Raw genomic sequence first — 57671 nt, 5'->3', positions numbered from 1 at the left:
TGTTGCAGTAAGGCATTGATTTTTTGTAAATTATCGCTCAATAAACGCCCAAGAGCGTCACTAAAATGGTCTACGTCAATTTGACTGAATTGGGGTAAGGCATCAATGGACATAAAAATCCTCTGGCTTTGATATGAACATGGCGTTAAGGATATCATTGATTTGAGCTTAACCCTAGAATGGCGTGGCTGAATTCAAGCAAGGGGGTAGGCGCTATTATGAAGATATCGAGCTTGTTAAGCCATGATGAGCTTCCAACAAATCACCCATCTGAATGTGTTCTGATTTTGGAGAAGAGGGAGATTTATTCTTAGCGCTTGAAAAAAGGCTGTGCTGAGTTAAAGCGGATGAGCCGCGAGTTAATACCGTTACCTCTGGACTAGAATTCTTATTCTCCAAGCGTTTCGTAATAATATAACTCGCGATGGTCATTGAAACAGCAATAGCTGCGCCAATCAGAGGAATCAAGGGATTAAGTCCAAACAAAGGAATCGCCAAGATAATAGCTCCCAGCAATACGCTGGTGTTGATGATTCCTAACCAGAGCCGTTGTTGCTCGTGAGACATTTTCTGTTGTAAATGTCTTAGATAGGTCGTTATCTCTTCTCGTTGCTCGTAAGACAGTTTATCGTCTTTGAGTAAGGTTTCGTAGTGCTTATAAAGCCGATTAAAACGAGAAGACTCATGAATCATTCGCATACAAGCTAGCATCACATCAAACCCTTGCAAAGCGACCGAAACATAAATGGCAAACGGCGCTAAAGCGCCAGTTAATATAAAACAGTTAATAATCCCTGAGATTAACCAAAGGGTATCATTTCCTAATTCAAACCAACGTTTTTTCCATTCTGCCAGTAGTCTCGCTTCCCAACCTAATGCTTTCTCTTGGTCGCTCATCCAGTGACCTGGAATGACATGTTTTAACATCATGGTTAGATTGACTAATAATCGTGGGGTAAAAAAGAGCCAGGCTAAATGCAGTAAAAAGGGATTGAGGAAGCGATCAAATTGTACAACCCAGCGCCGATAGGTTGATAGCTCAGCGGTCATGGGAGCGATTACCACCAATAATCGCCGGATTCGAATGGTCATTAGACGAAGCCAATTTAATTCGACGGTGGTGTTATGGGTTCGGCGATCGATGTTCCAACCAGGATTGAGGCTGACGTGCAAAGATGGGGTAGGAAACTGATACCCATGCTGCACTAAGAATTCCTTGAATAACTTTTGTTCTTGCTGCAAACGCATGATTTCACGTGGAACATCCAAATAATCACGGTTTAAAATCTCAAGAAGCTCTGCTAAAGCCAAGGCGACTTCGACTTGTGCGCAAATTGCAGGTTTTGCTTTTCCTTGAATAAAATCATGCGCTAACTGAGTACAAATAAGATTGTATTCCAAACTTAGCACAGGAAGCTGTCTAAGCGCGGTTTTAAAGAAATCCAAATCTTGCTCAACCAGGTTCTTAGAAAATACCCAGGTATTGCCAGCCCCGTCTACTCGTTTAGGGAGCGTTAGTCCTTGTTGTTTCGCGCGATCAAAAATAAGGGCCATACAAGATGAGTTCGGACAAAAATATTGACATTATGCCCTAAAACGAACAATGAGTGAAATTTTTTTGCTAAAGCAACTGGCTCATTTTTAAGTCCCAGGGATAACTTGCCGAACGCATGCTTCTGAGCGACAATAGTTGCCCCAATATTATTCCGGTCGCGCTCATGAGTACGTTGAAAGAATTATCACTTGCCATACGATTTTTAAGCATCGATGCCGTGGAACAAGCACAATCAGGGCATCCAGGCATGCCGCTGGGCATGGCCGACATCGCAACGGTTTTATGGAAAAAGTTTTTGTCTTTTAGCCCAACTAATCCTCATTGGTTTAATCGTGATCGCTTTGTATTATCGAACGGCCATGGCTCCATGCTCCAATATGCTTTATTGCATCTGACTGGTTACAATCTTAGTCTTGAAGAAATTAAACACTTCCGCCAATTACACTCCAAAACTCCAGGACACCCTGAATGCACTGAAACGCCCGGCGTCGAAACCACCACCGGCCCTTTAGGACAGGGACTTGCAAATGCAGTAGGAATGGCCATCGCTGAGAAAATCTTAGCCGCCGAATTTAATCATGCGGACATTCCCTTAGTGGATCATTTTACCTACGCATTCGCCGGAGACGGCTGCATGATGGAAGGAATTTCACATGAAGTGTGTTCATTAGCGGGGAAACTTGGTTTAGGAAAGCTTATTGTTTTTTATGATGATAATGGCATTTCTATTGATGGTGACGTGGATGCATGGTTTACAGATGACACCGCCTCACGCTTTAGATCCTATCATTGGCATGTGATTGAAGGCGTGGACGGCCATGATTACGAAGCCATTGAGAATGCTATTATTTCCGCACGTCATGAGCAAACTAAACCCAGTTTAATTATCTGCAAAACGGTGATTGGGCTTGGCTCAGAAATGGCTGGCAGTGAGAAAGTTCATGGCGCGCCATTAGGTGAAAAAGATATTGCTCAAATGCGTGAAAAATATCAATGGAATTACCCACCTTTTGAAATTCCTGATCATTTGTATGCCCAATGGAATCATATCGAAGAAGGCAAACAAGCAGAGCAACTTTGGCTAAATCGATGCGAGTTATATAAAAAACAAAATCCCAAAATGTATTATGAGTTTTTGCGCCGGATTAATGGCGATCTCCCCGACAATTGGTCAAAGCAATCAAATGCATTCATTCAAGAATGTCAGACCCATGAAAAAGCCATTGCAACGCGCAAAGCCTCTCAGTTATGCCTAGAAAATTATGCGGCCCTTTTACCGGAACTTTTTGGTGGCTCGGCGGATTTGACGGGTTCAAACAATACCAATTGGTCCGGTTCAAAAGCCATTAACGAAGGCGATTTTTCGGGTAACTATCTTTATTATGGTGTTCGCGAATTTGGCATGGCGGCTATCATGAATGGTATAGCGGTTCACGGTGGCTTTATTCCTTACGGCGGTACTTTTCTAGTCTTTTCGGATTATGCGCGCAACGCCATTCGATTAAGCGCCTTAATGAAGCAACGCGTGATTTATGTTCTGACCCATGATTCGATAGGTTTAGGTGAGGATGGGCCGACGCACCAGCCGATTGAACATACTGCGATGTTGCGTTTAACGCCTGATCTCGATGTTTGGCGCCCAGCTGACTTAATGGAAACAGCGGTGGCTTGGCAGCAAGCGATCGAGCATCATACCGGCCCCTCTTGTCTTTTGCTTTCAAGACAGAATTTGCCCGCACTTTCTTTGAATTCATCGCAGATAAAAGAAATAAAACAAGGCGGCTATATTCTGCGTGATAGCAACGATAGTCCTGAGATCATTTTAATTGCAACAGGTTCGGAGGTAGAGCTTGCTTTAAAAGCAGCAAACGTCGTTGCTGAAAATGGCGTGCAGGTGCGCGTCGTATCTATGCCTTGTGTTGAACGATTTTTACGAACGGATAAGACTTATCAAGAACACGTCTTACCGGCTTCTATTCGAAAACGCGTCGCAATCGAGGCGGCTTCCTCTGCATTCTGGCATCAATTTACAGGGCTTGACGGGGAAATTATCGGACTTCGTCAATTCGGTCGCTCAGCCCCAGCAAGTGATGTGTTTCAAGACATGGGAATCACCGTAGACAACATCGTCGCTGCCATCCATCGACTTCTTAATTAAGTCCGGGCAAAATGGCATTTTTTTTGATTAGGATCGCTTTAATCTCTTTAAAGTATCGATATTCGGGAGAATAGATAATGACAATTCGTGTTGCAATTAATGGCTATGGCCGTATTGGCCGTTGTGTTTTGAGGGCTATATTTGAGTATAACCGCACCAATGAGTTTAACGTGGTTGCAATTAATGATCTGTCTGGGATTGAAACCACAGCGCACTTGACGCGTTATGATTCAACTCATGGGCGCTTTCAACATAATGTCGAAGTCGAAGGAAATAAACTCGTCATTGATGGACATCCTATTTTAATTACCAACGAACGTGACCCTGAAAAACTACCCTGGTCTGAATTAAACGTTGATCTCGTCATGGAGTGCACTGGCTTATTTACCAAACATGATGCTGCCATGAAACATATCCAAGCTGGGGCAAAAAAAGTATTGATTTCTGCTCCTGGGAAAGAAGCGGAAGCCACCATCGTCTATGGCGTGAATCATAACACCATTCGCGCATCGGATTTGATTGTCTCGAACGCTTCCTGCACCACCAATTGTTTAGCGCCGGTTGTAAAACCACTCCATGAGGCTTTAGAAATTGAATACGGCTTATTAAATACCGTTCATGCTTATACCAAAGACCAAATGCTTTTGGATGGAAGTCATTCCGATTTGCATCGCGCTCGAGCGGCGGCGCATTCTATTATTCCAACCAAAACAGGCGCAGCCGCCGCAGTTGGTTTAGTATTGCCTGAGTTGTCTGGTAAGTTGGATGGATTTGCAATGCGCGTCCCAACGATGAATGTCTCTGTAATTGATTTTACTTTTACGTCCAAAAAATCTGCGACCAGAGAAGAAGTCAATGATATCATGCGAGCCGCAAAAAGTGACATTTTGCTTATCAATGAAGAACCTTTAGTGTCTTGTGATTTTAATCATGTGCCCGCTTCGGCTATTTTTGATACGACTCAAACTAAGGTTTTAGGTAATTTGATCAAGGTTGTGGCCTGGTATGATAACGAGTGGGGTTTTTCAAACCGAATGCTTGATACTGGTTATTACATGATGAATCTTTGAAGGAATACCCATGAATCTTATCAAAATGACTGATCTTGATCTGAAAAATAAACGGGTCTTGATTCGAGAAGATTTGAATGTGCCCATTAAAGAGGGATTAATTACGAGCGAGCAGCGCTTACAAGCCGCTCTTCCGACGCTTAAAACCGCATTAGATAAAGGTGCGGCAGTGATAGTGCTTTCTCATCTTGGTCGCCCTGAAGAGGGAACAGAGGATGCACGCTATACGTTAAAACCTGTAGCAGACTATCTTGCCTCCCATCTGGATTACCCCGTTCATTTTGTTACCGATTATCTAAGTGGTGTGAATGCAAAACCCGGTGAACTGGTTGTGTGTGAAAATGTTCGTTTCAATAAAGGTGAGAAGGAAAACAATCCACAGTTAGCCAAAAAACTTGCGGCTCTTTGCGATATTTTCGTCATGGATGCATTTGGTACGGCTCATCGCGCTCAAGCTTCTACGGTTGGTGTGGCAAAATATGCCCCTGTTGCCGCTGCAGGGCCTCTATTAGTCCGTGAACTTGAAGCATTACAACATGTGTTGGAAGCGCCAGAGCGTCCTATTGCTGCGATTGTTGGCGGAGCAAAAGTTTCTTCAAAGCTAACGCTATTGAAGCAGCTTGTTAACATGGTTGATGTGTTGATACCGGGCGGTGGAATTGCGAATACCTTCTTAAAAGCAGAAGGGCATGAAATTGGTAAGTCGCTCTATGAGCCGGAACTGGTCGATGAAGCCAAAAAGATTCTTATTCGAGCAAAAGAAAAAGGCTGTAAAATACCACTACCAACGCATGTGGTGGTTGGAAAATCATTTAGCGAAACGTGTCCTGCATTTAATAAATTACTAGGAAACATTGCTAGTGATGACATGATCATGGATATAGGCCCAGACACGGTGGCCGATTACATTGAAATTCTTGATGAGGCCAAAACCATTCTCTGGAATGGCCCAGTCGGTGTGTTTGAATTACCACAATTTGCATATGGTACAAGAGCCATTGCCATTGCTATCGCAAACAGCGATGCCTTTTCTATTGCCGGTGGGGGTGAAACATTAGCCGCCATAGATCAATATAATTTAATCTCGCAAATTTCTTATATCTCCACCGGAGGGGGAGCGTTTCTTGAGTTTATGGAAGGAAGAAAATTACCCGCTGTAACGATGTTAGAAGAGCGAGCAAAATGAGACGTACCAAAATAGTTGCAACTGTAGGACCTGCCAGCAATCATGAGCAAACATTGCGAGCGATGCTCGAAGCTGGCGTTAATGTCATTCGTATTAATTTTTCTCATGCCGGGAGCACGTTTAAAGAAACAATTGAATTGGCTAGGACACTTGCCGACGAACTAAACCATCCTTTGGCCATCATGGCGGATCTCCAAGGCCCTAAAATTAGAGTGGGTCGTTTTGAAAAGAACTTCATAACGTTAGTCAACGGTCAAAAATTTACATTAAACTGCTTGGCCGAACCGCCTTTAGGGGATGAGTCTGGCGTTAGTGTCGATTACCTCAGCCTTTGTGACGAATTAAACGTTGGCGATCATTTACTCTTAGACGATGGTTTGATTGAGCTTGTAGTCACCGACATTCGGGATAAATTTATCGATTGCGAAGTCATTGAAGGCGGAAAGCTCAGCAACAATAAAGGCATCAACCGTAAAGGCGGAGGGCTCGCCGCTGGCGCTTTGACCAGCAAAGACAAGCAAGATATGGCAAATGCCATTAACGCAGGGGTTGATTATGTCACCTTATCCTTCGTCAAAAATGCAAGCGATATTGAAGATGCGCGCCGTTTATTGGCAGAACTTAATTCTCCAGACACCCCCATTATCGCTAAAATTGAACGCACTGAAGCCTTAGAACATCTCACCGAAATCATAACCGCGGCCGATGGCATTATGGTCGCGCGGGGGGACTTGGGCGTAGAGGTGGGGGCGGCGGAAGTTCCAGCGATTCAAAAACGCATCATCAAAGAAACGCGCTTACTGAATAAAATTGTGATTACAGCGACTCAAATGATGGAGTCGATGATCAATCATCCTCAACCCACCCGTGCTGAAGTTTCGGACGTGGCTAATGCCATCTTAGACGGAACGGATGCGGTGATGTTATCGGCTGAAACCGCAAGCGGCCAATACCCAGTTAAAGTGATTAGCATGGTCGATAAAACCTGCGTCAGCGCCGAAAAGCACGCTTCATTTTTTTATAAGCTCAACCATGATACCAGCCATTACCAACGGCGTGATCAAGCCATTGCGATGGCCAGCATGCACATCGCCAATCATTTTCCAATTGCCGCCATCGTTGCTTTAACCGAATCCGGCGCCTCAGCAATTTGGATGTCTCGTCAGCGTAGTATTGTGCCAATATTCGCTATTTCTGATAATGAAGCCACCGTTCGTAAATTAAGCCTCGTCAATAATGTATTTCCACTGCATTACGACTATCGCGGCATCAGCAATGACCAAATTAATCAAGCGATGATTGGGTATCTTTTGCAACAGGGTTTGGTGACTGAAAATTCGTATGTACTGGTAACTCGCGGCAGCATTATCGGGGAACCAGGCGGAACCAACTCGCTTGAGATTTTGTCGGCAACTGGTTTTTAATTGAGCTGAGGCGCTTCTCGCTCATCGCGCGAAGCGCCTCTTCAAACCAAGTGCGTCAAATTGGCTTACCGATACGTTCTCATAACCATCGCATTTTGAAGTAGCTTGGGTATACATTAGACTTATGCTGCATCTGAACCTGGCGAGCCTCTTGAACTTAGAGGTGATGGTTTCTTGAAACGCATAATTAGCATATCATACACCGGTGTATTAACTACGTGCCTCAAACTCAGCTATTTATAAGCACCCGCCTCTAGCAGCACGTCCCTTCCTTTCACTCCTTTGATCACTTCAAGATCGTCCTTATCTACCCAACAACGAATCTCTTTCCCATCATCCGTTTTAAACGTAGCCATCACACCTTTGTCATCCTGAGTTTTCTTGGTAAACGCAAAAGCGCTTGCCAATGCAAGGCATAAGAGTGTTGCTAATATTCTCTTAGTCATCATAGTCTTCTCCAAAGCGACAGATTATCGATTCCTTAACAACGAAACACAATAGAAGTATAGACCATGTTGAGAGGTTGGCCGAAAGGGCAATAGGGTTAACGAAGTTAGGATGCAGACGCTACCTTGAGAAACGACTCGGTTACTTCTTTTTTCTCGATAATCCCAGATTTTTTTAGATGATTGAGTATCGTTTGCAAAAAAGGGTTGGTGACTGAAAATTCATATGTCTTGGCAACTCGCGACAGCATTATCGGCGAACCAGGGGAACCAACTCGCTTAGATTTTGTCGGTGACAGGTTGTTAATTGAGCTGAGGCGCTTCTCGCTCATCGCGCGAAGCGCCTCTTTAAACTGAGTGCGTCAAGTAGGCTTACCGATACGTCCCCATAACCATCGCATTTTGAAGTAGCTTAGGTATAAAAATGGGCTTATTCTGCATGCGAACCTGACATCCCTCTTGATCTTAGAGTGGATGTTTTCTTAAAAAGCAAAATCAGCATGGTATACACCGATGTATTAACGACATACCCTCAAACTCACAACCATCTCGGCGGATGCACTTCACTCAGCACACATATCACAATCTGGTGTGCTGATGGGCGCCTGTTTTACCCCCGTCGATAATACCACGTCCTTTCCTTTCATTCCTCTTATCACTTCGTGGTCGTCCTGATGTACCAAACAACGAATCTGTTTCCCATCGTCCGTCTTAAACGTAGCCCACAACTCTTTGTTATCCTGAATCTCATTGGCAAACGCAAAAGCGCTGGTCAATGCAAGACCTAAGAAGGTTGCTAATATTCTCTTAGTCATCATAATCTTCTCCAATGCTACGGGTTATCGTTTCTTTAACAACGAAACACAATAGAAGTATAGACCATGCTCTGGGGTGGTTGGCAGAAAGGGCAATGACTAACTTAGTTTGGATGCAGGCGCTGCCGTAATTTGGGATATTACTCGGTTACTTCCTTTTTTCTCGATAACCCCAGTTTTTCTTTTAAGCGCGCGACAGCTTCGGGATCATATTGTCTAGTAGATTTATGTTTGACGACCACTGCGGCAGGCTTTGGCGCTGTGGTATGGGTTAGAGAAGAACCATAAGCCGGTTCACGATCGGCGTAGTAAGGTTGGCTATTTTGATCCCCGGAATAATTCGAGGAGAACGAAGATTTGGCGTTAATCGATGGGGCGGACTTCATGAGAATCGTTTTCCTCGCGTTTTTAGCGCTTTTTTCAACGCGTCGCTTTATTTTTGCCGCGGCCTTTTCCGCTTCGTCAACGGTAACTTCTTCGACGGGCTCGCCTTGTAAATTGACTCTCATTTCTCGCGCTTTTACTGCGGTTAGGTAATCGATTCGGCGCGCAAAAACAACTAAGGCTTCACGTAATTTACTTTTCGATATTCCCGCGTGCTTTGCCTCGTCAGCGTATTCCATCAGATCATTTAAAATCCCTTTTTTTAAGGGTCGAATTTGAACGTTGTTATCAAATGCCTTAGGAAAACGCCCAGCTAACCAACGAAGGGCTTGCAAGCGTGCCTGTTTAGATGAATTTTTTTGTTTTTGATTAATGATTGCAGTGCGAGGATGCAATTCTTGTTTTCTCATGCGAGAGGCCTCATCAGGCAGTAAAAATTGACCATGCAATGTATAAGGTTTAATTCCATTTTGCAAGAGTATTGATTCAATTAACCCGACGCGCTAAATTATAACCCGCTTAATGCACAACAAGTCGCATTTTGAAGTATCTTTGATAAATGTATATATTTAAATAATCTCCCCTGAAACGGCGTATGAATTATGAAACACGTATTTATGTCAATTTTAGCCATTTTTTTACCGTGGGTTGTGCTCCTACTTAATGATAATCCTGGTGGCGCACTTATTACCTTGGTTCTACAAGCCACTCTAATAGGCTGGATCCCAGCCAGCATGTGGGCTTGGCGCGTTGTCCATGAAACCCGTGAACGTGAAAAAGCTGAGCAGAAGGAGAAGAAAGAAAAGAAACCCTCTTAGGATTAGAAGTCTGGATAAATTTAATCCTGTACTAAATTTCTGCGTTACTTAATGAAGGATTATCGATTTCATGAAAACCAGAGTTATCGTCAATGGATCAAGCGGGAAAATGGGTTCTATGGCGTGTGAAACCATTCAAAACCATCCCGAGTTCGAACTCGTCAGAGCCTTAGGAAGTCAAGATAATTTAAGTCAGGAAATTACAGCAACAAACGCCGAAGTGGTGATTGATCTCACGCGAGCGGACTGTGTGTTTGAAAATAGTTTAACCATCATTGAACATGGTGCGCACCCGGTCATTGGGACCAGCGGGCTTATTGACGACGAAATTATTCGGCTCAAAGCGTTATGTGAACAAAAAAAGCTAGGGGGAATCATTGTTCCAAACTTTTCTATTGGCGCTGTTTTAATGATGCAATTTGCGGCCAAAGCCGCGCATTTTTTTAACGAAGTGGAAATCATAGAAGCGCATCATCAACAAAAGTTGGACGCCCCTTCTGGCACTGCACTTAAAACAGCAGAGATGATAGCCGCGAACCGAAGTAACCGTAAAAACGCGTTGCCGCTTAAAGAGCTCGTTGAAGGTGCGCGTGGTGGAAAGCATCGTGACGTCAATATCCATTCATTGCGATTACCTGGAGTGTTAGCGAAACAAGAAGTTATATTTGGCAGTCAAGGGGAAACGTTAACGTTATGCCATAACAGTATTGATCGATCCTGTTTTATGCCAGGCGTAGTACTCGCCTGCCAACGAGTAACCTCGCTAGATTCACTCTATTATGGGTTGGAACATTTGCTTAATCATTCAGAATAAATGGAAGGCGGTGAGCGAAATATACCCGTAATCTTTCAAAATGCGTGTTTTTAGGCGCCTTTATTTTTTGTCCTGCCGCATTTTAAAAAGCGAGTAATGGCTCATTCCCTTGCGAGTTTTTTAAAATGCGGCAGGGCGAAAAAGAAAAAGCATAAATCACGCATTTTGAAAGATTACGGGTATATACCCGTGATCGTTCAAGATTCGTGTTTTTAGGCCCCATTTTATTTTTTGACCTGTCGCATATTGAACGATCACGGGTATATAAGTTTGTGCTACACTGTTTTTGGAATTTTTTTTACAAGGTAGGTAATAAGGATGATAACAAAAAAAATAGGAGACTTTACCGGAATCTCCACTTCTGGAATTAGTGAGGCCATTAAAAATGCACTAGAAAAAGCTGGTGAACACAGTAGATTTGAAGTCATTGAAACCACCGCGCAAGGCAGCGGAACCAATCGCCAATACCAAGTCACTCTTTCAACCTATAACGACTGAACGACGCAGTTTCATGGTTCGGTACTTAAGGATAACCTTCTAAAAAGGAGCTTTAGTGATGGTTTACCACGTTCCACATGTGATTGCAGGTCAAAAAAAACTGCATTCTGACCTACCCAGTAAAGCGATATTTAATCCCGCGATCGGCGAAAAGATTGGTGATGTTTTTTTTGCGGATAAAACGCTATGCGATGAAGCAGTACTTGCTGCTAGAGAAGCGTTTACGGGCTGGTCTCAAACACCGCCTATCAAACGAGCTCGTATTCTCTTTAAATTTCGCGATTTATTAGAAAAACATCAGCTCGAATTAGCCAAAATTGTAACTCAGGAACATGGCAAAACCATCGAAGATGCAAAAGGCTCTGTGGCGAGAGCCATTGAAGTGGTTGAGCTTCATTGTGGCTTGATTACTCAATTACAAGGCAGCTTCACCGCCAATGTCTCGAATCAGATTGATTGCTATACCATGCTTCAACCCCTAGGCGTGTGTGCGGGCATTTCTCCGTTCAATTTTCCAGTGATGGTACCAGTCTGGATGATGATCCCCGCCATTGCTTGTGGAAATACATTTATCTTAAAACCATCGGAGCAAGATCCCTCGGCGCCGGTTCGGTTGTTTGAGCTACTTCACGATGCAGGTTTACCCGATGGGGTGGCGAATTGCATTCAAGGCGATAAAAACACGGTTGACTATTTATTAAATCATCCGGATATACAAGCCTTTACAGCCGTTGCCTCTACCCCCGTTGCTGAGCATATTTATAACACCGCAACAAGCCTTGGCAAACGCGCTCATACCTTTGGTGGCGCTAAAAATCATTGTCTCATTCTGCCGGATGCGGATATGGATTTTGCTGCGAACGCTATTGCGGGTGCCGCCTACGGCTCAGCTGGTGAGCGATGCATGGCGATTTCAGTCGCCGTCACGGTAGGTGATCAAACCGCTGAGCAATTTTTAGAAAAAATTGTTCCAGAAATAAACGCCATTCGTATAGACGCTGGCGATGCTGAACCTGTGGATATGGGGCCAGTAATTAGCAAAGCACACCGGGGTCGATTGCTAGAGGCAATAAATCAAGGCGTGCAAGAAGGCGCAAAGTTGGTGATTGATGGACGAGACTTTTCTCATCCAGAGCATCCCAATGGGTTTTATCTTGGACCTTGTTTATTCGATCACGTCAAAGAACACATGTCGGTCTATCAAAATGAGTTATTTGGACCGGTGTTAATCGTTGTTCGCGAAAAGGATTTTGATTCGGCTTTAAACTTAGTAAACCGCAATCAGTATGGAAATGGTACGGCAATTTTTACGCGTGATGGTTATACAGCGCGAGAATACTGCCAACGCGTACAAGTTGGAATGGTTGGGGTTAACATTCCCATTCCTGTTCCCATTGCAAGCCATCCGTTCGGAGGTTGGAAACAATCTTCTTTTGGCGACACCAACATGCATGGTGCGGAAAGTATTCATTTTTACACTCGCCGTAAAACCATCACAGAACGTTGGCCAGCGACTAAGATTCACGAACAATCATTCATCATGCCAACCCATTAAGGAGATCAGCTTGGCTAATATAGGATTCGTTGGACTTGGTCACATGGGATTACCCATGGCTATTAATTTGATGAACGCCAATCATACGGTGACTGGTTTTGATCGCCAACCTGAAGCGTTAACCGCTTTACAACGGGAGGGGGGGAGTCGTGCGGAATCACTAATCATGTTGGCCAAGGACTCTGAAATTATCATCACCATGTTGCAAACCGGTGAGCAAGTTAAGCAGGTTTGTTTCGGGGAGGATGGGCTATTTGCAGCAGCTAAAAAAGGCACGCTTTTTATAGATTGCTCATCGATTGATGTGACTAGTGCACGAGCGTTTCATACTCAAGCCGAGGAGCATGGGCATTTGGTACTGGATGCCCCTGTTTCAGGAGGGGTGCTAGGCGCTAAAGCAGCAACACTGACCTTCATGGTAGGAGGTAAAGAAGAAGCGTTTGCAAAAGCACATCCAATTTTCCTGGCGATGGGTAAAAAAATTATTCATACTGGAGAGGCTGGAAGCGGTCAAGCCGCAAAAATATGCAATAATATGATTCTGGGTATTTCAATGATCGCTGTATCCGAGGCGTTTGTCTTAGCCGAACAGTTAGAATTAAGCGCGCAGAAACTCCATGAGGTGGTCACCAACTCATCAGGCCAATGCTGGACCATGAACCAATACGTTCCTGTACCGGGGATATTAGACAATGTTCCCGCCAATCAGGATTATAAAGCGGGATTTACTGCAGCGATGATGCTTAAAGATTTGAAGCTTAGTCAGCAATGTGCAGAAGAATCTGGCGTTGAAACCCCATTAGGGGCAACAGCAAAACAGTTATATCAATCTCTGGTGAACGACGGCATGGAGGAGTTAGACTTTTCTGCGATTATCAAATTGATTCATAATAAAGCAGGTGTGTGAAGGTGCGCCACTGATGTTCTTAATAAGCGTATATTTCGCAATTTGTTGACATTTAAAACGCCTTCATTAACAATTGGACTCTGGTCATTTTTAAAAATGAGCCGGTAAGTGTTGTCTTTGTGAACGAAGTGAAGCAACTCAGAATAATTTTTAATAAGAGTACCGAGAAGGATTGCATCGCGAATGCTTGTAAAAACCCGTTATTAAACAATTTTGTAACAATGGTCCAGTATCAATGGACTTACGATTAACTGCAACTAGAGCCTTACACAATGCTAAGAAATTCCTCAAAGCCTGAACCTAAAACCCAACCCCGTACCATTATTGGGTTCACAATAAAAACTGAAACTTCATCACCCATGCCAAGTCCTTCCTCCCCTCCATCCGGAAGAACAAATAAGTTTTTTGACCAAAAAGAGGCATTTAAACAAGCTCTTGAAACCGGTAGAGTCATGTTTTCTTCTTCAAGTCAGAGCGCTGAAGCAAGCAAATCAAGCTCTAATCAAGTCTTTGAAAGTAATACAAGCGACCAAGCTTCTCCAAGATGTACTCTGGATACGATCGAAGATGGTGATGAGGATAATGAAGATGATGAACTAATCTTTCCAATGGATGATGTTTCAAAAGGGCCAAGAGCTTAATTTGCATATTCAAACCATTGATTCAACCGATCAATCAGTTCTTCCACACCTTGCTTTTTCAAGGACGAAAAAGCTTGTACGCTCACTAAATCCTTAACTGGTTGGTAAACGTTCTTAACCTCATGCAGGGCCGCTTGAACCTGGCCGCGACTTAGTTTATCCGCTTTGGTTAAAAGAATATGAACAGGTAAATCGCGCTCTATTGCCCAATTAACCATCATTTGATCCAGCTCTTTTAAAGGGTGACGAATATCCATAAGAAGCACTAACCCTGTAAGGCTTTTACGCGTCTCAAGGTAATGAGCCAAGTGCATTTGCCAGTCACGTTTTACTTGCTGTGCGACTTTTGCATAGCCATAACCCGGCAGATCTACCAACCGGTGATTATCATCCTCTAGAGTAAATAAATTAATAAGCTGCGTTCGACCTGGGGTCTTGCTGGTCCTGGCCAATTGACGCTTGCCCGTTAAACAATTTAAGGCACTGGATTTACCGGCATTAGAGCGGCCGGCAAACGCCACTTCATAGCCAGTATCTTCTGGTAAGTGTTCAACGCGTGCCGCACTTTTTAAAAATTGTGCTTGTGTATAAGGATTATTGATCATAAGCGTCACTATAATTTGCAGAGTTTCTTAAAGACAGTGTACCATTAAATCAGTTTTAACCGATGAGAAACCGATGAGAAAATTAGCTTTTGCACTTTTCTTATGCAGTTCTTTGCTCGCCTTTGCCGAGGGGAATCCTCTGGCAGGCAAAGAAAAGTCTTCCGTTTGTGCCGCATGTCATGGTCCTACGGGCGTGAGTAATAACCCTGAATGGCCTAATCTTGCCGGTCAGCATGCTGATTATTTAGTTCGGCAAATGAAGTATTTTAAAGAGGGAAAAAAGCGCAGCTCTCCATTGATGACCCCAGTTATGGCCAATTTAACTCCGCAAGATATGAGTGATCTGGCTGCATTTTATGCCAATCAGCCTTTGCCAAGACTAACCACGCCTAAGCAATATGTTAAACCTGGTGAGCGCTTGTATCGTGGCGGTAATTTCGAAAAACACATTACCGCCTGCATCGCCTGTCACGGCCCGCAAGGGTTTGGCAATGCGCAAGCTGGTTTTCCGGTTTTATCAGGCCAGCATGCTGTATATAGTATCCAGCAGTTAGAAGCGTTTAAGAACCGAACGCGGACTGGGGATATAAACGACATGATGCATGACATCGCCAGCCGTATGGGAAAAGAAGAGATGGAGGCGGTTTCCTATTATTTATCCGGCTTGCATTAAAATCGTGTAAACTATAGCTTCTTTAAGTTTAAGCACTAAGGTGAACGTCATGTTAAAACGGTTGTGTTTTATTGTTTTATGTTTGCTCCTTCCTACCTTAACCTTTGCTGAGGACTTTGTTGCGGGCAAAGATTATGTCGTCATCAACACAGCCAGTGAAGGCTCTTCGCAAGAAGATCGCGTGATGATCACAGAATTTTTCAGCTACGGATGTCCTTGGTGCTATCGTTTGGAAACCCGCTTAGAAACTTGGGTAGCCGCCAAAGGAAGTCATGTATTCTACGAAAAAGTTCCGGTTATTTTTAACAAAGACTGGGAGTTCTACGCAAAAGCTTTTTATACGGCTCAAGCGCTATCGTTACAAGAATCCATAACGCCGGCTCTTTTTAAAGCCATTCTGACGGATAAAAAGCGTTTAAACAACAATAAAGACATGGTTCAATTTTTACACACTCAGGGCATTGATGAGAAGGTGGCGAAAAGCGCGTTTCATAATTCACCCAGCATTGATATAGAAATCAATAACAGCAAACGCATGATGGCAACCTATCAAATCGCCGCCGTTCCCGCTCTGTTAATTCAGAACAAGTACAAGACGGATTTACAAATGGCTAAGTCTGAGGATCGCTTGTTTGCGATTTTAGATTATTTGGTAAAAAAATCTAAAAACGAACATCCATGAAGCTAGAACCCCTAAGATTTAATCGCTAGAAATACCGGGATTTTCTAAGCTTAAAATCCCGGTATTAAAATCATAGGCAAACAATTCAGCGTATCGCCCCCAATCAATCATGGTTCTTAAAACACGGTCAGCTTCTTTCTCGCTTAAATAATCTTCTAGTTTGCTTAAAAACCGCTCTTCAGAGACATAATGACTGCTTTTCTCATCTAAAATCTTACAGATATAGCGAGCCAACGGCACTTTCTGCAACAGTTGTTTCGCAAATATTTGCTTTCGTTCTTGCAAATCAGCATCTGAGAATTGCTTACCAAGATCGCTAAGCTGAATATCCCCATCCAACACGCGAGCGAATCCTAACACTTCTAGTGTTTCAAGAATGGGGAATAAATCATCCACATTCATCATCAACTCATCGGCCAGCTCTGGTAAGTCCATACGATCTTCAAAGGATTTCATCGTTTCGATTAAACCGGATAACTCAGAAGGCTCAACATCCGGTAAGCGATAACCCAAAGCAATTTGCCGCTCACGAACATGGCGCGCTTTTTCTCTTGGGCCCGTGGTCATTAACGTGTAAATTCTATCAACTAATGCTCTAAACTCTGGCGATTCCGTTGTTCTTGGTTGGGGAAGTTTTACCCTTAAATCGGATCGAATATACCCAGGATCACTGCCTAAAATAATGATTCTATCCGCAAGCATAGCCGCTTCTTCAATATTATGGGTGACTAATAAAATACCATTGGTGTTGGTTTTTTTATCTTGCCATAAGTCTAATAGGTCGGATTTTAAATTTTCTGCCGTTAAGACATCTAATGCGGAAAACGGTTCATCCATTAACAACACATCGGGATTAATCACTAATGCTCGCGCAAATCCGACCCGCTGTCGCATACCTCCAGACAATTCTTTTGGAAAAGCCGATTCAAATCCATCAAGCCCAATAATATCAATGGCTTCAATGGCTCGACGACGGCGTTCTTCTTTGGGTATGCCTTGGGCTTCTAAGCCAAGCTCTACATTTTCTAATACCGTTAACCAGGGCATAAGGGCAAAGGATTGAAACACCATAGCAATACCTTGCACTGGTTTCGTTACGGGCTTGCCTCGATAGGCGACCTCACCGCTAGAAGGCGCCACTAACCCCGCGATGATCCGAAGAAGAGTCGATTTTCCTGATCCAGACTTGCCAAGAAGGGCAACGATTTCCCCTTCTTTTAATTCGAAGTCGATGTCTTTTAACACCAATAAATCCTGATCAGCTGATTTTTTATACGCTTTCCGCAGGTTAGTTATCGAGATGATGGTTTCAGACATAAGGATCTCAGTTGATATTAAAACGCTCTTCTGCTAACCGATACAACGGCTGCCAAAGAATATGATTAAAAAATAGGACATACAAACACATCATTGCGGTTCCTAATGCGATTTTAGGAAAGTCCCCTTCAAGAGTGCTTGCTTGAATGTACGCGCCAAGTCCAGTGGCTTTTAAGGTGGTATTACCCCAGCTCACCCATTCAGCAACGATACTTGCGTTCCAGGCGCCACCTGCAGCGGTAATGGCGCCGGTAATGTAGTAGGGAAAAATGCCTGGAAGCGCTAATGTTCGCCACCATTGCCAACCTTTAACCCCGAAGTTATCCGCAGCTAAAAACAAATCACGCGGGATAGTCGATGCCCCAGCAATGACGTTAAACAAAATGTACCATTGTGTTCCTAAAATCATTAATGGGGTCACCCAAATTTCAACGTTTAAATTAAACTGAACGATCGCTATCACAAATAAGGGATAAAATAAATTCGCTGGAAACGCGGCTGCAAATTGAATCACAGGTTGTACCTTTTGCGCCAAACGTGGCCGACGTCCAATCCACACACCGACCGGTATCCAAACCATGGAGCTTAAGACAATCAAGACAATTACGCGGGTAGCGGTGGCTGAGCCCAATAACAGCACATGAATGATATCGCTCACTTTTAATTCGGCTAAAATATATCGCAAGAAGGTATAAGCCCCCCCGAGGATAGTCAGCAATAAAAGGGTATTCCAGAGCCAGGTAATTTGGCGAATCCTCGTTGTGCTAATTTCTCGAGAAGATTTGGCCGTGTAGCGACTAAGAATTGGAGCATTGACAAAACGATCTCTGACCAGACTTAGACCCGAGTCAACAGATTTCATTAAACGACTACGACGCATCCAATCAATTAACCAAGATTGATATTCTTCTTCGTCGGGAGATTGCTCTACTTTAAATTTTTCTGACCAAGCAATTAAAGGACGAAACAAAATTTGATCGTAAAGAAAAATAACCACCACCATAGCTAACATCGCGTAGCCCAATGCAGGAAGATCGCTTCTTTCAATCGCTAGCGCAATGTAGGAGCCCACACCAGGTAAGCGTATTTCTTGATGAGAAACCACAATGGCTTCAGACAGCACCACAAAAAACCAACTCGCAGACATGGACATCATCATATTCCAGAGTAATCCTGACATGGAATAAGGCACCTCTACCTTCCAAAATCGCTGCCATGGCGATAATTGAAACATAGAAGACGCTTCACGAAGGTCGTGAGGCACTAGTTTTAGCGATTGATAAAACCCAAAGGTAATATTCCAAACTTGGGCGGTAAAAATCACAAAAATAGACGCGCATTCTGGGCCAAGCATGCTACCAGGAAAAAGATGAATAAATCCTGTCACGGTAATCGCTAAAAAGCTTAGCACTGGTACGGATTGTAATATATCAATGGCTGGGATAATTAATTGTTCGGCCCGTTTATTTTTTGCCGCCAATGTCCCTACAATAAAAGTAAAGGCTATTGAAAACAATAACGCAATAAACATTCTTAGAACCGTTCGACCGGCATAAAAAGGCAACACCGCAGGATCTAAGGATATTGGTAATGGCTGGCCCAGAGCGTAAGGAGCAGCCATTTGCTTTCCCACCCAAGCTAAAAAAAAGAGGACGGAAAAAACTAAGATCAGCAGCAATAAATCCCAACGATTTAGATAACGACTGACGTTTTCTCGATTAGCAAAATAAAAACGATTGCTATCCATAACATCCCCTTATTTATAATGAGTAATAAGAGGGCCTTCTGCAAATACTTACCCCGCTACAACCACGGTTTGGCCGCGACGTAAGCATTTGCAGAAACCCCTAATTGACGACTGAGAGATTCTACTACAAATCGCTAGCTTAGATGAAGTTATGTTTAGGAAATATCCAGGGCTGTCTCATCTTAGTTTCACGTTATGTTAATCGGTTAACCGAACTTCTCCCCTCTCTTGAGGATGAGACATCCGGATGGGATATATACCCGTAATCTTTCAAAATGCGTGATTTATGCTTTTTGAACGATCATGGGGGTATCCTCTCACAGGTTACACAATTTGCAGAGTGAAGCGTTTCGATTCTACAATAGGTAAAGGAATAAGGATAAGGAGAGGTAATTATGGCTTTCAAAGGTTTAACTTCTTTCTTCATGGTATGTGCGTGGCTCATCCCTGTTGCAGCCAAAGCAGAAGTTGAAGACATCCAACGTTCCGTTTGGGTCAATGAGGCGATTGTCGCAACTTATACCTATAACTATAAAAACTTCTTACCACGTCAAAAAGAAATTGCGAAATACTTTACTGCAGACGGCTGGATTGCTTACAGCAAAGCCTTAAATGCTTCGAAGTTGCCAGATACTGTGCAAAAAAATAACTATTTTGTGAATGCTGTAGCTCAACTTCCTCCTGAAATAAAACCACTCAATAGCGATGTTTGGCAAGCCAACATGCCCTTACTCGTGGTGTATAAAAATCCTCAATATCAACAGAAACAAACTTTAAGCGTCACAATTCAGTTTAAAGAAGTATCAGGGGGACAAGGGGTCCGAGGTTTGGCCATTACCAGCCTACAATCGAAGGTCATTGAACCGCCTTGCGTCTGTCAACCGAGCTCTCCAAATGACAACTTAGATAATCAATCAGATGCAAAGGCCAAACCAGCCCCATAAGTTAAGAGAAAAAACGCAATCCCATAATCACAAGATGCAATAACATAAATCCCAGGATGAGCAGTAAAATAAAGTTCAGTTTGGGAGGGGTTGAAACATCTAAAACAGCATGCTCGGGATGAGCGGGATCATAATAAACGTCCAACTCTTTATCTTCTTTGCAAGCATCAGCAACTTTGTGTGCCAGTCTGCGAGCGCGCGCACTGTAAGGAGTATTATGCAGTGTATCTAAAAAAAGATGCTCTCCGATATATCGTTGTCCTCGGACTTGATATCGATATTCAATCTTTGGCCATACTTGATGGCCTTGCATGCTCCATTCACAGGAAGTAATTCGACCCTTTGTTATGTTCCATTGCTTGGTTTTTTCAATGGCGGCCCTTGTCCGCCAGAAGTATCCAAACAGTAGCAGCAATATTAAAAACCAACCTAAATCAAGCAACCATTGCCAGGACATTACAGAGTCTCACGAAATAATCTTTCTTTGATACTAGATGATGGGGCATTGTATTGCAAAACAACATCTCGTTATAATCAAATCTCAATTTAAGCGAAAGGAAGGAATCGCAATGCTTGCAAAAACCCCCCTTCACGACAATCATGTCTTACAGGGTGCAAAAATGGTTGATTTCCACGGTTGGGAAATGCCGTTGCACTATGGTTCGCAATTGCAAGAGCACCAAGAAGTACGCCATAACGCCGGCATGTTTGATGTCTCACATATGACCGTGGTTGATGTCCTCGGTGCGGGCGGTCGTCAATTTTTAAGACGTTTATTAACCAATGATGTGGATCAGTTAGAACACACAGGCCGTGCTTTATACAGCTGTATGTGCAACGAACATGGCGGCATCATTGACGATCTAATTGTCTATCAACGAGCTCCAGATAATTATCGTTTGGTATTAAATTCAGCCACGCGCTCACAAGACCTAGATTGGATCCGAGATAAAATTCAAGGATTTTCGGTAGGCTTGCAGGAACGGAATGAGCTGGCCATGTTAGCGGTTCAGGGGCCAAAGGCAATAAATAAAGTCTTGAATCTTCTAAGCCCTGCCCAAGCCGATGCCATTTCCACATTAACCACCTTTGAATGCGTCGATGTCGATGGTTGGTTTTTCGCCCGCACAGGCTATACCGGTGAAGATGGGTTAGAGATTGTTGTTCCGCAGGATGAAATCAGTGACCTCTGGACTAAACTCTTAAGTGCTGGAATTCAGCCTTGTGGTTTGGCTGCACGTGATACCCTTCGGCTTGAAGCTGGATTAATGTTGTATGGACAAGACATGGATCAATCAACAACCCCTTTGGAGTCGGGTTTAGCTTGGACTATTAAATGGGAACCGCATGATCGTAATTTCATAGGCATGGGGGCGTTGCTCTCCCAAAAGCAACAAGGCATTAAACGAACACTAATAGGGCTGTTATTGGAAGACAAAGGCATTATGCGCGGCGGCCAGCGTGTTATTCTCTCAGATGGCCGTGAAGGAATCATTACCAGCGGAACCTATTCTCCCACCTTGGAGCGCTCAATAGCGTTTGCACGCGTTCCTGCGCAGGTTGGCGATGAAGTGTTAGTCGATATTCGCGGCAAATTATTAAAGGCCAAAACCGGAAAACCTCGGTTTGTTAAACACGGCCAAGTGCTGTGGGATCTTTAAACCCTAGGGATTTTATAAAGAGGAATAAATCATGAGTGATGTACCAGCAAATTTAAAGTTCACCGAAACCCATGAGTGGATCCTAGTTAACGATGGGGAAGCCACCATTGGTATTACCGATCATGCACAAAGGTTGTTAGGCGACTTAGTGTTTGTTGATTTGCCTGAAGTCGGCAACACCGTTTCTAGTGGCGATGAGCTTGGCGTGGTTGAGTCCGTTAAAGCCGCGGCAGATTTTTATACCCCAATTAGTGGGGTTATTGTGGCTGTAAATCCTAAAGTTTGCGAAGATCCAGCCTTGGTCAATCAGGACCCTTATGGAACAGGTTGGCTGGTTAAAATTAAGCCTAATTCACCCGCTGAAATTGAAAACCTGCTCGACGCAGAGGCTTATGAGCAAGAAATTGCTGAGGAAGAATAAACCATGCCTTATATTCCACACACTGAAGATGATGTAACGAAGATGCTCAATCGCATCAATGTCACTGAACTCACAGCCTTATTTGATGAAATTCCTTCGTCCCTTAGACATGAAGAATTCAAAACAATACCTAAAGGCATGAATGAAATGACCATGCTCAACCATGCAAAGGAGTTAGCAAACCAAAACAAAAATGGTGTTTGCTTTATTGGGGCCGGCGCATATGAACATCATATTCCTGCTGCCGTGTGGGATATTGCTTCTCGTGGTGAGTTTTTAACCGCGTATACGCCCTATCAGGCTGAAGCCAGTCAAGGCACGTTGCAATTGCTCTATGAATACCAAACTATGATCGCCGAGTTGACTGGGATGGATGTTGCCAATGCCTCCATGTATGACGGCGCCACAGCACTTGCGGAAGCGGTGTTAATGGCGGTTCGAATCAATCGTCACAGCAAATCCAATCGCATTTTAATGGTCGGAACTCTCCACCCTTTTTATCGTGAAACCGTCGAAACCATCGTGCGCAACCAACACATTGAAGTGATTAACCTCCCGTTTGACTCTGAACAAGGGATTACTTCGCTGTCAGCTTTAGAGGCCTATCAGGGGGAAGATATTACGGGATTGGTAATTAATCAGCCGAATTTTTTTGGCTGTCTTGAAGAAGCCGATGAGTTATGCGATTGGGCGCGTGCCAACCAAACGATTGCCATCGCATGTGTCAATCCAGTTTCCTTGGGATTATTAAAACCACCTGGCCAATGGGGAAAAGACGGGGTGGATATTGTCTGCGGTGAGGGTCAACCCTTTGGCTCCCCGCTCGCTTCAGGCGGCCCTTATTTTGGCTTTTTCAGCACGAAATTAGAGCATGTGCGCCAAATGCCTGGTCGATTAATTGGCCGTACGTTAGATAAAGACGGCAATACTGGATTTACCCTCACCTTACAAGCACGAGAACAACACATTCGTCGCGGGAAAGCGACGTCCAATATCTGTACAAACCAGGGATTGCTGGTCACCGCCGCGACCATCCACATGAGCCTTCTGGGAGAAGAGGGGCTTAGCCAGGTTGCGCGCCAATGTTTTGAAAACACGCATGAATTGGTCGATTGTTTGACTGCAATTGATGGTGTGGAACAAGTGTTTTCATCCCATTATTTTCATGAAGCATTACTTAAACTCAACAAACCGGTGGATGAGGTTTTAAAAGCACTGCGTGCTGAAGGAATTGATGGCGGTTACGCTTTGGAAGCGCATTTTCCAACATTAGCCAATACACTATTGGTTTGCGCGACTGAAATGAGAACGTCCGAAGACCTTCAACGGTATGCGAAAGCGCTAGCTAAGCATATGAACTAATCTAAGTTCGACCTAACCGACATTAATGCCATTTAGGTCACCAAATGAGACGAAAACTATGATCATTGTAAAATTAAATTATAAAGTTCCACTAGAAGAGGTGGACAAGTATTTACAAGCGCATCGTGAATTTCTCGATTATTACTATAAACAAGGGTTACTATTAGCCTCTGGTCCAATGAACCCTCGAACCGGTGGAATCATTATTGCTCTGACGAAAGATCGGCCCATGCTGGAATCCATCTTAGAAACAGATCCCTATCATCTTGCGGAAATTGCAGATTACGAGCTGATTGAGTTTACCCCCGTAAAACATCGCGATGAGCTGAAAGAGGTTATTCAACATTCGGAAGGAAAGTTATGTTAATTTTCGAACTCTCAAAATCAGGGCGGCAGGCAACCGCTCAAGCACCTAAAACGTCGAACAAAAAACCTGATTTGCCAGAGAAATACCTCCGTAAAAGCCCACCACGCTGGCCCTCCTGCTCTGAGTTGCAAGTGGTGCGACACTACACCCGCTTATCGCAAAAAAATTTCGCCATCGATACCAATTTTTATCCGCTCGGTTCTTGTACTATGAAGTACAACCCTCGCGGCGTTCATAAGGCGGCCTCATTACCCGGTTTTAATAACCGTCACCCAATGACCACCACTGAAGTGAGTCAGGGTTTTTTAAGGGCCTTGTACCATTTACAAACGTACCTTGCTGAAATCACCGGTATGGCTGGGGTTTCGTTAACGTCCATGGCAGGTTCGCAAGGCGAGTTTGCGGGGGTCGCCATGATTAAAGCGTATCACCAATCGCGCGGCGATAGTCAGCGAAATGAGATTTTAATTCCTGATGCAGCACATGGCACCAATCCAGCTTCTGCGGTGATGTGTGGCTATAAGGTGGTGGAAATACCTACGGCAGAAGATGGTGATATGGATTTGGACGCGCTGAAACAACGTGTAGGCCCTCATACCGCCGGAATAATGTTAACCAATCCTTCAACGCTTGGGTTATTCATGCGTCAAATAAAAGACATCGCGGATATTGTCCACCAAGCCGGGGGACTGTTGTACTACGATGGTGCCAATTTAAATGCCATTTTAGGCAAAGTACGTCCTGGAGACATGGGGTTTGATGTGATGCATTTAAACTTACATAAGACCTTTGCCACCCCTCACGGCGGTGGCGGGCCAGGAGCGGGGCCTATTGCAGTAAATAAGCGCTTACTCCCATTCATGCCTTTGCCTGTTGTGCTTAAGATGGATGAGAGCTACCGCTGGGCAGAGCGCGCTGATTACCCCCAAAGTATTGGACGCTTATCCTGTTTTATGGGAAATGCGGCTATTTTACTTCGTGCTTATTTTTACATCCGAGTGTTAGGTCATGAGGGGTTACACCGTGTATCCGAATTTGCAACATTAAATGCCAATTATCTTTTAACCGAATTGACCAGCGCTGGATTTAAAGCCGCTTACCCTAATCGCCGCGCCAGTCATGAATTTATACTGACGTTAAGCTCTGAAAAGAAGAAATTTGGAATTACCGCCATGGATGTGGCCAAGCGTTTGCTCGATTATGGGTTCCATGCACCCACGACTTACTTCCCCTTACTTATCCCTGAATGTTTTCTCATTGAACCTACTGAAACTGAAGCCCTTGAAGAGCTGGATGGGTTTGTGAGTGCAATGAGCGCCATTCGTTATGAGGCCGAAACGAATCCTGCTCTCTTAAAAGAAGCGCCACATACCTTGCCAGCACGTCGATTGGATGATGTCAAAGCCGCTAGAGAATTAGACTTAAATTATTTCAGTGAGAAAACTTCTTGAGTCCCCTGATGAGTGTAAGAAGGATGGCGGCTGAGTTTGGGTAGGCAATCGCGCTAACTCTCTAAAAAATATTAAAAAACTCTTTTCTCAAGTTCAGAAATGCGATATAAAAAGCTGGCAAGGATCTTTTGCAATGAGTTGACTTGAAATCGGTAATTACTCAATTATTTTTCAAGGAGTGAAAAATGAACAGTAAGGTGTTTTCGCAGCGGTTTAACCGCGAGCTTTCCTTGTTAGGCTTCCCTGAAGAAATTAATGAAAAAACAAAAGCCGTTGCCAAAGTGTTTGGTGTAACTAGACACCTTGCAAACTCGATGATATTTGGTCACATCCTTCCCCCCCCAGATCAACTGGATAAAATTGCTGAAATCCTTGAGGTCTGTCCCCAATGGTTAGGAGGCGCGGTGGATCGAAAAAAAGGCTATCCCGCTCGTCAAACAGCAGATGCTTAAATGATTTTGGACAAAAAATGGCATCTATCCCCAATCAACTTCCTCGCCATTTTTTTGTCCTGTAGAAGGCATTATTTCTTTGAACGGTACAATTTTTCATAGATTCGTCTTTGCGAGCGCTAGCGAAGCAATCAAGCTTATCAATTTGTTCAAATGTCGAACTTGATTGCTTCGTCGCAGCACTCCTCGCAAAAACGGTTACTTAAAATCGAACGGTACAGAGGTATTATTTTTCAACACCCTTGCAACGAACCCTTTTCTACTTCAGAATAGCACTGTTACTACAGGTACTAAACTTTACCTTCGGAAGCCCTGAACCATGGAATGCCTGAGTTTTTGCATCGCAAATAGTATTGATTTGGCCCGCTTGGATAATCACTATAAAAACACATTAAAAAGCTATACATCCGCACGGTCCCGCGACACCTTAAAATTAAGACATCATAATAGCAACCATGTGGTCTATGTCTTTAAAAACGGCACGGTTGTATCCTGGGGCATTAAACGCCACCAGATCAATGCCTACCTAGATACCATTAGACTGTATGCCAATAAACCCACAGCCTTTGAAGTACATGATGATTTCAGTTATAAAATCGGTGAAACAACAAGCATTAAACCTCACGATTATTTTGATGTCGATTGCATTACGCTTGAAGAAGATAATGATGAAATTAAATTAAGCCTTTCATACGGATTTGCCCAATCGGTCAAATTACAATATTTTGAAACCATTTTAGAAGCATTGATTGAAAAATACACTCCGCTCATCCATACCTTATCCAGCAAAGGCGATATGGGCATAAGCCGGAAACAAATTCGTCAAATCATTGGAGAAATTTTAGGCGCGAAAAGCGAAATGAACTTAATCAGTAACTTTCTTTATCACCCTAAATATTTCTGGCAGCACCCAACGCTTGAAGAATACTTCATTATGTTAGAGCGCTATTTACACATGCAACGGCGGGTAAATGCCATTAACCATCGTCTAGATACTATAAACGAAATTTTTGAAATGTTTAACGGTTATCTAGAAAACCGCCATGCGCACGGCCTTGAAATTACCATCATTATATTGATTGCCATTGAGATTGTCTTCGGAGTACTAAATTTCCATTTTTAACCCCCAGTTATGGGTTTTTTAATGAGTAATGCAAATGAATCCGACCGCTCAGGATAAGAAAATATCCTACAAAACCGAGATATTGGCAGGTCTTTCAACCTTTTTAACCATGGTTTATATCGCGTTTGTTAATCCTGCCATTTTGCATGATGCAGGCATGGATCAAGGTGCTGTGTTCACAGCCACATGCTTAGTATCTGCTTTCGCCTCTGCGTTCATTGGACTCTATGCGAACATCCCTGTTGGAGTCGCCCCAGGAATGGCACTCAATATTTATTTTTCTTATAGCGTGGTCCAAGGGCTTGGGTTTGACTGGCAACATGCTTTGGCGATGGTGTTCATATCGGGTATTCTTTTCTTAATGGTCACCCTAACTCAATTACGCCGTTTATTAACCGAAGCCATTCCGTATAATTTGCAGGTCGCCATTCTCATCGGAATCAGCCTTTTAATCGCATTAATTGCCTTGCAAACCAATCAAATTATTGTCAGCGGCAACCATACTTTAATGCATTTAGGCGATTTATCACGTCCTGAAAGCTTGCTATTTTTTGCAGGGTTTTTATTGATCTTAGCCCTGGATTATTATCGCATTCCCGGAGCAATCATCATTGGCATTCTATCCATTAGTATGATTAGCCTTCTCATTGGGTTAACCAAATGGCATGGCGTATTAGGCTTTCCCCCCTCCCTTGCTCCCACCTTCTTTAAGCTCGATTTCTCAGGGATGGGTAGCATGGCGGCGATTAAAGCGACCTTTGCGTTTTTTCTCATTGCTGTATTTGATGCCACTGGAACGCTTATTGGATTATTAAATCAATCCGTCTTCAAAACCATGAACAATTATCAACAACGAATTCGTAAAAGCTTAACTGCTGATGCAACCGCATCCGCGCTCGCCGGACTATTAGGCTCTGCCAGCACCTCGCCTTTTATTGAATCCGCCGCGGGAATTGAAGCGGGGGGCAGAACAGGGCTTACGGCAATCGTCATCGCGATAGGGTTTCTTTTAGTGTTATTTTTCTTTCCCTTAGCCCAAGCCATTCCAAGCTTCGCATCCGGCCCTGCGTTATTGTATGTCGCCTGCTGCATGATGCGAAACGTCGTGGGCATGAACCTCACCGATATTACCGAAGCCGCTCCCAGCATGCTCATTATCATGATGATCCCTTTTACCTCTTCAATCGCAGATGGAATTGGAGCAGGAATTATCGTTTATGCTCTGCTGAAATTAATCACTCGCCAACGCTTAAACCCTATGGTGATCATGTTAAGTTTAGTTTTTGTCTTGTTTTTTATAATTAATTAACGCCCTATTTATCTCAGTAAAAGGGTTATGCACTATACTGAAAAAAACAACCTATGTTTGGATTATGCATAGGAAGGGAAACAGCTAAAGCCATCTTTGCAAGCGGTTTAAGGCGGCATGATCTGATAAGATATGGTACATAAAAATTATGTTAATCCAAACAAGCCAACTCAATAAAAAACAACTGCTAGAACTTAAGCAACTTCAGCGTGCTTGTAAAGTTGCTGATCAGCATATTATCCCCATCTACCCCCACATCTTAATAGAACCCAGGCAAAAGCCCTCGACTTTTTTATATTATGAAAATGAACGACTAATTGGTTTTGTAAGCGCCTATTTTTTCTATGATAACGCCTGCGAAGTAGCATTAATGGTTGATCCGGCTTTTCGAAGACAAAAAATTGCGAGTGTATTATTGGCCTCTTTACTTCCGTTTATTGACTCAGAAGAAGTCGTGCAAGTGATCGTTTCTAGTACAGAAAAAGCAAAAGATTCATGGCTTCCTTCTTGGGGGTTTCGCTATTATGAAAGCGAATACGAAATGATTCGATTTTCCAATGAAAAAATCGTACTTGAATCTCCAAGACTACATTTTAAAAAAGCATCTATTGATGACGCTTCATTTTTATGCAAAGCCGACAGTCTCTGTTTTCCTGACTATCCTCACGATATACGCACTCGTATTTTAGCGCTTTTAAATGATCGAGCCTATCGCCTGGTCATCGCCTCTATAAATGAACAACCGGTAGGAAAAGCGCACATTCATTGGATAAGGGAAGGGGCAAAGTTATCAGATATTGCCATTTTGCCTGATTTACAAGCCCAAGGATTGGGACGCGAATTGATTGCCTATTGTATTAATTATGCGCTGGATCAGAAAAAACCAAGACTTTGCCTTGATGTACAGACTAAAAATAGTCATGCAATTAAATTATATGCCCGCCTTGGATTTGAGATAGAAACTATGTGTGACTATTGGGTTAGTACCACCAAGCGTTTGCTGCAGCAAATAAATTCACTGTCTCCATTATAATGAGCACCTGAAATTAACCCTGCTTTGTTCATAAACGTCAAAAAATAATGCACTCTAAGATAATAACGCTTGACGCATTTGCTTACCAACCTTTAGTATTCTCACTGAAAAAAGGATGGGTCGAGGTGGTAATTCAAATGAGGAAACGGCATGAAAAAAAGGGTTGTGATCACAAGCATGGAAATCACCTCATCGATAGGGTGTGGGCTTGAAAACTTTTGGCATGCTGCCGTTAATGGAACCTGTGGTATTAAACGAATTCAAGCTTATGATCCCTCACCTTACACCACCCAAATCGCTGGAGAAATTCGCGATTTAAACCTAGATAATTTACCTGAATTTAATAAACCAAAACGCTATCCCCGTGTCGCTCAATACGCTTTGTATTGTGCTCATCATGCCATTAAAAGAGCTGGGTTGACTGCCCAGGAGTTGCAAAACGCTGGTACCTACATCGGCACAAGTCTTGGAGGAATGCCTGAGCTTGAAGAAGCGTATCAGTCTTTTTTTACGGAAAGTTGGAAAAAAATCCCAGCCTTAAGTGTCATTCGGGGCATGCCAAATTCCATTGCGAATCATATTGCAATTGCCTTTGGACTCCATGGCCCTAATATGACTGTTTCGAACGCCTGTGTTTCCTCTGCAGAAGCCATAGGGCTTGCTTACCAACAAATTGCTCATGGACAATTGTCCGTTGCTTTATGCGGCGGGACCGAATCATTGGTATGGGAAACCATTATGGCGGCTTGGTGCAAGTTGCGTGTCATGTCAACTCAAAATGAATTACCCGCCAAAGCCAGTCGGCCATTTGATAAACATCGTGATGGTATGGTTATGGCAGATGGTGCGGGGGTCTTAATCTTGGAAGAACTTGAGCACGCTAAAGCTCGTGGCGCAACCATTTATGCAGAAATTATAGGCTTTGGAGCCAGTTGCGACGCCACGCATGTTACCGCACCAAACACACAAGGGCAAGTTCGTGCCGTCACAGCGGCACTCGAAGACGCTAAGCTTTCTCCAAACGATGTGCAGTACATTAGCGCTCATGGTACTGGAACTCAGTTAAACGACATTACAGAAACCCAAACCATTAAAACCGTATTCGGTAACCAAGCTTATCAGATCCCCATCACCGCGCAAAAAGCCCTCACTGGACATGCAATAGGAGCGGCCGGTGCAATGGAGATCATCGCAACAACGCTGTGCCTGCAACAAGATATCTTATTACCCACCATCAATCTTGAAGAGCCTGATCCAACCTGCGATCTGGATTATGTTCCCAATGAAGCCAGAAAAAAACCAGTAGACATCGCCTTATCCAATCATTTTGCATTTGGTGGCGCTAACGCAGTATTGATTCTACGGAGAATGTAGTTTCCTTTATTTAAAACCCTGCAATTATTCGCAAGTTCATGCTCATCAGGCTATAATTTACCGATTTGTCAGTTTAGAAGGTTATTCATGAATGCTACATTACTTGAGATAGCAACGCTCGTCGAAGGAACAGTGATTGGAGATAAAAGTAAAACCATCAGCGCTTTATCCCCAATCGATAATATAATACCCAATTCTTTAGTATTTGCTGAAGGTGCTGAAAACCTCCAACAAGCCGAAGAATCACCCGCCGCTGCGATTTTGGTGGCCAGCAAAATTGATGGCAGTAGCAAGCCTTTAATTCAAGTTACCAATCCTCTTAAAGCCTTCATAACCCTGCTTAATCATTTTTATCCCGTACAGCGTCCTGACACCGGTATTCACCCTACTGCCATTATCGCGGATAACGTCAAACTAGGGAAAAACGTAGCTATTGGACCTTATGTCGTGGTGGAGTCCAACAGTAACATTGGCGACGACTGTGTGATTAAAGGCCATGTTTACATTGGCCGTAATGTGGAAATTGGCGCAGATACAACACTTCATGCCCATGTCACCATTTATGATTCCTGCAAAATCGGAGAACGCGTTAGCATTCACGCTTCAACCGTGATTGGATCGGATGGATTTGGTTATACTCAAGACAATGGCAAGCATTTAAAGGTTCCTCATGTTGGCCATGTTATCATTGAAAGCGATGTAGAAATTGGCGCAAATACAGTTATAGACCGTGCAACGATGGGCGCGACCGTTATTGGTGAAGGCAGTAAAATCGATAACTTAGTGCAAATCGCTCATTCCGTAAAAATTGGGAAGCATAATATCATCTGCGCATTCACCGGTATTGCTGGAAGTTCTTCTAGTGGCGATCACGTTATTTTTGCAGCGAATGTTGGTGTGAGTGATCATGTACGGATTGATGATGGCGTAATATTAGGTGCAAGAGCTGGCGTTCCTCCCAAAAAGCACTTAAAGCAGGGTAATATTTATCTTGGAAATCCTGCGCGACCTAAAGACAAAGCTATCGAACAAGAATTAAGCAGCACCCGCATTCCAATGATGCGTAAAAATCTTAAGTCCTTGTCCGAAAAAGTTGAGAAATTAGCAAAACAAGTCGAGCAATTGGAGAAATAATTACAATGTCCAAACCTTTGGTTCTGGTTGACGGCTCATCCTATTTTTTTCGTGCCTTTCATGCGCTACCTCCGCTTACAAATTCTAAGGGGCAACCTACTGGGGCAATTTATGGCGTAGCCAATATGATTAAGCGGCTCATTAAAGATTACGAGCCTACCTACATGGCCGTGGTCTTTGATGCCAAGGGAAAAACTTTCCGAGATGAATGGTATCCCCAATATAAAGCCAATCGCCCCCCGATGCCGGATGAATTAAGCAGCCAATTTAAACCGTTACAAGAAGTGCTCAAAGCCATGGGCCTTCCATTGCTGACCATGGACGGCGTAGAAGCCGATGATGTGATAGGAACTTTAGCCGTAAAAGCCACTTCTAAAGACATGACTGTGCTTATCTCAACCGGTGATAAAGACATGGCCCAGTTGGTGAATGAAGATGTGACATTAATCAATACCATGACCAATAAAACCATGAATCCAGAAGGGGTTAAAGATAAATTTGGCGTCACTCCTGAACAAATCATCGATTATTTAACCTTAACCGGCGATACTTCGGATAACATTCCCGGTGTGCCTAAATGCGGCCCTAAAACCGCGGTTAAGTGGCTAGAACAATATGATACCCTCGACAACCTTATGGAGCACGCCGATGAGATCGGCGGCAAGGTGGGCGAGAACTTACGCGAAAGTCTTGATCAATTACCACTTTCAAAAAAACTTGTGACGATCAAAACTGATTTAGAGTTATCCCTAACCATGGATGATCTTAAACGCAGCGATATAAACCATGACAAGCTTATTGAATTAGCCCGAGAGTATGAGTTTAAAACGTGGCTTAAAGAACTGTTAGAAGCCGAAGAAAAAAATAATCATGATAAAAAAAACTCGACAAACCTGCAATTTGAACTCATCACAAACCAAGATACACTAAATCAATGGATCAAGTCACTACAGGCCTGTGAAGCTTTTTGCATTGACACAGAAACCACGAACCTGGATGCCATGAGCGCTGAGTTGGTTGGAATTTCTTTAGCCATCGAACCTGATAAGCCAGCCTATATTCCGTTAAAGCATCAAGATGGCATTGAACAACTGCCTTTTGAAGACACCCTTAACGCGTTAAAACCAATATTAGAACATCCAAACATCAAAAAAATAGGTCAAAATCTCAAATACGATTATATCGTGCTCAAAAACCATGGCATAACACTAAACGGCATCGCTTACGATACGATGCTTGAATCGTATGTTTTAAACAGCACCGCCGCGCGTCATGATATGGATTCCTTAGCGCTGAAATATTTAGGCCACAAAACCATTAGTTATGCCGATGTGGCCGGCACTGGCGCAAAACAATTGCGTTTTGATCAAATTCCTGTTTCTAAAGCCGCCCCCTATGCCGCTGAAGATGCCGACGTGACCATTAAGCTTCATGAAACCTTATACCCATTAATGGATGAACGCTTACGATCTGTTTTTCAGACTATTGAGATACCACTATTAACAGTTTTAGCTGAAATGGAGCGCTGTGGTGTTCTCATAGATAAAGACACCTTAGCTGAGCAGGGAAAACGTTTGAAAGCTGAATTGGAACTACTGCAACAAGAAGCTTTGACCATTACCGGTAAACCCTTTAATCTTAATTCTCCTAAGCAGCTGCAAGAAATTTTATTTGAAGAACAAAAGCTTCCTGTTTTAGCAAAAACTCCTACAGGTCAGCCCTCTACTGCTGAAGCGGTGTTGCAAGAGCTGGCTTATGATTATCGACTCCCAGCCGTCATTTTGCGCTATCGTAGCTTAAGTAAGTTGGTCTCTACCTATATTGATGCTTTGCCAAAACGAATTAATCCAACGACCAAGCGCGTTCATACTTCCTATAATCAAGCGGTTGCGGCAACAGGGCGATTATCGTCCAGTGATCCGAATTTACAAAACATCCCCATTCGCACTGATGAAGGCCGGATGATACGCAAAGCGTTTATTGCGCCAAGCAATCATCTAATCTTGGCGGCCGACTATTCCCAAATTGAACTTCGCATCATGGCTCATTTGTCGCAAGATGAGAGCTTACTGAATGCGTTTGCAAAAGGTTGGGATATTCATACTGCAACCGCCAGTGAGATTTTTGGCGTTCCTCAAAAAGAAGTCTCCAGTCATCAACGTCGAAGTTCGAAAGCCGTTAATTTTGGTTTAATCTATGGCATGTCAGCCTTTGGTTTAGCGAAGCAAATCGGTGTTGAACGAGAACAAGCACAGTCCTATATTGATCGCTATTTTCAACGCTACCCAGGCGTGTTGGACTATATGGAACGAACCCGAACGTTAGCTCGGCGTCAAGGGTATGTCGAAACGGTATTTGGTCGGCGCTTACATCTTCCTGAAATTAACGCCCGCAATATGATGCGTCAAAAAGCAGCTGAACGCACGGCGATTAATGCGCCCATGCAGGGAACTGCCGCGGATATTATTAAACAAGCGATGATTGCCATTCATCAATGGCAATCCACAGCCAACCCAAACACTCGTATGATTATGCAGGTTCATGATGAGTTGGTGTTTGAAGTGCATCAAGAGGTAGTGGACTCGGTTAAAGAAAAAATTAAACAATTAATGGAAACAACCGTTGAATTATCCGTGCCATTGGAAGTTGCGATTGGCGTTGGGAACAATTGGGACGAAGCGCATTAAATCAGAAATAGCTAAGCGTATAGCCGCTCTAAATTAAAAGAAGAATGCGCTTGCCAATAATAGCCTAAATCAAATATCTTGGATAAATCGACCAGGGCTTGGTAAAGCTGTTTTTGGGGGATAATTTTAGACCACATGGTGAAGTCTTTAAAAGGTTTTCGATGCGCATGAAAGACTTCTGCAAAAGCACGTCTCATGAGCAGGTTATCAGTCCACGCCACGATGGCATGGCTGGGATATTTACGCCAGATGAGATCTGCCAATACAGGACCATTGCAATAACGGCCATCCTCTGCGCCTAAATCACCATCTAACACAATCAAGTGGGGATGAAGTTGCTCTAATTTTAATAACGCGTCATGACTTTCCGTTACGACGGTGACTTGTGCCGCTGCACAAACTGCTTCAAACAATCGAGTAAGGCAGAATGCATTAAATGCATTATCCTCGACAATCAATACCCGCATCACTGCTCTCCTTATATTACAGGTAGAAGTATAAGGATCAAACCTTAAGAAAAGCTTAAGGAAAACATTAATTTGGGGGTACGCAGATTAACAGATGACCCGAATAAATCGATTCAGGTAGGCAGCGTCGATGTCATAGGCAGGAAGCATGCTATACCCATTGGACATGAAGAGACTGGTTTTTTCGCTATTTGATTTTTTAGGTTTAAAAACGCGGCCTAGGATTGGTTAGGCAACGTCCCTAAAGTTATCGCGGGGCTGCAAAAGCGATAGATTGATCTAAATTTATGCTCGATCTCGTTAAATAGGGCTAGCTATTCGCCTCGATCGAGCATAAATTTAGCCTCAATCTCTCACTTTTTCGCTCCTCGCGAAACTTTAGGGACGCTGCCTAATAAAAATCTCTTCCAAATAATCATTCAAAACGCTCTGAACGGCTGGGGTTTGAGAAAATGCGATGTATTTATCGGGGCGTATTAAAACAACGGCAGGTTTTTCAAGATCAAGGCTTTCTTGCACTCCTTGATCATCAATCCAACAATAATGCGCGTTATTTTCGGGAAGATCCACGCCATGACTTAAAATGAGGTGTGATTCCACCACATCGGCGTATTGCTCATTGATGCGTTTCGCAATGTCCAACAAAAACGCTTCTGGATGACCGGCGATGCCGGAAAATAATAGCAATTGATGCTTTGTTCCACGCAAAATTTCAGACAAGGACTTAATTTCATCCGTTGCAACGTTCGTTAAATTGAAATCCGCCAAAAACGTACCGGCTTTAAGGCGAACATGGTGCGACAAATCCTTCACAATAGGGCTTTTTTCATAAGAAATTCGCAACTCCGCAATTTGCGCGGCCAGGGTATTGCGAATGAATTCAAACGACATAAGCGTTGATAGCATAAAGTTTCGGATGCTAATAAGGGATTTGTTTTCCAATAAGATCATCCGGGTCATGAGATCCGTTTCCTTTAGAACCTGCTTGCCCACTGGATAGCGCTCTAAATGATAGGAGTCAAGAAGAACATCCTGGCCCCGACCCCGTTCAACTAACGCCAATTTCCATATCAAGTTATACACATCCTGAATGCCTGTATTAAGACCTTGCCCCCCCATAGGACTATGGATGTGCGCAGCATCTCCGGCAAAAAAGATTCGGTTGCGGCGGTACTGTTGAATTTGGCGATGATGAATGTAAAATTTTGTAATCCAAATGGGATTTGATAATTTAGCTTTATCATTCGATCGCTCATTAAATGCGGTTACAATGTCTGCAAAACTTGGATCGTGGTCATGGTTCTTTGGCGCAGTTAACACTAAACGATATCGTTTATTGCCCATAGGAAAACAAGCCAAAGGACCTTTAGGACCAATATAAATGGACATATAATCTTCAGGCTCGTCCCAATCAATTAACAAATCAGCCAACCACCAGTTTTGATTGTACTCCGACCCCTCAAAGTCAATATCGCATCGATGTCGCACCGTACTATGGGCTCCATCACAAGCAATCAGCCATTTGGTTTGCACCGTTTCTTCTGTTCCATTTGAGCGGGTTAATGAGGAGACGACTTCTGAGTTGGTTTGTGAGACATTGGTGAGTGTTGTTTCCCACTCCACATCGATGCCTTGTTGTTGTAAACGATCGTATAAAACGCGTTCCGTTTTATCTTGAGGCAAATCAACCAAAAAATGATGGTTTGCTTCGATGTCTTTAAAATCAGCGCGCACGAGCTCGCGCTCGTTTGATTTAAAGACCACCCCTTGTACTTTGTGCCCTTGCTTTAGGATTTCATTAAATAACCCAATATCCTGAAAAACATCTAAGGTGCGAATATGAAGTCCTAACGCTTTAGACTTATCACTGAGGTTACTTTTTTGCTCCACAATGCGACAACGAATGCCATGGCGCACCAGCTCCAGTGCACAAAAAAGACCTACAGGGCCAGCCCCAACAACCAATACCTCAACCTCTTGCTTGGCCATCACAATCCTTTGTGAAGAGATGATAATAAATTAAAGATGAACTGTTCTAAGAACATTGTCAATTCATCAGGGTAAAATCATAATATGATTAAAGCATGGATTTGATGTGTCATTAATTGCGCAGGCATGACACAATACAAACAATCTTTTAATTCATTTTTTTTAGCAACGTTCCTAACTAAATGTCATGATCTTGCCCTAGTCAATCTCTAGCGGTTCCCAACGCTTTGACTGTACTGGATAGCAAGGTCTTTTTCGGGAGTCGCTGATCTATTTAGAAAGAATCCACACCACGTTGACTGGCCACTAGAACAATATCCGCTCGCCGACGCGCAAAAAGACCGTTTTCCACCACCCCTGGAATAAGATTAATCGCGTTTTCCAACTCCTGCGGCGAATTAAGATTCGCATCATAAACATCCAGCAATAGGTTACCGTTATCGGTTAAAAATCCTTCGCGATACACGGGATCACCGCCCAATTTTACCAGTTCACGAGCGACATAACTTCTAGCCAAGGGTATAACTTCAACCGCGATTGGAAAAGCGCCGAGGTTGGTTACGACTTTAGACTCATCCACAATGCAAAGAAATGTCTTCGCCACCGATGCGACTATTTTTTCGCGTGTTAAAGCGCCACCGCCGCCTTTAATCATTTGATGCTCATGATTTACCTCGTCAGCTCCATCAATATAAATTGGAACTTCCGGGGCCACGTTTAAATCGATGACTGGGATGCCAAATTCGCGCAATTTATTTTCGGTCGCAATAGAGCTAGCAACCGCTGCATCAATTCGATGCTTGATAGCAGCTAATTCTTGGATAAAGTAGTTCACCGTTGAACCCGTTCCAACACCAACGACCATATTATCATTAATATATTCCATCGCCGCTTTAGCCACTTTTGCCTTTAAATCAACCATAGTTTGCCTCGATAAATGTCAAGTTTAACGTGTGTTTTGATGATAACACAGGACTGGTCTTGCCCAATAAATCGGCGTATGATTGCATCAACAACGCCTCGATAAGGAACTTCATGATTTACCACAACATTTTAGGAACGATTGGAAAAACTCCGGTTGTGAAAATCAATCGAGTAAGCAGAGAACTCGATTGTGAATTATATGCCAAATGCGAGTATTTTAATCCCGGCGGTTCCGTAAAAGATCGCATTGGCTATGCGATGGTTAAAAACGCCGAGCGCGAAGGACGAATCAAACCCGGTGATACCTTAATTGAGCCAACCTCTGGCAATACCGGTATTGGGATTGCGTTAGCAGGTGCCGTATTAGGATACAAGGTCATTATCACCATGCCTAATAAAATGAGCCAGGAAAAGCAATCGACGCTTGAGCGGTTAGGAGCTGTGATTTACCGCACCCCCACTGAGGCTGCTTGGGATGCCCCAGAAAGTCATATCTCTCTGGCCAAAAAACTCCAAAAAGAACTACCTAACGCTCATATTTTGGATCAATACGGAAATCCTGAAAATCCAAACGCACACTATTACGGCACCGCCCAAGAAATCATCGATGATTTTGGCGAAAGTTTAGATATGATTGTGGCAGGGGTTGGAACCGGCGGCACCATTACCGGACTTGCAAAACGCTTAAAAGAACATAACCCCAGCATTCAAGTCATTGGTGTTGATCCGATTGGCTCGATTCTCGGAGGTGGAACGGAAGTAAAATCCTATGATGTTGAGGGAATTGGTTACGACTTCTTTCCAGATGTTTTAGACAATGAATTAATCGATCAGTACATAAAAACCAATGACCGTGACTCGTTTCTCATGGCACGTCGTTTAATCAAAGAAGAAGGTCTTCTCGTGGGAGGATCTAGCGGAGCCGCCATGTGGGGCGCATTACAAGCCGCAAAAACGTTAAAGTCCGGTCAAAAATGCCTAGTTATTCTGCCTGATTCCATTCGCAATTACATGTCAAAATTCATCAACGATGAATGGATGAAAGAACAGGGCTATGTATACCCGTGATCGTTCCAAATGCGTGTTTTTAGGCGCCTTTATTGTTTGTCCTATCGCATTTTAAAAAGCGAGTAATGGCTCATTTTCTTGCGAGTTTTTTAACATGCGGCAGGGCGAAAAAGAAACAGCATAAATCACGCATTTTGAACGATCACGGGTATATACCCGTAATCTTTCAAAATGCGTGTTTTTAGGCGCCTTTATTTTTTGTCCTGCCGCATTTTAAAAAGCGAGTAATGGCTCATTCCCTTGCGAGTTTTTTAAAATGCGGCAGGGCGAAAAAGAAAAAGCATAAATCACGCATTTTGAAAGATTACGGGTATATTACATCCGATGGCCGACTCGAGCCTCGGGCTGCTGTTGTTCGAGGACTTCAAAAGCCGCTTCAAGCGAAGTTTGCTCAAAGCTCACCGCCATAGCAATACCATGAATCAGCTCTGCATTTTGATTGATTCTTGGTGATTCTGCCACAGGCATAGTGCCACTTCTTGCTGCACTAATTGCCGTGAAAAACGCTTGATTTCCGTATTCGGTGCCTGAATACTTCATAGTATTCGATTCGGGTTGAATACAGGCTAGATAAATCGCCAATAAGTCATCCTGAGTCAGCTCACGCGCGTCAAACATCACTTTAAGGTTATTAGAAGTATGATGATAGGTGGTATAAATTTGTTCAATTTCTTGACCCGCACGTTGGATCAATTGCTTCACATCGATTTCTTCTTCATTCTCTATTAAATGCTCTAATTCTACATTGCGCGTATATTGCAAGGCTTGCTTAAACCGCTCGGTCTGTTTGAGATAGGGCATATAGACATCACCCTGACGTTGTAAAGACAGTGTTACATTCGTCTGACCATCATAGCGAATCTTCAATGGCAACGACTTGTCAGGTTCAACCACCGACACTTGGATCGCACAGTTTAGGGCGTGAGAGAGCGCAACAATAGCGTGCTCACCAAGGTGCGTTTCTGGGTGTCGCATGACTGAGAGGGATTTCGGACGATTTCCATTGACGAAAGCCAACGGGTACGTTTCTGGTTCACGACACAGTTCATCGACTGCGATTTGGCGAAGCGTGAATGCCAGCGTTTGTAACAAAACCGATAGGCTGACCTGCTTTAACAACTGCTGCATGCGCTCTGAAACGGTTAATAAACCGTGATTGCCAGCTTTTTGATCAGGAAACAATTTAAAATGTTTACTGAGTAGGGTCTTTAGAACCTCTTCAGGGATTGATTGATCACTTAAAGTGCGATCAATCACCGCTGCTGCCAACGCACGAAATGCGCTATCATATTCGCCAACATTCACCCAAACCGCAGTGTTAGTGCTCTGAGCACCAGGCGGGCGATAATTTAATCCACTGTTAAAAAAGCGCACCCCTGTATATGGTCGTTGAGTGCTTGGCGTGGAAGCCATAATGAACTCCTTTTGTTTCTCTTCCCTCCATTTTAAAAAATTTAAATTAAGGAAATATTAACCTTGTAGAGTTTAACTGCAATGCCGGTTAACAAAGGCATGAACTTGTTTTGAATAAGCATGACTCCATAAATCATTATGGCCCCGTTCAAGAACAATCATCTTTTTGGGTTCTTTCGCTTGTTCATAAATAGCTATACCTTGTTTGAAGGGAACAATATGATCCTGTTTTCCATGGGCAACAAGAATTGGGGCGTTGATGGCATCAATGCGACTCAGAGACTCAAAACGATCCCAGGGTTTTAAAACAATCCAAGGGTAGTGATAACGGCTTAATTCAACCAGAGAGGTAAATGGAGATTGTAAAATAACCGCACATACTTGTTGTTCGGTTGCGATCTTGGTTGCAACCCCAGTTCCTAAAGATTCACCAAATAAAACAATGCGGCTTGGCTTAACACCTTGTTGCAGCAAATAATTGATAGCCGCGCGACCATCCTCATACAACCCTTGCTCCGTGGGTTGACCCGGATTGCCGCCATAGCCACGATATTCTAATAAAAACACGCCATATCCTTCATTCATATAATCTCGGATTAAAGGAACACGATAACCAATATGACCAGCGTTGCCATGGAGATATAAAAAGGTCGGTCTATCGTTTTGTGCGGGCTTATACCAGGAAAGTAAGGACAAGCCATCGGCTGTAGTTATTTGAACTTCTTGCATATCTTCGGCATGAAATTCCGATAACTTAGGCGCTTTTTTTATCGGTAAATAAATTAGGCTTCGTTGCCAAATATAGGTCAACAACAAAAATAATCCAAACACGGCCAGTGTTATTAAGAGAAATTGTTTTATCATTTTATTGTCCTAAACCGGATTGTAAGTCTATTGAGTTTATATACCCGTGATCGTTCAAAATGCGAGCGCTTTAAAATGCGGCAGGTCGAAAAAGAAAAACGCATAAATCACGCATTTTGAACGATCACGGGTATAAATATCGCATTTTGAACTATCTTCGGTATAATCAACTGTAGCAGTTAAATTCCCAAATCAAAATGGAGTTACGATGCGGGAGTACATCATGTGGTTTTGACGTGATGTAAAAGATTGCTAAGAGCGGTTTAGCGTAAACACCTAAACCCAAATGCGACATGAGTCATCAAGGAGGCCACATGGAGCAGTTAGATGAGCAAGACATTGCACGATTAAAAGAGTTACTCAGGAGAACGGGTGAATTTATCGCTTATTTTGAGCTGGCTGAAACCAAAATGCTCGAATGGCGTCATGAAATTGAGCAAAAAGCACTCGCCCACCAAACCACCTTTCAACAACAGCTACAAGCCCTACAAGTTGAACTTGAATCCGTCCAAGAAATGTTCACAGCCGCTGGTTTGTCCAAATTTCGCTTAACGACCGATAACGCCTTAAAACAGGCCCAGGAATATTTACAGGCTATGAAAGAAACGAAAGCCAGTGTGTTAAAAGAACTTTCTGATTGTAACGTTGAACTAAAGGACTTAAGCAAAGCGGCGGTCGAACAACTATCAGAACACAGTACCAAAGCGCTGGAATCCATGAATGGTCAACTCTCTCACTACGATGTTAAGCAGTTTGCACGCATTGCTAATGAAAGTTGTCAGAAAGTTGAAATGTCAGCCTCTCATGCCATTCGCATCAGCAATAAGCTTCTTGCGCGATTTCAATGGCGCACGGTAGCTTTAACTTTTATGACCACCCTCGTCACAGCCTTTGCTATTGGTCTTTATGTTAGTGACGAATTTCCTTGGGAAACGCATGAGCGTGCGGTCAATGAGCGCGGCGCTGGAAAACTATTGATGAATGCCTGGTCCAAATTAACCTACCAGGAGAAGGTTAAAATCCTTGGAGAGCAAGGAACTCAAAAAGTATAAGAGCGCTTATGTGGATATAATAAACGTAACTCAGGTCATGATCAGCATTCTTTTAATGCTGGTCATGTTGTCAATACTTGTTTTACCTCACGTCATTGCGTGGGTGAAGTATATCCGCTGGCAGCATAAGCTTCGTTTAAAACATCATGAAAACGCTTTTAATGACTTATATGAAGAGGTTAACGGTTTTATTATATCCAAGAAAGCAAGAAGCAATCAGGATTCCTTAGACTATGTCTATGGTGAAATTAACTTTCTTTCCTTCATAGCACTGCTGTGCTTGGTCAATCCCTGTGAAGATACCATTTTTTACGATTTAGGAAGCGGTACGGGTAAAGCAGTACTCGCTTGTGCAATGGTATTTGGAGTAAAACAAAGTATTGGGGTTGAATTGTTTACAGCCTTACACCAAGCCGCACTCGTGCAGCGCGAGCGTTTAAAAAAACGTCCCGAATATCATGCTCGAGCAGCGCGAGTAAGATTGATCAACCAAAATTTCATAGACGTCGACTTTAGCAATGCAACCCTGATTTTTATCAATGCTACCTCTTTTATAGGTCCAGTCTGGCAGCAATTAAGCCAACGGCTTTCCATGGTAAAAGAAAACACCATCGTCATCACAACCAGCAAACCATTAGACACATCTCGCTTTTGTCTCTTATACAAGAACCCTATTCAAATGAGCTGGGGAATCGTACAGGCTTATATTTATCGCAAAATCAATTAACGAAATGCGCTTCATGATCCGGTTAATGGAAACCCAGTCGGTTGATAACATTGAATAATTTCTTAAGCGGTCTATACTAATAACGTAATGTCTAAAAAGGGATGGCTGCTCAAATCGCTGCACATTAAGCAGTTTACGTGAAACAGATTGCGAACAATCACCTGTTGTATTTGTTGGTATTGGACCAAGTGGCTAAACGAGGTGGATATGATTAAATCAGAGTTAATTGATAACATCGCAGCGGAAATGACTCATCTTCCAGAAAAAAAGGTCTCTGAAGGCGTCAATTACATTCTTAATCTAATGAGTAACGCACTCATTGAAGGCGATCGCATTGAAATTCGCGGTTTTGGGAGTTTTTCTTTGCATTACCGTCCGCCCCGTAATGCGCATAACCCAAAGACTGGAGAAAAAGTGGTGACCGAAGCGAAATACAGCCCTCACTTTAAACCAGGAAAAGAATTACGGGAGCGAGTAGATGCTTCTCGAAAAGAAATGCCGATCAAAGAAGATTAAGGGGTTATCATCTTCTTTGATCGGATTTAGGTTCTTGGTAGGGTTACCCCCGTCTGCCCCTGGTATTTTCCACTTCTATCGCGATAAGACACCGCACAAACTTCATCGGACTCTAGGAAAACCATTTGAGCAACCCCTTCATTCGCATAAATTTTAGCAGGCAATGGTGTGGTGTTTGAAAATTCTAATGTCACATGCCCTTCCCATTCAGGCTCTAAGGGCGTGACATTCACAATGATTCCACAACGAGCATAGGTCGATTTGCCAAGGCAGATAGTAAGAACATTACGGGGAATGCGAAAGTATTCGACGGTTCTCGCTAATGCAAACGAATTTGGCGGGATGATGCATACATCGGATTGCACATCGACAAAGCTGTTTTCATCAAACGCTTTGGGATCCACAATCGCCGAGTTAATATTTGTAAATATTTTAAACTCATTGGAACATCGAACGTCATACCCATAACTTGAAACGCCGTAAGAAATAATTTTATTTCCTTCACACTCTCTGACCTGTCCTCGCTGATAAGGGGAGATCATACCGTGTTCCATAGCCATCATTTCTATCCAACGATCGGACTTCAGCGCCATAGTTACTTTCTCCCCTGATAAACGAAAAACCAATACGTTTTACCATATTCCAGGTAGGAAGGAAAGCCAAGTTCTGTGCCATACCTCTTGAATTACACCGTTGGCTTCATCCAGGCGAAAACCGAGTTACTCTTTTGGTGTTACGATACGACCTAGAAATTCGCCAAGCTCCATGGGCATGGGAAAGACGATCGTGGAGGCATTATTGCCGCTTGCTATTCCCGATAAAGTTTGCAAATAGCGAAGCTGCATGGCTTGCGGGTGTTTCGCTAAGACCTCTGCCGCTTGAGATAATTTTTCAGAAGCTTGCAATTCGCCTTCTGCATGAATCACTTTGGCTCGTCTATCCCGTTCCGCTTCTGCTTGTTTGGCTATGGCTCGAATCATACTTTCGTCCAGATCGACGTGTTTAATTTCCACGTTGGATACTTTAATTCCCCAACCATCCGTTTGCGAATCAAGGATTTTTTGGACATCGCTATTTAATCGCTCACGTTCAGCAAGCATTTCATCCAACTCATGTTGGCCAAGCACCGACCGCAGTGTGGTTTGTGCCAACTGACTGGTGGCTTCGAAATAGTTTTCAACTTGAATAATTGCGTTTTTCGGCTCAACCACCCTGAAATATAAGACCGCATTAACCCGAACCGAGACGTTATCGCGTGAAATCACATCTTGGCTAGGAACATCCATCACCACGGTTCGTAAATCCACGCGTACAATTTGCTGCACAATGGGAATAAGGATCACCAGACCTGGCCCCTTAACCCGCCAAAATCGACCCAGCATAAACACAACCCCTCGCTCATATTCTCTAAGAACCTTAAACATGGACACCACGAGAAAAAACAAAATTACGGCTAAAACCCCTAAAAACGCACCCATATTAATCTCCTTTTATTTCTTTCGCTTCCAGAGTTAGTCCATCGGCATCAATGACTTCAATAGGCTTATCGGCAGGGATTGGTTTTTGTGCGCGAATACGCCAGATTTCGCCTCGAATCACCGCTTGCCCCTCTGGATCAATCGTATCCAGCGTCCGTCCCTTTGCCCCAATGAGCGCTTTGGTGCCATGCTGTACAGGTTCACGTCTGGCTTTAATGGCCATACCCAACAATACCACAAATACGATGACATTCGCGGCAGCCATTGCCCATATGGCAGACCAAGCAATTTGATAGGTTTGCTGCTCAGTATCAATTAATAGAATGGAGCCCACAATAAACGCAATCGTCCCACCAAATCCTAAAGCCCCAAAACTCGGGGCAAATGCTTCTGCCACCACAAAAATTATACCCAGCACAATAAGCGCTAACCCTGCGTAATTTACCGGGAGTAACTGCAATGCGTACAGTGCCATTACGAGAGCTACTGCACCAATGACACCAGGAGCAATAAATCCTGGATTAACTAATTCGAAAAATATGCCGTAAATTCCTAACAAGAGAAGCATATAGGCAATCGTTGGATCGGCAATGACTAACAAAATCCTCATTCGCCAATCTGGTTGTAAGGTTTCGATTTCAGGATTGTTTAAATTAAGTTTAATTTCACGACCATCTTGCTTGACCATGGTTCCATCCAGTTTGGTGAGCAGCGCGTTGGTATCTTTTGCGATCAGATTAATCACTCCTCCCTTCAGAGCTTCTGTCGCCGTAAGCGTTGCTGCTTCAAGAACAGCTTTTTCTGCAAATTCTGCATTACGACCACGAAGCTGTGCTAGAGAACGAATATAGGCCACAGCATCACTGGTCATTTTTTTTTCCATAATCGATTGATTCTTTTTACCCTCCGCCTTATCGCCCCCGCCGCCCATTAAATCCACCGGGCTTGCTGCACCTAGATGCGTGCCTGGCGCCATAGCCGCAATGGTGCTTGCATACAATAGAAAGGTTCCCGCACTGGCGGCGCGTGCGCCACTTGGGGCCACGTAGGTTACGATAGGCGTACGAGAGGTAAGGATGGCTTTAACAATTTGTCTTGTGGATTTAACAAGCCCTCCTGGAGTATCCAGTTGAATTATGATCAACGCTGCGTTTTGACCCTTATCAATCCCACGGACTAAATAATCTGCTGTAGCAGGACCAATGCCACCCGATACTTGAAGTTTAAGCACTTTCGTCGCGAACGCGTTTTGCAGCAGTAGAAAAAGAAATAAGAAAATAAAAATCGATCGCGGTACTAATTGGTTCAATGATATGAATTGTGGGACGACTGACATAGACAAACTTCCCTTTAATTGGCTCACTGTTATAAAGATAGCACAATTTCAAAGACCTACCGTCATTGCAAACCAGCGAAGCTTGTGTGGCTATCTAGAGAGTACAGATTTGTTTGTCCTGGATAGAGAAATGATCTAGCCTCTGTCGCCGGCTCGATTCAATCAAAACATTAGGCTGTGTTTTACAAAACGTTTGTTTGAGCCGAAAAGACAGAGCGTTTCGGCTATGATGATTTGCCGCTAGAAATAAACCCCAATTTGGGCCAGCAAGGTATCTGCGGATTTTCCAGTACCAACGGTATTGACATTAGTTACACCAGCAGGAGCTGCACCATTAGCAAATTGATTACTCTTGTAATCGATGTCATGACGAAACTCAATGCTTTCGACCGTGTCCTTCCAAATCGAGGTATTAAAGACGCCGTTGATTCGCTGTTTTGGAATATTTAAAGCCAACGCATTTTTTGACCACTGGTAGCCTAACGCCAGGGACGAGGGTTTGTTGAACGCCATAAACGTAACGCCTGCCTCAAGTTGAGCGGCTTGGGGACTAGCGCCTCGACCATTAAAGCTCAAGTCTTGTGGTCTAAAACGACGGGTTGTTCCTACCCATTCTGCGGTAAAATTATAGCGGTCTATGCTGATATTTCCATGAACATCGACGGTTGGTATTTTCTTGACCGCTTCATTACCGTTGGTGATCGATGCAAATCCACCAAACGTTGTGCCTGGGACTGAGCCTGTAAACTGCATGCCTGATGAATCGTTAATCGAGCTCATAACGCCTGCTCCAACTTCTCCAGACACATCACCGCGGCCAAACACATAACCCCAATTTATGCCTCCAACACCCGAGCCTCCAAGTGTTGTATCGCCCTTAAAGCCATAAATTGCTGCAAAAGGCCCAGTTGAGGTTTGAGATTTATAACCAAGAATAAATGGTCGCTCTTTGGTACGGGCTAACATCATGGTCAAGGGTGCGCTGATCATGGCCGATGAAAAACGGCCAAAAGGAACGAATAATTGCCCCGCCGTAAAATAAAAAGGGCTTTTATCCAAGTTGCCGATATTCACAAAACCCATATTCAAAAAGACAGAAGCGTTCGAAACCCGCTGACGGTTGGCCAAAGGAGGCGTATCATCGTAAGCCAACGCCATGTATCCCTCAACCATGTTATTCAGAGCCGCTGCCACGTCCATCTCGCTGGTACCAAGTGTCCAGTCCGAAGTCGTGTTACGAAAGTAAGTGCGACCTATTGAGCCCGAAGGCACGACTGCGCCACTTAACGCAATAATCGGCAAATCAGGGGCTGGATAACCTAATGCTTCATACGCATGATACATCCGCCGTCGCTGTTGCATCAAACGAACATCACGGTTAATGCTCGAGATGTTTACAATATAATCGGAGCCATCAAATGCAGGACGACTTCCCAAAAACGGTGAAGCCACAATCGGTGTTCCTGCGATATAAGTGACTACCTGGTGATCAGCAATTAATGCCGTTGGATAAAACCCTAATGATTCTGGATGCTCGTCAAACGCATGCACGGTCACCGCACTACTGTGGATCGGCTCTGCAGGGGTTGGGGTTCGTTTGGACGTTGAGTTGGAAGCAAGAACGCGAGTATTCGATGAGGTCTTTGTCGCCTGAGCAAGATGAGTGTTTTGGCGTTTAGTAGTTTGGTTGATCTTGCGATTTAAATGTTCAATTTGCGACTGCAGTGCTTGAGTTTGTTGCTTTAAGCGCTGAACTTCAAGCTGCAATTGCTCTTTATCAGTGGCAGCCAACAGCTGGAAGGAACAAACGGCCATGGCCACAATAAGAGCTTTATGCTTCATGAGAGAGACTCCTGTTTATTTTTTTTACTTCGCGATGAATTATATAGAACCTAAGCGAGAGATACTAGCGAAATAGAAGGCTAAACAAAGGGTGTTAAAGACTATGAACTAGCTAGTTTAAACGAATAAAAAACCCCGTACCGTGTACGAGGTTAAAAAGTGGAGTAGGAGCAAAAAACTAGGCGATAGAACCTACCCATTTAAGTCCAAAATAAGGCCCATGCAAGCCGAAGTTTGAATCAGAGTAGGTATCACTTCCTTCTAGTGTAGCTAGAACTTGGAAGTAATTCACCCACATGTAGCCTAAATCAAGAGTAAGTTCTCCTTGAGTTAAGGCAACGTTATATTGTAACCCCAGTTTTGCTTCCAGTTCAGGAACTAAAGCTGTTTTGCTCCCGGAGCTAAATGTAAAACTCTCAGTTGGATCCAGATCCGGTTCAGGTGCCGGCTGAATATTCGCACTGGAACTTGAAAAATCAGCTTTCCCAATTAGTAATGCAGTTGCGCCTTTAGCATACACCGCGAAGTGGGAATTTAAATTATAAAACAAATCACTACCAATTCGAGGACCGAAGCCATCATAAGTTTGCTCAAGTTGCGTCGTAGTTCGCTCACCATTACTATTTCTCTCAAAAGTGGTAAGTTCAGTTTTTATATGTCCGTACTGCACACCACCATGAAGACGAACATTCTTAAATACGCCTAGATCAACGTGTTGCCCAAATTCAAGATTTACTGCATCCCATCTAGGAGAAAAAGAAACGGTTTGCACATCGCGTTCATTAATAATAACCTCATCCTCTTCTCTCTGTGTTAAATCGCTCAGAGTATGGGTGGCTGTTTTTTTATCTAAATGATACCAGTTCAAATTTATATCATTTCCTGTATTAAAGTGATAAGAACCTTCTAATTTAAATCCCCAGGTCCAATCAGGCGCATTTTCAACAGAACGAGAAGTTTCCACATTGCCTATATTAGTGGTATTACTACCTGACCAACTTAAATTATCGCTATACGTGGTTCTTAAATACAACGCTTGTATACCTATATCCCAAGCTGTACGTTCACATGGAACAGTCACATCACCAGGTTGGCAAACTGGACCCATTGTTCCTGCATAACTTACGCAATTACTCAAAATAAGCGTCGTCAAAAGTGTTTTTTTGAAACTAAACATTCCTTTCTCCATGTTATAAATTATCCAATAACCTACTGTACCCATTGGTAAATAAAGATATCGCACAGTGCTTAAAGTTTTGAAATGTTTTAAGCGACCTTACCTAAACAGAAAATTTCATCAAAATCAAGTAAATAACAATTTTTTCTCTGTACTACTCTGTTTTTTTAGCTAATTTTTTGTATATGTCAGGCCTAGTATTTAATTGCACTTGTACAAGTCAGCACATGCATTGCTAAAACACAAACGAGTGATTTCAGGGTTGGGACTGCCAACCCTGAAATTTAAATGCGACTTAAGCGACAGATCCGACCCATTTTAAACCAAAGTAGGGGCCATTGAGGGCAAAATTAGAATCATCTAAAGAAATGGTAGTTAAAGCATCGAAATAATTAACCCACATATAGCCTCCGTCGATGGTTAATAGTCCGTTTGCTAATGGGTGATTATAATTTAACCCTAATTTGCCTTCCAATTCAGGAACCACAACCGTTCTACTGCCTCTTGCTGGCACAAAGGCTCCAGCAGATGAAGAAAATTGTTGGGTTATCTTGCTTTTACCAAATAAAATTGCAGTTGCGGCTTTGGTGTATATATTTAGGCCTTTACCCATATCATAAGCGACATCAACTCCAGTCCTGGCACCAAAGCCATTATAGGTACTGGATTGACCAAAGCTATAGCCAGTATCATCCTCATTCTCGCCAAGGTAGCTAATATCAGCCTGTAAACGAGCATACTGAGCGCCACCATGGACGCGAACATTAACCCAGTGGCCATAATTGATGGTTTGAGCGAGCTCGAGATTGACGGCATCCCATTTCGGACTTTGAGTATAGGCGGTTTCGGCGTTAGCAGCGGGTAGGCCTCCGAAGGCCACATAATTTACAGGAAGAGAACGGGTTTGTGTATTATCATTTAAATGATACCAGTTAAGATTGACATCATTTCCGGTGTTGTAATGATAAGAACCTTCTAACTTAAATCCCCATCCCCATCGTCCATCATTATCGACCAACGTACGGGAAGTTTGGAAAGGTGATAGAAAGTACCCTATAAAATTGTTAGGCTCATCGCTAAAAGAGGGTTGCAAATATAAAGCTTGTATGCCGATATCCCATGCAGAACGCTCACAAGGCACGGTTACAGGATCAGGGGTGCAAATCGGCCCCATTGTACCAGCAAATGCAACGCTACTACTTAATGTAAAGATAGCGATTGCTGATTTTTTTAAATTAAACATATTCCTCTCCATTATTTTTAGTTCCTAACACACATGCTTAAAGGCATTCAAACCTTCATTGTACTTAATTCTTTTAACAAATCTAGTGTTATTTCGGACAAAAAAAACCCACCGCAACGGGTGGGTTTTAATGAGTGTTGCTCAGGTGTAATTAAACAACCGAACCAACCCATTTCAGACCAACATAAGGGCCATGCACTGCGAAGTTTGAGTCATCAAAATCTCCGCCTATGGTAGAAAATGTTTGCGCATCAAAGTAGTTCACCCACATGTAACCAACGTCTAAAGACAAATCACCTTGAGCCATCGCGTAGGTGTACTTAGCACCTAATTTTGCTTCTAACTCAGGAACAACTGCGGTTCTGCTGCCAGTCGCTGAAAGAAAATCAAACGCATTAGTAGCTGTAATCACGCTTTGCGTAATGTCGCTATCACCGACTAACAAGGCACCCGCGCCGTTAGCATATACAGCCAAACCATTGCCAAAATCATAAGACATATCAGCGCCTACACGAGGACCAAAGCCTGTAAATTTAGACTCTTGATTGAAGCTGTAAGAAGCATTTGCGAGCTCAGCTTGAGCATTATTAACGCCGTTTACAGCCACGTTAGTTTCAATGCGGGCGTACTGAACACCACCATGGAAACGGATATTTTTAAACTGACCGAAATCAACATGCTGCCCGAACTCTAAATTCACAGCATCCCAGCGCGCATTGGAAACCATTGTTTGAGTGGTGGTTTCTGGAAGTCCGATTACATGAGCGTGATCAGTAAACACAACACGATTATCACCGGAATTGAAGTGATACCAGTTTAAGTTAAGATCGTTGCCCGTGCTGAAGTGGTATGATCCTTCCAGTTTAAATCCCCACTCCCAGTCTGGGTTTGAGTCAACCAAAGTTCTTGCGGTGTGTCCAGCATTATGCTGTTCAGCAAAAAAGCCAGCGCTATCGAAATAAGTTGGTTCCAAATACAGCGCTTGAATACCAACATCCCAAGCTTGCATTTCGCATGGAACGGTAACATTTCCGGGGGTGCAAACTGGACCCATAGTACCAGCAAATACAACGCTACTGCTTAATGTAAAGATAGCGATTGCTGATTTTTTTAAATTAATCATATTCCTCTCCATTATTTTTAGTTCCTAACAGGCATGCATAACGACCTTCAGACTTTCATTGTACTCAATTCTTTTAACAAATCTAGTGTTATTTCGGACAAAAAAAAACCCACCGCAATGGGTGGGTTTTAATGAGTGCTGCTCGGGTGTAATTAAACAACCGAACCTACCCATTTCAGACCAACATAAGGGCCATGCATTGCGAAGTTTGAGTCATCAAAATCTCCGCTGGCGGTAACAAATGTTTGAGCATCAAAGTAGTTCACCCACATGTAACCAACGTCTAAAGACAAGTCACCTTGAGCCATGGCGTAAGTGTACTTAGCGCCTAATTTTGCTTCCAACTCAGGAACGATGGCGGTTCTGCTGCCGGTCGCTGGAACGATATTGGTAGCAAAATCAGTGGTTGCTGTGGTGACAGTTTGGGTAATATCGCTATCACCAACCAACAGAGCACCAGCACTGTTAGCATAAACGGCTAAACCATTGCCAAAATCATAAGACATATCAGCGCCTACACGAGGACCAAAGCCTGTAAATTTAGACTCTTGACCGAAGGAGTAAGAAGCACTTGGGAACTCCACAGCATCAGCATTATTTACGCCGTTTACAGTGGTATTGGTTTCAATGCGTGCGTACTGGACACCACCATGGAAGCGGATGTTTTTAAACTGACCGAAATCCACATGCTGACCAAACTCTAAATTGACCGCATCCCAGCGAGCATTGTAAACCGCGGTTTGAGTGCTTGTCAGAGGAAGTCCGATTATACCACTAGCATTATCGTCGGTTAGACCAACGTTGCCAGCAAACGTGGCGCGTTCGTCACCGGAGTTGAAGTGATACCAGTTTAAGTTAAGGTCGTTGCCCGTGCTGAAGTGGTATGAGCCTTCCAGCTTAAAGCCCCACTCCCAGTCTGCGTTTGTGTCAACTAAAGTTCTAGCGGTGCCTGCGGCGTTTACTGATTGAGCCCAAAAGCCAGCGGCATCAGAATAAGTTGGTTCTAGATAAAGCGCTTGAATACCAACATCCCAAGCTTGCATTTCGCATGGAACAGTGACGTTACCGGGTGTGCAAACTGGACCCATGGTACCAGCAAAGGCAACACTGCTACCAAAAGCAAGAACAGCTACGGCTGTTTTTTTCAGATTCAACATACTTTTCTCCACTTTTTTATTATTAATTTCCGTTTTTTCGTCAAGCCACAACTTTGTATTGACTACAGTACGCCATCATCGCTCTAATCCGAAAACGTACTTGGGACGATTATCGTGCCTGATTTTGCCGTTGTCAACACAAATGCAAGAAAAACACTATATTTTTTAGCATCCTATGCTTTTGTTTTTAACAACCGCGATACTATTTGATCGAACTGATTCGTTTGTATCAATCAACTAAGAAACGATTATCTGGATACATTTGAGCTTAAAATTTACAGAAAATCAACCCCAAAAACGATTTATTTTTGTTTAATTCCAAACGTTCTTAGCAGGATTTAGCCTGCTTTTTGAATTAAATATATCCAATGTATTTGATTCCGAGATAAGGGCCTTGCAAGCCGTAATTGGTTGATTGACCCATGCCTGAGGTAGGCGTTAACAAGACGGTTTGGGCATTAAAATAATTTTGCCACATGTAGCCCGCGTCTAACGATAAATCCCCTTGTGCCAGAGAACAGCTATAAGTAAGTCCTAATTTTCCTTCAAGCTCTGGCACAATGATGTTCGTTGAGGCACCTGAACCACCTGCTTGGGCAATGAGGCCTAGAGTTAGCGTACGATAATCACTAGAACCCGCTAACACGGCAGCAGCGGTTTTCGCATATACCGCCAACCCATTTCTCCAATCGTAGCTCATATCTAAGCCCGCACGTGGGCCAAAGCCTTTAAAGCGCATGAATATCGTATCGGCCGGGATTGTAATTGCAGAATTATAATAGATATTATGATTAATGCGTGCGTATTGAGCGCCGCCATGGAAGCGAATGTTTTTATGCTCGCCATAATCCACCTGCTGTCCAAACTCAGCATTGACAGCATCCCATTTATGCCGCAGTTCAACGGCAAGGGTCTCTGGACTCGCGGCTGTTTCTGTTAGTTCGCTATAGGTTCTGGTATTCCCTTGGTGATACCAGTTTAAATTGACGTCTTTGCCGCTGCCAAAATGATAAGAACCTTCAAACATAAACCCCAAACTCCATCCCGGGATCAAGGTATTATACGTTGTAAAGTTTGACGCGTTGGTGAAGTTTGTGAGGCTGAAATCGCCATTATAACTCGGTTGTAAATAAAGCGCTTTTGCCCCGAAATCCCAGCCATGCACGTGGCATGGAATGGTTACATCTTCTGCGGTGCAGGCAGGTCCCATGGTTCCTGCAGAGACTACGCTGCTGGTGAGCGCCCATAAAGCCAAAGCAATTTTACTGCGTTTCATAATCCTTATTCTCCTTTTGGTCACGTAAGAGGCTTTGTGAGGGGGATTATTTAGATATGCTTTGGAATTGTCAATTGTTTACTAGAGATAAGAAGCGTTGAACTGTTCTCACCCTAGCCTATCTCAACAAGGCAAGAGGGACTAAACGGTACAAACTTAACTGCTGAACCCTCAATGGAAAGATCACTGGAAATTTCGCCACAAGCCTGCTGAGGAATAAAATTCATGATATTCTATAATTTCTAAATTAATGTAACAGAGGAATCGTTGTGCGCAGTCTAGAACTTACTCGCCCCGATGATTGGCATGTACACTTTCGCGATCAGGATAGGCTTTACAATACGGTCCCTGCAACCGCCGCACATTTCGGGCGCGCTCTAGTGATGCCAAATTTGAAACCGCCCTTGACCTCAATTAAATCTATTTTATCTTATCGTGACCGCATTCTTGCTGCGAATAAAGCCGAATCCTTTGTGCCTTATATGACCTTTTATTTAAATGAAACGGTCGACTTAAGGGAGCTCCAGCAAGCGAGAACAACGCCCTATATTTTAGGGGCAAAACTCTATCCTGCTGGTGCGACCACCAACGCTGAAGCGGGGGCAAAATCAATTAAGGGGTTATATTCCCATTTTGAAGTTATGCAGGACAATGACTTGGTGTTGCAAATTCATGGCGAAGTAACCAGCGGAGATATCTTTGAGCGCGAAGCGCAGTTTATTGAACAGTACTTAAAACCACTTTTAAAAAACTTTCCCAAACTTCGCGTTGTTTTGGAACATATTTCTACCTCGGTCGCTGTAGAGTTTGTATCACAAGCACCTGAAACCGTTGCAGCAACGATTACCCCCCATCATTTAATGTTTAATCGCAATCAATTGTTAGCTGGGGGCATCAGACCTCATTATTATTGCCTTCCTATTTTAAAATCAGAAGCAGACCAAGTCGCCTTGCAACAAGCTGCAGTGAGTGGAAATCCAAAGTTTTTTGCAGGAACGGATAGTGCTCCCCATGAACGAAGCCATAAGGAAAGCGCCTGTGGCTGTGCTGGTATATATTCTGCGCCTTATGCCTTAGCCATGTATACTCATGTATTCGACCAACAGGATTGTCTCCCTAAACTGAATGATTTCATGAGCCGATTTGGCGCAGACTTTTATCATTTACCTCCCAATGATGAGCGCATTGAACTAAGACAAGAGCAACAAAGTATTCCAGAAACGCTTCCCCTTGGAAGCGATGTGATTGTGCCTGTTTTAGCCGGTGAGTCGTTAAATTGGAGCGTCCATGAATTCTAAACAAAGACACTCAGCGCCATATATTAAGGATCGGTTTCGCGGATTTTTACCTGTTGTGGTTGATGTTGAAACCGCTGGCGTTGAGCCAAGCCGTCATGCGCTATTAGAAATGTGCGTTGTATTGTTGGAGGCCGATGAAGAGGGGCAACTTCAACCCAAGGAAAGTTATTTTGAGCATATACTGCCTTTTGAACATGCGGAATTAGATCCTGAGTCATTGGCATTTACCGGCATTGATCCCTATCAGCCTCTACGATTTGCCGTGGATGAAAAAACAGCGCTTCAACGCTTGTTTACGCCGATTCAAAGTGCTTTAAAACAATTCCACTGCCAGCGCGCTGTGTTGGTGGGACATAACGCTTGGTTTGATTTGCTGTTTGTAAAGGAAGCGATCAAACGGGCTGGGTTAAAATCGCCTTTTCACGCCTTTACATGTTTTGATACAGCCACTTTATCAGGATTAATTTATGGCCAAACGGTTCTGGCCAAGGCAGTAAAGGCTGCAGGAATAGAGTTTAATATGAATGAAGCACATTCAGCGATCTATGATGCAAAGAAAACAGCCGAGTTATTTTGCAACATCGTCAATCGCTGCCGATGCCTTGGTCTTGATACGTTTTCGTCCTCAAAGGCATAAGTGCCACCGTGAGTTTATGGATTCCCGAAGGTGGGAATCAACTCAACCATTAGGCAAGATACCTGATTCCAGCCTTCGCGGGAATCAGGTTTTATAAGAACGTTTCTAATTGTTAAAGCTTATCGGAATGGCTGGATAAATAATCCGCTACCCCTTCAGGAGACGCTTTCATTCCAGGCTTACCTTTCTCCCAACCGGCAGGGCATACTTCGCCTTGTTCTTCAAAGAACTGAACCGCATCAACAATTCGTAAAATTTCATTCACATTGCGACCAATGGGTAAGTCATTCACGATTTGAGAGCGAACATTACCGTCTTTATCAATGACAAAAGCGCCACGGAAAGCCACGCCCGCCAAAGGATGTTCAACGCCATAGGACTGGCAAATGCTATGAGTAACGTCAGCCACCATGGTGTATTTAACAGGTCCAATACCGCCTTCTTTAACGGAGGTATTGCGATAAGCGTTATGTGTAAATTGGGAGTCAATTGATACAGCAATCACTTCTACATTGCGGCTTTTAAATTCATCCATACGATGATCTAAAGCAATTAATTCGGAAGGACAAACAAAAGTAAAATCCAACGGATAAAAGAAGATTAAGCCATATTTGCCTTTTATTGCTTCATATAAATTAAATTTTTCAACGATTTCACCGTTCCCTAATACGGCAGGGACTGTAAAATCAGGGGCTTTTCGTCCAACTAAAACGCTCATGTTTTTTCTCCATCAATAAATTAAGATTAGGCACTCACCGCTTCTCGTAATAAGGCCTCTAACTCACCTTGTTCGTACATGTCAGCAATAATGTCCGATCCGCCAATTAATTCCCCTTTGACATAAAGCTGAGGAAACGTCGGCCAGTCGGCATATTGTGGTAGTGTTTGTCGAATATCTGGATTCGCTAACACATCAACATAGGCAAAATCAACACCACACGCATTAATGCATTGCACAGCCCGCGCAGAAAAACCACACTGTGGCATTTTGGGGCTGCCTTTCATATAAATAATTATAGCGTTATCCGAAATTTGCTGTTTAATTTTCTCAAGTGTATCCACGGGGCACCTTCACGTTAAAATCAATATAAAGTCGCAATTATGGCGAAAATCAGAACACATCGCAACAGTAGTAGGAAGCGCACTTAGTATAGCACAAAACCAATCTTAGGATTCTAACCAACGTTACTTCATACCGGACAAAAAACCACTGCGCTAATACGTGCCCGTGCCCTTGCCCGGTTTTTTAATGGGCAGAGCTCACCATTTTAATGAGCATAGATACAATTCGGAATAACAGATCTCTGGCATCACTAAGCTTCTTTGTTTCGATCAGACCTAAGCAACGTATATGGACTCATCCGCTTTCGCAAGTAATCATTGAGTGAAAAGAGAAGTATACCCGTAATCTTTCAAAATGCGTGTTTTTAGGCGCCTTTATTTTTTGTCCTGCCGCATTTTAAAAAGCGAG

Annotated in this window: 56 protein-coding genes (1 of these 56 running past the window's edge); 31 read left to right on the top strand and 25 right to left on the bottom strand. The window is 43.3% G+C overall.

Going from position 1 to position 57671, the window contains the following annotated elements; genetic code table 11:
* On the bottom strand, positions 1-113 hold the 5' end (the start) of the coding sequence (locus E1O47_RS07730; protein ID WP_133130690.1) for a M3 family metallopeptidase. Its footprint begins 1900 nt before the window's first position; only the first 113 of its 2013 coding nucleotides appear in the window; its start codon is at positions 111-113; its stop codon lies off the left edge, out of view.
* A gap of 103 nt (positions 114-216) precedes the next feature.
* Positions 217-1554: a hypothetical protein gene (locus E1O47_RS07725; RefSeq protein WP_133130689.1), complete on the bottom strand. Its 1338-nt coding sequence runs from the start codon at positions 1552-1554 to the stop codon at positions 217-219.
* Positions 1555-1718: 164 nt separating this feature from the next.
* On the opposite strand from E1O47_RS07725, the gene tkt reads away from it, so the two are divergent.
* The 4 genes from tkt (at position 1719) to pyk (ending at position 7393) form a co-directional block, all read left to right on the top strand.
* Positions 1719-3713, top strand: coding sequence for a transketolase (gene tkt / locus E1O47_RS07720; RefSeq protein ID WP_133130695.1), 1995 nt, complete (start codon positions 1719-1721; stop codon positions 3711-3713).
* A 77-nt stretch (positions 3714-3790) separates the two neighbouring features.
* The gene (gene gap, locus E1O47_RS07715) at positions 3791-4783 is read left to right on the top strand and encodes a type I glyceraldehyde-3-phosphate dehydrogenase (protein ID WP_133130688.1); all 993 of its coding nucleotides are present in this window, start codon (positions 3791-3793) and stop codon (positions 4781-4783) included.
* A 10-nt stretch (positions 4784-4793) separates the two neighbouring features.
* A complete protein-coding gene (locus E1O47_RS07710) occupies positions 4794-5969 on the top strand; it encodes a phosphoglycerate kinase (protein ID WP_133130687.1) in 1176 nt (391 codons plus the stop codon).
* Complete coding sequence (gene pyk, locus E1O47_RS07705) at positions 5966-7393, top strand: pyruvate kinase (protein WP_133130686.1); 1428 nt, start codon at positions 5966-5968, stop codon at positions 7391-7393. Before E1O47_RS07710 ends, pyk begins: the two co-directional genes overlap by 4 nt.
* Positions 7394-7626: 233 nt before the next feature.
* On the opposite strand, the gene E1O47_RS07700 is transcribed toward pyk, so the two are convergent.
* From E1O47_RS07700 to E1O47_RS07690, 3 genes are all read right to left on the bottom strand, one after another.
* Positions 7627-7842 (bottom strand): hypothetical protein, encoded by a 216-nt coding sequence (locus E1O47_RS07700; protein ID WP_133130685.1) that lies wholly within the window; start codon positions 7840-7842, stop codon positions 7627-7629.
* Between the two features lie 560 nt (positions 7843-8402).
* Complete coding sequence (locus E1O47_RS07695; protein WP_133130684.1) at positions 8403-8657, bottom strand: hypothetical protein; 255 nt, start codon at positions 8655-8657, stop codon at positions 8403-8405.
* 137 nt (positions 8658-8794) lie between these two features.
* Positions 8795-9448 carry a ProQ/FinO family protein gene (locus E1O47_RS07690; protein WP_133130683.1) on the bottom strand — a complete coding sequence of 218 codons (654 nt, stop codon included), beginning with the start codon at positions 9446-9448 and terminating at the stop codon, positions 8795-8797.
* A gap of 192 nt (positions 9449-9640) precedes the next feature.
* Here E1O47_RS07690 and E1O47_RS07685 point away from each other — a divergent pair, with 192 nt between their 5' ends.
* From E1O47_RS07685 to E1O47_RS07660, 6 genes are all read left to right on the top strand, one after another.
* Positions 9641-9856 carry a YqaE/Pmp3 family membrane protein gene (locus E1O47_RS07685; RefSeq protein WP_133130682.1) on the top strand — a complete coding sequence of 72 codons (216 nt, stop codon included), beginning with the start codon at positions 9641-9643 and terminating at the stop codon, positions 9854-9856.
* A 70-nt stretch (positions 9857-9926) separates the two neighbouring features.
* Positions 9927-10670, top strand: coding sequence for a 4-hydroxy-tetrahydrodipicolinate reductase (gene dapB / locus E1O47_RS07680; protein ID WP_133130681.1), 744 nt, complete (start codon positions 9927-9929; stop codon positions 10668-10670).
* 318 nt (positions 10671-10988) lie between these two features.
* Complete coding sequence (locus E1O47_RS07675) at positions 10989-11168, top strand: dodecin domain-containing protein (RefSeq protein WP_133130680.1); 180 nt, start codon at positions 10989-10991, stop codon at positions 11166-11168.
* Between the two features lie 58 nt (positions 11169-11226).
* Positions 11227-12723 carry a CoA-acylating methylmalonate-semialdehyde dehydrogenase gene (locus E1O47_RS07670; protein WP_133130679.1) on the top strand — a complete coding sequence of 499 codons (1497 nt, stop codon included), beginning with the start codon at positions 11227-11229 and terminating at the stop codon, positions 12721-12723.
* A 10-nt stretch (positions 12724-12733) separates the two neighbouring features.
* Positions 12734-13630 carry a 3-hydroxyisobutyrate dehydrogenase gene (mmsB, locus tag E1O47_RS07665; RefSeq protein WP_165475073.1) on the top strand — a complete coding sequence of 299 codons (897 nt, stop codon included), beginning with the start codon at positions 12734-12736 and terminating at the stop codon, positions 13628-13630.
* Positions 13631-13902: 272 nt separating this feature from the next.
* A complete protein-coding gene (locus E1O47_RS07660; protein ID WP_133130677.1) occupies positions 13903-14271 on the top strand; it encodes a hypothetical protein in 369 nt (122 codons plus the stop codon).
* Here E1O47_RS07660 and yihA read toward each other — a convergent pair.
* A complete protein-coding gene (gene yihA, locus E1O47_RS07655; RefSeq protein ID WP_133130676.1) occupies positions 14268-14876 on the bottom strand; it encodes a ribosome biogenesis GTP-binding protein YihA/YsxC in 609 nt (202 codons plus the stop codon). The two genes, E1O47_RS07660 and yihA, sit on opposite strands and share 4 nt — an antisense overlap.
* Before the next feature lie 73 nt (positions 14877-14949).
* On the opposite strand from yihA, the gene E1O47_RS07650 reads away from it, so the two are divergent.
* Entirely contained in the window at positions 14950-15549 is a 600-nt protein-coding gene (locus E1O47_RS07650; protein ID WP_133130675.1) for a c-type cytochrome, read from the top strand.
* Positions 15550-15598: 49 nt separating this feature from the next.
* Positions 15599-16231: a thiol:disulfide interchange protein DsbA/DsbL gene (locus E1O47_RS07645; protein WP_133130674.1), complete on the top strand. Its 633-nt coding sequence runs from the start codon at positions 15599-15601 to the stop codon at positions 16229-16231.
* An 18-nt stretch (positions 16232-16249) separates the two neighbouring features.
* Here E1O47_RS07645 and E1O47_RS07640 read toward each other — a convergent pair whose 3' ends face one another.
* Positions 16250-17548 (bottom strand): ABC transporter ATP-binding protein, encoded by a 1299-nt coding sequence (locus E1O47_RS07640; RefSeq protein ID WP_133130673.1) that lies wholly within the window; start codon positions 17546-17548, stop codon positions 16250-16252.
* 7 nt (positions 17549-17555) lie between these two features.
* Positions 17556-19295 carry an ABC transporter permease gene (locus E1O47_RS07635; RefSeq protein ID WP_133130672.1) on the bottom strand — a complete coding sequence of 580 codons (1740 nt, stop codon included), beginning with the start codon at positions 19293-19295 and terminating at the stop codon, positions 17556-17558.
* A gap of 395 nt (positions 19296-19690) precedes the next feature.
* On the opposite strand from E1O47_RS07635, the gene E1O47_RS07630 reads away from it, so the two are divergent.
* Positions 19691-20239, top strand: a complete 549-nt coding sequence (locus tag E1O47_RS07630) for a DotI/IcmL family type IV secretion protein (RefSeq protein WP_242602057.1) — start codon at positions 19691-19693, stop codon at positions 20237-20239.
* Position 20240: 1 nt separating this feature from the next.
* On the opposite strand, the gene E1O47_RS07625 is transcribed toward E1O47_RS07630, so the two are convergent.
* Positions 20241-20696, bottom strand: a complete 456-nt coding sequence (locus tag E1O47_RS07625) for a DUF3592 domain-containing protein (protein WP_133130671.1) — start codon at positions 20694-20696, stop codon at positions 20241-20243.
* A 112-nt stretch (positions 20697-20808) separates the two neighbouring features.
* Here E1O47_RS07625 and gcvT point away from each other — a divergent pair, with 112 nt between their 5' ends.
* From gcvT to polA, 12 genes are all read left to right on the top strand, one after another.
* The gene (gcvT, locus tag E1O47_RS07620) at positions 20809-21900 is read left to right on the top strand and encodes a glycine cleavage system aminomethyltransferase GcvT (protein WP_133130670.1); all 1092 of its coding nucleotides are present in this window, start codon (positions 20809-20811) and stop codon (positions 21898-21900) included.
* Positions 21901-21931: 31 nt separating this feature from the next.
* Entirely contained in the window at positions 21932-22321 is a 390-nt protein-coding gene (gene gcvH / locus E1O47_RS07615; RefSeq protein ID WP_133130669.1) for a glycine cleavage system protein GcvH, read from the top strand.
* Positions 22322-22324: 3 nt separating this feature from the next.
* Positions 22325-23683 (top strand): aminomethyl-transferring glycine dehydrogenase subunit GcvPA, encoded by a 1359-nt coding sequence (gene gcvPA, locus E1O47_RS07610; RefSeq protein ID WP_133130668.1) that lies wholly within the window; start codon positions 22325-22327, stop codon positions 23681-23683.
* 58 nt (positions 23684-23741) lie between these two features.
* Positions 23742-24050 (top strand): YciI family protein, encoded by a 309-nt coding sequence (locus E1O47_RS07605; protein ID WP_133130667.1) that lies wholly within the window; start codon positions 23742-23744, stop codon positions 24048-24050.
* Entirely contained in the window at positions 24044-25501 is a 1458-nt protein-coding gene (gene gcvPB / locus E1O47_RS07600; RefSeq protein WP_133130666.1) for an aminomethyl-transferring glycine dehydrogenase subunit GcvPB, read from the top strand. Before E1O47_RS07605 ends, gcvPB begins: the two co-directional genes overlap by 7 nt.
* Before the next feature lie 185 nt (positions 25502-25686).
* A complete protein-coding gene (locus E1O47_RS07595) occupies positions 25687-25953 on the top strand; it encodes a hypothetical protein (protein WP_133130665.1) in 267 nt (88 codons plus the stop codon).
* 319 nt (positions 25954-26272) lie between these two features.
* Complete coding sequence (locus E1O47_RS07590; RefSeq protein ID WP_133130664.1) at positions 26273-27076, top strand: RMD1 family protein; 804 nt, start codon at positions 26273-26275, stop codon at positions 27074-27076.
* Positions 27077-27110: 34 nt separating this feature from the next.
* A complete protein-coding gene (locus E1O47_RS07585) occupies positions 27111-28385 on the top strand; it encodes an NCS2 family permease (RefSeq protein WP_242602055.1) in 1275 nt (424 codons plus the stop codon).
* 148 nt (positions 28386-28533) lie between these two features.
* Complete coding sequence (locus E1O47_RS07580) at positions 28534-29418, top strand: GNAT family N-acetyltransferase (protein WP_133130662.1); 885 nt, start codon at positions 28534-28536, stop codon at positions 29416-29418.
* 150 nt (positions 29419-29568) lie between these two features.
* Positions 29569-30792 carry a beta-ketoacyl-[acyl-carrier-protein] synthase family protein gene (locus E1O47_RS07575; protein WP_133130661.1) on the top strand — a complete coding sequence of 408 codons (1224 nt, stop codon included), beginning with the start codon at positions 29569-29571 and terminating at the stop codon, positions 30790-30792.
* Positions 30793-30879: 87 nt separating this feature from the next.
* Positions 30880-31926: a UDP-3-O-(3-hydroxymyristoyl)glucosamine N-acyltransferase gene (lpxD, locus tag E1O47_RS07570; protein ID WP_133130660.1), complete on the top strand. Its 1047-nt coding sequence runs from the start codon at positions 30880-30882 to the stop codon at positions 31924-31926.
* A gap of 5 nt (positions 31927-31931) precedes the next feature.
* Positions 31932-34613, top strand: coding sequence for a DNA polymerase I (polA, locus tag E1O47_RS07565; protein WP_133130659.1), 2682 nt, complete (start codon positions 31932-31934; stop codon positions 34611-34613).
* An 11-nt stretch (positions 34614-34624) separates the two neighbouring features.
* Here polA and E1O47_RS07560 read toward each other — a convergent pair whose 3' ends face one another.
* The 3 genes from E1O47_RS07560 to rpiA form a co-directional block, all read right to left on the bottom strand.
* A complete protein-coding gene (locus tag E1O47_RS07560; protein ID WP_133130658.1) occupies positions 34625-35080 on the bottom strand; it encodes a response regulator in 456 nt (151 codons plus the stop codon).
* Between the two features lie 378 nt (positions 35081-35458).
* Positions 35459-37069, bottom strand: coding sequence for an FAD-dependent monooxygenase (locus E1O47_RS07555; protein ID WP_133130657.1), 1611 nt, complete (start codon positions 37067-37069; stop codon positions 35459-35461).
* A 274-nt stretch (positions 37070-37343) separates the two neighbouring features.
* On the bottom strand, positions 37344-37991 hold the full coding sequence (rpiA, locus tag E1O47_RS07550) for a ribose-5-phosphate isomerase RpiA (RefSeq protein WP_133130656.1): 648 nt from the start codon (positions 37989-37991) through the stop codon (positions 37344-37346).
* 113 nt (positions 37992-38104) lie between these two features.
* On the opposite strand from rpiA, the gene E1O47_RS07545 reads away from it, so the two are divergent.
* Positions 38105-39061, top strand: a complete 957-nt coding sequence (locus E1O47_RS07545; protein WP_133130655.1) for a pyridoxal-phosphate dependent enzyme — start codon at positions 38105-38107, stop codon at positions 39059-39061.
* A gap of 315 nt (positions 39062-39376) precedes the next feature.
* Here E1O47_RS07545 and E1O47_RS07540 read toward each other — a convergent pair whose 3' ends face one another.
* Positions 39377-40474, bottom strand: coding sequence for an OTU domain-containing protein (locus E1O47_RS07540; protein ID WP_133130654.1), 1098 nt, complete (start codon positions 40472-40474; stop codon positions 39377-39379).
* A 72-nt stretch (positions 40475-40546) separates the two neighbouring features.
* Positions 40547-41338 (bottom strand): alpha/beta hydrolase, encoded by a 792-nt coding sequence (locus tag E1O47_RS07535; RefSeq protein ID WP_133130653.1) that lies wholly within the window; start codon positions 41336-41338, stop codon positions 40547-40549.
* 314 nt (positions 41339-41652) lie between these two features.
* Between E1O47_RS07535 and E1O47_RS07530 the strand changes: the two genes are divergently transcribed.
* From E1O47_RS07530 to E1O47_RS07520, 3 genes are all read left to right on the top strand, one after another.
* The gene (locus E1O47_RS07530; protein ID WP_133130652.1) at positions 41653-42390 is read left to right on the top strand and encodes a hypothetical protein; all 738 of its coding nucleotides are present in this window, start codon (positions 41653-41655) and stop codon (positions 42388-42390) included.
* A 10-nt stretch (positions 42391-42400) separates the two neighbouring features.
* Positions 42401-43117, top strand: coding sequence for a class I SAM-dependent methyltransferase (locus E1O47_RS07525; protein WP_133130651.1), 717 nt, complete (start codon positions 42401-42403; stop codon positions 43115-43117).
* A 207-nt stretch (positions 43118-43324) separates the two neighbouring features.
* The gene (locus tag E1O47_RS07520; protein ID WP_133130650.1) at positions 43325-43633 is read left to right on the top strand and encodes an integration host factor subunit beta; all 309 of its coding nucleotides are present in this window, start codon (positions 43325-43327) and stop codon (positions 43631-43633) included.
* A gap of 26 nt (positions 43634-43659) precedes the next feature.
* Here the strand turns inward: E1O47_RS07520 and dcd are convergent, their stop codons facing one another.
* From dcd to E1O47_RS07475, 9 genes are all read right to left on the bottom strand, one after another.
* On the bottom strand, positions 43660-44226 hold the full coding sequence (dcd, locus tag E1O47_RS07515) for a dCTP deaminase (RefSeq protein WP_133130649.1): 567 nt from the start codon (positions 44224-44226) through the stop codon (positions 43660-43662).
* 126 nt (positions 44227-44352) lie between these two features.
* On the bottom strand, positions 44353-45111 hold the full coding sequence (locus E1O47_RS07510; protein WP_133130648.1) for a slipin family protein: 759 nt from the start codon (positions 45109-45111) through the stop codon (positions 44353-44355).
* 1 nt (position 45112) lies between these two features.
* Complete coding sequence (locus tag E1O47_RS07505; protein WP_133130647.1) at positions 45113-46447, bottom strand: NfeD family protein; 1335 nt, start codon at positions 46445-46447, stop codon at positions 45113-45115.
* Positions 46448-46687: 240 nt separating this feature from the next.
* Positions 46688-48289 (bottom strand): LbtU family siderophore porin, encoded by a 1602-nt coding sequence (locus E1O47_RS07500; RefSeq protein WP_133130646.1) that lies wholly within the window; start codon positions 48287-48289, stop codon positions 46688-46690.
* A gap of 178 nt (positions 48290-48467) precedes the next feature.
* Positions 48468-49466: an Lpg1974 family pore-forming outer membrane protein gene (locus E1O47_RS07495; protein WP_133130645.1), complete on the bottom strand. Its 999-nt coding sequence runs from the start codon at positions 49464-49466 to the stop codon at positions 48468-48470.
* A 295-nt stretch (positions 49467-49761) separates the two neighbouring features.
* Entirely contained in the window at positions 49762-50709 is a 948-nt protein-coding gene (locus tag E1O47_RS07490; protein ID WP_133130644.1) for an Lpg1974 family pore-forming outer membrane protein, read from the bottom strand.
* Between the two features lie 151 nt (positions 50710-50860).
* The gene (locus tag E1O47_RS07485) at positions 50861-51832 is read right to left on the bottom strand and encodes an Lpg1974 family pore-forming outer membrane protein (protein WP_133130643.1); all 972 of its coding nucleotides are present in this window, start codon (positions 51830-51832) and stop codon (positions 50861-50863) included.
* A 152-nt stretch (positions 51833-51984) separates the two neighbouring features.
* On the bottom strand, positions 51985-52989 hold the full coding sequence (locus tag E1O47_RS07480; protein WP_133130642.1) for an Lpg1974 family pore-forming outer membrane protein: 1005 nt from the start codon (positions 52987-52989) through the stop codon (positions 51985-51987).
* Between the two features lie 355 nt (positions 52990-53344).
* A complete protein-coding gene (locus E1O47_RS07475) occupies positions 53345-54265 on the bottom strand; it encodes an Lpg1974 family pore-forming outer membrane protein (protein ID WP_133130641.1) in 921 nt (306 codons plus the stop codon).
* Between the two features lie 269 nt (positions 54266-54534).
* Here E1O47_RS07475 and pyrC point away from each other — a divergent pair, with 269 nt between their 5' ends.
* Entirely contained in the window at positions 54535-55563 is a 1029-nt protein-coding gene (gene pyrC, locus E1O47_RS07470; RefSeq protein ID WP_133130640.1) for a dihydroorotase, read from the top strand.
* Positions 55553-56200, top strand: coding sequence for a ribonuclease T (gene rnt / locus E1O47_RS07465; RefSeq protein ID WP_133130639.1), 648 nt, complete (start codon positions 55553-55555; stop codon positions 56198-56200). Before pyrC ends, rnt begins: the two co-directional genes overlap by 11 nt.
* Positions 56201-56312: 112 nt before the next feature.
* On the opposite strand, the gene E1O47_RS07460 is transcribed toward rnt, so the two are convergent.
* Positions 56313-56918, bottom strand: coding sequence for a peroxiredoxin (locus tag E1O47_RS07460; RefSeq protein ID WP_133130638.1), 606 nt, complete (start codon positions 56916-56918; stop codon positions 56313-56315).
* Between the two features lie 26 nt (positions 56919-56944).
* Entirely contained in the window at positions 56945-57262 is a 318-nt protein-coding gene (grxD, locus tag E1O47_RS07455; protein ID WP_133130637.1) for a Grx4 family monothiol glutaredoxin, read from the bottom strand.
* Positions 57263-57671: the final 409 nt, after the last annotated feature.

It is taken from the genome of Legionella yabuuchiae, assembly GCF_900640115.1.
GTDB classification, from domain to species: domain Bacteria; phylum Pseudomonadota; class Gammaproteobacteria; order Legionellales; family Legionellaceae; genus Legionella_A; species Legionella_A yabuuchiae.
This window is presented reverse-complemented; position numbering and strand designations above follow the sequence as displayed.

Excerpts from the sequence above, each read along its gene's own strand:
- E1O47_RS07725 (WP_133130689.1), bottom strand. The coding sequence starts at position 1,554 with ATGGCCCTTATTTTTGATCGCGCGAAACAACAAGGACTAACGCTCCCT.
- tkt (WP_133130695.1), top strand. The coding sequence starts at position 1,719 with ATGAGTACGTTGAAAGAATTATCACTTGCCATACGATTTTTAAGCATC.
- gap (WP_133130688.1), top strand. The coding sequence starts at position 3,791 with ATGACAATTCGTGTTGCAATTAATGGCTATGGCCGTATTGGCCGTTGT.
- E1O47_RS07710 (WP_133130687.1), top strand. The coding sequence starts at position 4,794 with ATGAATCTTATCAAAATGACTGATCTTGATCTGAAAAATAAACGGGTC.
- pyk (WP_133130686.1), top strand. The coding sequence starts at position 5,966 with ATGAGACGTACCAAAATAGTTGCAACTGTAGGACCTGCCAGCAATCAT.
- E1O47_RS07700 (WP_133130685.1), bottom strand. The coding sequence starts at position 7,842 with ATGATGACTAAGAGAATATTAGCAACACTCTTATGCCTTGCATTGGCA.
- E1O47_RS07695 (WP_133130684.1), bottom strand. The coding sequence starts at position 8,657 with ATGATGACTAAGAGAATATTAGCAACCTTCTTAGGTCTTGCATTGACC.
- E1O47_RS07690 (WP_133130683.1), bottom strand. The coding sequence starts at position 9,448 with ATGAGAAAACAAGAATTGCATCCTCGCACTGCAATCATTAATCAAAAA.
- E1O47_RS07685 (WP_133130682.1), top strand. The coding sequence starts at position 9,641 with ATGAAACACGTATTTATGTCAATTTTAGCCATTTTTTTACCGTGGGTT.
- dapB (WP_133130681.1), top strand. The coding sequence starts at position 9,927 with ATGAAAACCAGAGTTATCGTCAATGGATCAAGCGGGAAAATGGGTTCT.
- E1O47_RS07675 (WP_133130680.1), top strand. The coding sequence starts at position 10,989 with ATGATAACAAAAAAAATAGGAGACTTTACCGGAATCTCCACTTCTGGA.
- E1O47_RS07670 (WP_133130679.1), top strand. The coding sequence starts at position 11,227 with ATGGTTTACCACGTTCCACATGTGATTGCAGGTCAAAAAAAACTGCAT.
- E1O47_RS07660 (WP_133130677.1), top strand. The coding sequence starts at position 13,903 with ATGCTAAGAAATTCCTCAAAGCCTGAACCTAAAACCCAACCCCGTACC.
- yihA (WP_133130676.1), bottom strand. The coding sequence starts at position 14,876 with ATGATCAATAATCCTTATACACAAGCACAATTTTTAAAAAGTGCGGCA.
- E1O47_RS07650 (WP_133130675.1), top strand. The coding sequence starts at position 14,950 with ATGAGAAAATTAGCTTTTGCACTTTTCTTATGCAGTTCTTTGCTCGCC.
- E1O47_RS07645 (WP_133130674.1), top strand. The coding sequence starts at position 15,599 with ATGTTAAAACGGTTGTGTTTTATTGTTTTATGTTTGCTCCTTCCTACC.
- E1O47_RS07640 (WP_133130673.1), bottom strand. The coding sequence starts at position 17,548 with ATGTCTGAAACCATCATCTCGATAACTAACCTGCGGAAAGCGTATAAA.
- E1O47_RS07635 (WP_133130672.1), bottom strand. The coding sequence starts at position 19,295 with ATGGATAGCAATCGTTTTTATTTTGCTAATCGAGAAAACGTCAGTCGT.
- E1O47_RS07630 (WP_242602057.1), top strand. The coding sequence starts at position 19,691 with ATGGCTTTCAAAGGTTTAACTTCTTTCTTCATGGTATGTGCGTGGCTC.
- E1O47_RS07625 (WP_133130671.1), bottom strand. The coding sequence starts at position 20,696 with ATGTCCTGGCAATGGTTGCTTGATTTAGGTTGGTTTTTAATATTGCTG.
- gcvT (WP_133130670.1), top strand. The coding sequence starts at position 20,809 with ATGCTTGCAAAAACCCCCCTTCACGACAATCATGTCTTACAGGGTGCA.
- gcvH (WP_133130669.1), top strand. The coding sequence starts at position 21,932 with ATGAGTGATGTACCAGCAAATTTAAAGTTCACCGAAACCCATGAGTGG.
- gcvPA (WP_133130668.1), top strand. The coding sequence starts at position 22,325 with ATGCCTTATATTCCACACACTGAAGATGATGTAACGAAGATGCTCAAT.
- E1O47_RS07605 (WP_133130667.1), top strand. The coding sequence starts at position 23,742 with ATGATCATTGTAAAATTAAATTATAAAGTTCCACTAGAAGAGGTGGAC.
- gcvPB (WP_133130666.1), top strand. The coding sequence starts at position 24,044 with ATGTTAATTTTCGAACTCTCAAAATCAGGGCGGCAGGCAACCGCTCAA.
- E1O47_RS07595 (WP_133130665.1), top strand. The coding sequence starts at position 25,687 with ATGAACAGTAAGGTGTTTTCGCAGCGGTTTAACCGCGAGCTTTCCTTG.
- E1O47_RS07590 (WP_133130664.1), top strand. The coding sequence starts at position 26,273 with ATGGAATGCCTGAGTTTTTGCATCGCAAATAGTATTGATTTGGCCCGC.
- E1O47_RS07585 (WP_242602055.1), top strand. The coding sequence starts at position 27,111 with ATGAATCCGACCGCTCAGGATAAGAAAATATCCTACAAAACCGAGATA.
- E1O47_RS07580 (WP_133130662.1), top strand. The coding sequence starts at position 28,534 with ATGTTAATCCAAACAAGCCAACTCAATAAAAAACAACTGCTAGAACTT.
- E1O47_RS07575 (WP_133130661.1), top strand. The coding sequence starts at position 29,569 with ATGAAAAAAAGGGTTGTGATCACAAGCATGGAAATCACCTCATCGATA.
- lpxD (WP_133130660.1), top strand. The coding sequence starts at position 30,880 with ATGAATGCTACATTACTTGAGATAGCAACGCTCGTCGAAGGAACAGTG.
- polA (WP_133130659.1), top strand. The coding sequence starts at position 31,932 with ATGTCCAAACCTTTGGTTCTGGTTGACGGCTCATCCTATTTTTTTCGT.
- E1O47_RS07560 (WP_133130658.1), bottom strand. The coding sequence starts at position 35,080 with ATGCGGGTATTGATTGTCGAGGATAATGCATTTAATGCATTCTGCCTT.
- E1O47_RS07555 (WP_133130657.1), bottom strand. The coding sequence starts at position 37,069 with ATGGCCAAGCAAGAGGTTGAGGTATTGGTTGTTGGGGCTGGCCCTGTA.
- rpiA (WP_133130656.1), bottom strand. The coding sequence starts at position 37,991 with ATGGTTGATTTAAAGGCAAAAGTGGCTAAAGCGGCGATGGAATATATT.
- E1O47_RS07545 (WP_133130655.1), top strand. The coding sequence starts at position 38,105 with ATGATTTACCACAACATTTTAGGAACGATTGGAAAAACTCCGGTTGTG.
- E1O47_RS07540 (WP_133130654.1), bottom strand. The coding sequence starts at position 40,474 with ATGGCTTCCACGCCAAGCACTCAACGACCATATACAGGGGTGCGCTTT.
- E1O47_RS07535 (WP_133130653.1), bottom strand. The coding sequence starts at position 41,338 with ATGATAAAACAATTTCTCTTAATAACACTGGCCGTGTTTGGATTATTT.
- E1O47_RS07530 (WP_133130652.1), top strand. The coding sequence starts at position 41,653 with ATGGAGCAGTTAGATGAGCAAGACATTGCACGATTAAAAGAGTTACTC.
- E1O47_RS07520 (WP_133130650.1), top strand. The coding sequence starts at position 43,325 with ATGATTAAATCAGAGTTAATTGATAACATCGCAGCGGAAATGACTCAT.
- dcd (WP_133130649.1), bottom strand. The coding sequence starts at position 44,226 with ATGGCGCTGAAGTCCGATCGTTGGATAGAAATGATGGCTATGGAACAC.
- E1O47_RS07510 (WP_133130648.1), bottom strand. The coding sequence starts at position 45,111 with ATGGGTGCGTTTTTAGGGGTTTTAGCCGTAATTTTGTTTTTTCTCGTG.
- E1O47_RS07505 (WP_133130647.1), bottom strand. The coding sequence starts at position 46,447 with ATGTCAGTCGTCCCACAATTCATATCATTGAACCAATTAGTACCGCGA.
- E1O47_RS07500 (WP_133130646.1), bottom strand. The coding sequence starts at position 48,289 with ATGAAGCATAAAGCTCTTATTGTGGCCATGGCCGTTTGTTCCTTCCAG.
- E1O47_RS07495 (WP_133130645.1), bottom strand. The coding sequence starts at position 49,466 with ATGTTTAGTTTCAAAAAAACACTTTTGACGACGCTTATTTTGAGTAAT.
- E1O47_RS07490 (WP_133130644.1), bottom strand. The coding sequence starts at position 50,709 with ATGTTTAATTTAAAAAAATCAGCAATCGCTATCTTTACATTAAGTAGT.
- E1O47_RS07485 (WP_133130643.1), bottom strand. The coding sequence starts at position 51,832 with ATGATTAATTTAAAAAAATCAGCAATCGCTATCTTTACATTAAGCAGT.
- E1O47_RS07480 (WP_133130642.1), bottom strand. The coding sequence starts at position 52,989 with ATGTTGAATCTGAAAAAAACAGCCGTAGCTGTTCTTGCTTTTGGTAGC.
- E1O47_RS07475 (WP_133130641.1), bottom strand. The coding sequence starts at position 54,265 with ATGAAACGCAGTAAAATTGCTTTGGCTTTATGGGCGCTCACCAGCAGC.
- rnt (WP_133130639.1), top strand. The coding sequence starts at position 55,553 with ATGAATTCTAAACAAAGACACTCAGCGCCATATATTAAGGATCGGTTT.
- E1O47_RS07460 (WP_133130638.1), bottom strand. The coding sequence starts at position 56,918 with ATGAGCGTTTTAGTTGGACGAAAAGCCCCTGATTTTACAGTCCCTGCC.